At 67.6% G+C, this 55,537-nt stretch carries 54 protein-coding genes and 1 pseudogene (2 of these 55 only partly in view); 36 read left to right on the top strand and 19 right to left on the bottom strand.

All coding sequences use genetic code 11. From position 1 onward, the window contains the following. From IB278_RS16775 to IB278_RS16755, 5 genes are all read left to right on the top strand, one after another. A protein-coding gene (locus IB278_RS16775; RefSeq protein ID WP_192324320.1) for an amino acid ABC transporter permease crosses the window boundary here: on the top strand, positions 1-167 show its 3' end. Its footprint begins 535 nt before the window's first position; only the last 167 of its 702 coding nucleotides appear in the window; its start codon lies beyond the left edge, outside the window; the stop codon is at positions 165-167. A gap of 6 nt (positions 168-173) precedes the next feature. After that, positions 174-932 carry an amino acid ABC transporter permease gene (locus IB278_RS16770; RefSeq protein WP_192324318.1) on the top strand — a complete coding sequence of 253 codons (759 nt, stop codon included), beginning with the start codon at positions 174-176 and terminating at the stop codon, positions 930-932. Positions 933-1,013: 81 nt separating this feature from the next. Next, positions 1,014-1,748: an amino acid ABC transporter ATP-binding protein gene (locus IB278_RS16765; protein WP_192324316.1), complete on the top strand. Its 735-nt coding sequence runs from the start codon at positions 1,014-1,016 to the stop codon at positions 1,746-1,748. A 44-nt stretch (positions 1,749-1,792) separates the two neighbouring features. Beyond that, positions 1,793-2,635: an ABC transporter substrate-binding protein gene (locus IB278_RS16760; protein ID WP_192324314.1), complete on the top strand. Its 843-nt coding sequence runs from the start codon at positions 1,793-1,795 to the stop codon at positions 2,633-2,635. Between the two features lie 177 nt (positions 2,636-2,812). Continuing rightward, entirely contained in the window at positions 2,813-3,088 is a 276-nt protein-coding gene (locus IB278_RS16755) for a hypothetical protein (RefSeq protein WP_192324312.1), read from the top strand. 14 nt (positions 3,089-3,102) lie between these two features. On the opposite strand, the gene IB278_RS16750 is transcribed toward IB278_RS16755, so the two are convergent. Next, positions 3,103-4,860 (bottom strand): chloride channel protein, encoded by a 1,758-nt coding sequence (locus tag IB278_RS16750; protein WP_192324310.1) that lies wholly within the window; start codon positions 4,858-4,860, stop codon positions 3,103-3,105. 107 nt (positions 4,861-4,967) lie between these two features. Beyond that, positions 4,968-5,384, bottom strand: a complete 417-nt coding sequence (locus IB278_RS16745) for a MarR family winged helix-turn-helix transcriptional regulator (protein WP_145746807.1) — start codon at positions 5,382-5,384, stop codon at positions 4,968-4,970. A 246-nt stretch (positions 5,385-5,630) separates the two neighbouring features. Here IB278_RS16745 and IB278_RS16740 point away from each other — a divergent pair, with 246 nt between their 5' ends. The 6 genes and pseudogenes from IB278_RS16740 to IB278_RS16715 all read left to right on the top strand — a co-directional run bounded on the left by IB278_RS16740 (position 5,631) and on the right by IB278_RS16715 (position 10,378). Then, on the top strand, positions 5,631-6,119 hold the full coding sequence (locus tag IB278_RS16740) for a tripartite tricarboxylate transporter TctB family protein (protein WP_192324308.1): 489 nt from the start codon (positions 5,631-5,633) through the stop codon (positions 6,117-6,119). A 19-nt stretch (positions 6,120-6,138) separates the two neighbouring features. Next, positions 6,139-7,656 carry a tripartite tricarboxylate transporter permease gene (locus IB278_RS16735; protein ID WP_026283938.1) on the top strand — a complete coding sequence of 506 codons (1,518 nt, stop codon included), beginning with the start codon at positions 6,139-6,141 and terminating at the stop codon, positions 7,654-7,656. A gap of 35 nt (positions 7,657-7,691) precedes the next feature. After that, the gene (locus IB278_RS16730; RefSeq protein ID WP_192324306.1) at positions 7,692-8,543 is read left to right on the top strand and encodes a nitronate monooxygenase; all 852 of its coding nucleotides are present in this window, start codon (positions 7,692-7,694) and stop codon (positions 8,541-8,543) included. A gap of 117 nt (positions 8,544-8,660) precedes the next feature. Next, positions 8,661-9,387 (top strand): annotated as a pseudogene (locus IB278_RS16725) (RNA polymerase sigma factor). 26 nt (positions 9,388-9,413) lie between these two features. Further along, positions 9,414-9,983: a ferritin-like domain-containing protein gene (locus IB278_RS16720; protein ID WP_192324304.1), complete on the top strand. Its 570-nt coding sequence runs from the start codon at positions 9,414-9,416 to the stop codon at positions 9,981-9,983. Further along, positions 9,980-10,378, top strand: a complete 399-nt coding sequence (locus IB278_RS16715; protein WP_192324302.1) for a c-type cytochrome — start codon at positions 9,980-9,982, stop codon at positions 10,376-10,378. Before IB278_RS16720 ends, IB278_RS16715 begins: the two co-directional genes overlap by 4 nt. A gap of 13 nt (positions 10,379-10,391) precedes the next feature. On the opposite strand, the gene IB278_RS16710 is transcribed toward IB278_RS16715, so the two are convergent. Beyond that, complete coding sequence (locus tag IB278_RS16710; protein ID WP_225612956.1) at positions 10,392-11,333, bottom strand: DMT family transporter; 942 nt, start codon at positions 11,331-11,333, stop codon at positions 10,392-10,394. Positions 11,334-11,418: 85 nt separating this feature from the next. Here IB278_RS16710 and IB278_RS16705 point away from each other — a divergent pair, with 85 nt between their 5' ends. After that, positions 11,419-12,288 (top strand): LysR family transcriptional regulator, encoded by an 870-nt coding sequence (locus IB278_RS16705; RefSeq protein ID WP_192324299.1) that lies wholly within the window; start codon positions 11,419-11,421, stop codon positions 12,286-12,288. 18 nt (positions 12,289-12,306) lie between these two features. Here IB278_RS16705 and IB278_RS16700 read toward each other — a convergent pair whose 3' ends face one another. Beyond that, on the bottom strand, positions 12,307-12,864 hold the full coding sequence (locus IB278_RS16700; protein ID WP_145746815.1) for a flavin reductase family protein: 558 nt from the start codon (positions 12,862-12,864) through the stop codon (positions 12,307-12,309). 14 nt (positions 12,865-12,878) lie between these two features. Continuing rightward, positions 12,879-14,144: an acyl-CoA dehydrogenase family protein gene (locus IB278_RS16695; protein WP_192324297.1), complete on the bottom strand. Its 1,266-nt coding sequence runs from the start codon at positions 14,142-14,144 to the stop codon at positions 12,879-12,881. Positions 14,145-14,278: 134 nt separating this feature from the next. Here IB278_RS16695 and IB278_RS16690 point away from each other — a divergent pair, with 134 nt between their 5' ends. Then, on the top strand, positions 14,279-14,815 hold the full coding sequence (locus tag IB278_RS16690; protein WP_192324295.1) for a MarR family winged helix-turn-helix transcriptional regulator: 537 nt from the start codon (positions 14,279-14,281) through the stop codon (positions 14,813-14,815). 24 nt (positions 14,816-14,839) lie between these two features. Then, complete coding sequence (locus IB278_RS16685) at positions 14,840-15,793, top strand: LysR family transcriptional regulator (RefSeq protein ID WP_192324293.1); 954 nt, start codon at positions 14,840-14,842, stop codon at positions 15,791-15,793. On the opposite strand, the gene IB278_RS16680 is transcribed toward IB278_RS16685, so the two are convergent. Genes IB278_RS16680 through IB278_RS16670 form a run of 3 tightly spaced genes read right to left on the bottom strand, consistent with a single transcriptional unit; the run spans position 15,794 to position 18,741 of the window. Further along, the gene (locus IB278_RS16680) at positions 15,794-16,855 is read right to left on the bottom strand and encodes a maleylacetate reductase (protein WP_192324291.1); all 1,062 of its coding nucleotides are present in this window, start codon (positions 16,853-16,855) and stop codon (positions 15,794-15,796) included. 4 nt (positions 16,856-16,859) lie between these two features. Beyond that, complete coding sequence (locus IB278_RS16675) at positions 16,860-17,729, bottom strand: intradiol ring-cleavage dioxygenase (RefSeq protein ID WP_192324289.1); 870 nt, start codon at positions 17,727-17,729, stop codon at positions 16,860-16,862. 34 nt (positions 17,730-17,763) lie between these two features. After that, positions 17,764-18,741, bottom strand: coding sequence for an amidohydrolase family protein (locus IB278_RS16670; RefSeq protein ID WP_192324287.1), 978 nt, complete (start codon positions 18,739-18,741; stop codon positions 17,764-17,766). 265 nt (positions 18,742-19,006) lie between these two features. Between IB278_RS16670 and IB278_RS16665 the strand changes: the two genes are divergently transcribed. From IB278_RS16665 to IB278_RS16625, 9 genes are all read left to right on the top strand, one after another. After that, positions 19,007-20,383, top strand: a complete 1,377-nt coding sequence (locus IB278_RS16665) for an MFS transporter (RefSeq protein WP_192324285.1) — start codon at positions 19,007-19,009, stop codon at positions 20,381-20,383. 34 nt (positions 20,384-20,417) lie between these two features. Continuing rightward, on the top strand, positions 20,418-21,335 hold the full coding sequence (locus IB278_RS16660) for a LysR family transcriptional regulator (protein ID WP_145746822.1): 918 nt from the start codon (positions 20,418-20,420) through the stop codon (positions 21,333-21,335). A 127-nt stretch (positions 21,336-21,462) separates the two neighbouring features. After that, a complete protein-coding gene (locus IB278_RS16655) occupies positions 21,463-21,855 on the top strand; it encodes a cupin (protein ID WP_192324283.1) in 393 nt (130 codons plus the stop codon). Between the two features lie 47 nt (positions 21,856-21,902). Further along, entirely contained in the window at positions 21,903-22,976 is a 1,074-nt protein-coding gene (locus tag IB278_RS16650) for a TRAP transporter substrate-binding protein (protein WP_192324281.1), read from the top strand. 156 nt (positions 22,977-23,132) lie between these two features. Beyond that, positions 23,133-23,753, top strand: coding sequence for a TRAP transporter small permease subunit (locus IB278_RS16645; protein ID WP_192324279.1), 621 nt, complete (start codon positions 23,133-23,135; stop codon positions 23,751-23,753). Beyond that, positions 23,750-25,150 carry a TRAP transporter large permease gene (locus tag IB278_RS16640; protein WP_192324277.1) on the top strand — a complete coding sequence of 467 codons (1,401 nt, stop codon included), beginning with the start codon at positions 23,750-23,752 and terminating at the stop codon, positions 25,148-25,150. Before IB278_RS16645 ends, IB278_RS16640 begins: the two co-directional genes overlap by 4 nt. Positions 25,151-25,172: 22 nt before the next feature. Next, on the top strand, positions 25,173-25,892 hold the full coding sequence (locus tag IB278_RS16635; protein WP_192324275.1) for a DUF2848 domain-containing protein: 720 nt from the start codon (positions 25,173-25,175) through the stop codon (positions 25,890-25,892). 14 nt (positions 25,893-25,906) lie between these two features. Then, the gene (locus IB278_RS16630; protein ID WP_192324429.1) at positions 25,907-27,238 is read left to right on the top strand and encodes an amidase; all 1,332 of its coding nucleotides are present in this window, start codon (positions 25,907-25,909) and stop codon (positions 27,236-27,238) included. A gap of 238 nt (positions 27,239-27,476) precedes the next feature. After that, a complete protein-coding gene (locus IB278_RS16625) occupies positions 27,477-30,578 on the top strand; it encodes a hypothetical protein (protein ID WP_225612955.1) in 3,102 nt (1,033 codons plus the stop codon). 108 nt (positions 30,579-30,686) lie between these two features. Here IB278_RS16625 and IB278_RS16620 read toward each other — a convergent pair whose 3' ends face one another. Further along, on the bottom strand, positions 30,687-31,061 hold the full coding sequence (locus tag IB278_RS16620; protein WP_225612954.1) for a hypothetical protein: 375 nt from the start codon (positions 31,059-31,061) through the stop codon (positions 30,687-30,689). Between the two features lie 22 nt (positions 31,062-31,083). Then, complete coding sequence (locus IB278_RS16615) at positions 31,084-31,488, bottom strand: LysR substrate-binding domain-containing protein (protein ID WP_225612953.1); 405 nt, start codon at positions 31,486-31,488, stop codon at positions 31,084-31,086. A 345-nt stretch (positions 31,489-31,833) separates the two neighbouring features. Between IB278_RS16615 and IB278_RS16610 the strand changes: the two genes are divergently transcribed. The 4 genes from IB278_RS16610 to IB278_RS16595 all read left to right on the top strand — a co-directional run bounded on the left by IB278_RS16610 (position 31,834) and on the right by IB278_RS16595 (position 37,366). Continuing rightward, positions 31,834-33,231 (top strand): dicarboxylate/amino acid:cation symporter, encoded by a 1,398-nt coding sequence (locus IB278_RS16610; protein WP_225612952.1) that lies wholly within the window; start codon positions 31,834-31,836, stop codon positions 33,229-33,231. A gap of 69 nt (positions 33,232-33,300) precedes the next feature. Beyond that, on the top strand, positions 33,301-34,056 hold the full coding sequence (gene phbB, locus IB278_RS16605) for an acetoacetyl-CoA reductase (RefSeq protein WP_145746839.1): 756 nt from the start codon (positions 33,301-33,303) through the stop codon (positions 34,054-34,056). Positions 34,057-34,166: 110 nt separating this feature from the next. Next, positions 34,167-36,002, top strand: coding sequence for a sensor histidine kinase (locus IB278_RS16600; protein WP_192324270.1), 1,836 nt, complete (start codon positions 34,167-34,169; stop codon positions 36,000-36,002). Then, positions 35,999-37,366, top strand: a complete 1,368-nt coding sequence (locus tag IB278_RS16595) for a sigma-54-dependent transcriptional regulator (protein WP_145746841.1) — start codon at positions 35,999-36,001, stop codon at positions 37,364-37,366. The genes IB278_RS16600 and IB278_RS16595 overlap by 4 nt, the downstream gene beginning before the upstream one ends. Positions 37,367-37,422: 56 nt before the next feature. Here IB278_RS16595 and IB278_RS16590 read toward each other — a convergent pair whose 3' ends face one another. From IB278_RS16590 to IB278_RS16575, 4 genes are read right to left on the bottom strand one after another with little or no spacing between them, the layout of a single operon-like run. Beyond that, a complete protein-coding gene (locus tag IB278_RS16590; protein ID WP_192324268.1) occupies positions 37,423-38,640 on the bottom strand; it encodes an NAD(P)/FAD-dependent oxidoreductase in 1,218 nt (405 codons plus the stop codon). Positions 38,641-38,644: 4 nt separating this feature from the next. Then, positions 38,645-38,962, bottom strand: a complete 318-nt coding sequence (locus tag IB278_RS16585; RefSeq protein WP_145746843.1) for a non-heme iron oxygenase ferredoxin subunit — start codon at positions 38,960-38,962, stop codon at positions 38,645-38,647. Between the two features lie 8 nt (positions 38,963-38,970). Further along, entirely contained in the window at positions 38,971-39,441 is a 471-nt protein-coding gene (locus tag IB278_RS16580) for an aromatic-ring-hydroxylating dioxygenase subunit beta (RefSeq protein ID WP_192324266.1), read from the bottom strand. 1 nt (position 39,442) lies between these two features. Further along, positions 39,443-40,708 carry an aromatic ring-hydroxylating dioxygenase subunit alpha gene (locus tag IB278_RS16575; RefSeq protein WP_192324264.1) on the bottom strand — a complete coding sequence of 422 codons (1,266 nt, stop codon included), beginning with the start codon at positions 40,706-40,708 and terminating at the stop codon, positions 39,443-39,445. Positions 40,709-40,836: 128 nt separating this feature from the next. Between IB278_RS16575 and IB278_RS16570 the strand changes: the two genes are divergently transcribed. Beyond that, the gene (locus IB278_RS16570) at positions 40,837-41,751 is read left to right on the top strand and encodes a LysR family transcriptional regulator (RefSeq protein WP_192324262.1); all 915 of its coding nucleotides are present in this window, start codon (positions 40,837-40,839) and stop codon (positions 41,749-41,751) included. An 87-nt stretch (positions 41,752-41,838) separates the two neighbouring features. Beyond that, on the top strand, positions 41,839-42,549 hold the full coding sequence (locus tag IB278_RS16565) for a gamma-glutamylcyclotransferase (protein ID WP_192324260.1): 711 nt from the start codon (positions 41,839-41,841) through the stop codon (positions 42,547-42,549). A 16-nt stretch (positions 42,550-42,565) separates the two neighbouring features. On the opposite strand, the gene IB278_RS16560 is transcribed toward IB278_RS16565, so the two are convergent. Together IB278_RS16560 and IB278_RS16555 are read right to left on the bottom strand one after the other, a co-directional pair. Then, positions 42,566-44,206, bottom strand: coding sequence for an AMP-binding protein (locus tag IB278_RS16560; RefSeq protein ID WP_192324258.1), 1,641 nt, complete (start codon positions 44,204-44,206; stop codon positions 42,566-42,568). A gap of 23 nt (positions 44,207-44,229) precedes the next feature. Continuing rightward, on the bottom strand, positions 44,230-44,820 hold the full coding sequence (locus IB278_RS16555; RefSeq protein ID WP_192324256.1) for a 2-hydroxychromene-2-carboxylate isomerase: 591 nt from the start codon (positions 44,818-44,820) through the stop codon (positions 44,230-44,232). Positions 44,821-44,980: 160 nt separating this feature from the next. Here IB278_RS16555 and IB278_RS16550 point away from each other — a divergent pair, with 160 nt between their 5' ends. Both IB278_RS16550 and IB278_RS16545 read left to right on the top strand, forming a co-directional pair. Beyond that, entirely contained in the window at positions 44,981-45,721 is a 741-nt protein-coding gene (locus IB278_RS16550; protein ID WP_145746850.1) for an SDR family oxidoreductase, read from the top strand. A gap of 7 nt (positions 45,722-45,728) precedes the next feature. After that, on the top strand, positions 45,729-46,715 hold the full coding sequence (locus tag IB278_RS16545) for an NAD(P)H-dependent flavin oxidoreductase (protein WP_145746851.1): 987 nt from the start codon (positions 45,729-45,731) through the stop codon (positions 46,713-46,715). 49 nt (positions 46,716-46,764) lie between these two features. Here IB278_RS16545 and IB278_RS16540 read toward each other — a convergent pair whose 3' ends face one another. Together IB278_RS16540 and IB278_RS16535 are read right to left on the bottom strand one after the other, a co-directional pair. Next, a complete protein-coding gene (locus tag IB278_RS16540) occupies positions 46,765-48,543 on the bottom strand; it encodes an acyl-CoA dehydrogenase C-terminal domain-containing protein (protein ID WP_192324254.1) in 1,779 nt (592 codons plus the stop codon). A gap of 17 nt (positions 48,544-48,560) precedes the next feature. Beyond that, a complete protein-coding gene (locus tag IB278_RS16535; protein WP_192324252.1) occupies positions 48,561-49,745 on the bottom strand; it encodes an acetyl-CoA C-acyltransferase in 1,185 nt (394 codons plus the stop codon). A 300-nt stretch (positions 49,746-50,045) separates the two neighbouring features. Between IB278_RS16535 and IB278_RS16530 the strand changes: the two genes are divergently transcribed. Both IB278_RS16530 and IB278_RS16525 read left to right on the top strand, forming a co-directional pair. After that, positions 50,046-50,636 (top strand): TetR/AcrR family transcriptional regulator, encoded by a 591-nt coding sequence (locus IB278_RS16530; protein WP_012748773.1) that lies wholly within the window; start codon positions 50,046-50,048, stop codon positions 50,634-50,636. A gap of 12 nt (positions 50,637-50,648) precedes the next feature. Further along, complete coding sequence (locus tag IB278_RS16525) at positions 50,649-51,161, top strand: MarR family winged helix-turn-helix transcriptional regulator (protein ID WP_225612951.1); 513 nt, start codon at positions 50,649-50,651, stop codon at positions 51,159-51,161. A gap of 6 nt (positions 51,162-51,167) precedes the next feature. Here IB278_RS16525 and IB278_RS16520 read toward each other — a convergent pair whose 3' ends face one another. After that, a complete protein-coding gene (locus IB278_RS16520) occupies positions 51,168-52,637 on the bottom strand; it encodes an efflux transporter outer membrane subunit (protein ID WP_192324250.1) in 1,470 nt (489 codons plus the stop codon). A 100-nt stretch (positions 52,638-52,737) separates the two neighbouring features. Here IB278_RS16520 and IB278_RS16515 point away from each other — a divergent pair, with 100 nt between their 5' ends. The 3 genes from IB278_RS16515 to IB278_RS16505 all read left to right on the top strand — a co-directional run. Further along, positions 52,738-53,355, top strand: a complete 618-nt coding sequence (locus IB278_RS16515; RefSeq protein WP_192324248.1) for a TetR/AcrR family transcriptional regulator — start codon at positions 52,738-52,740, stop codon at positions 53,353-53,355. Positions 53,356-53,438: 83 nt separating this feature from the next. Continuing rightward, positions 53,439-54,554, top strand: a complete 1,116-nt coding sequence (locus IB278_RS16510; protein ID WP_192324246.1) for an efflux RND transporter periplasmic adaptor subunit — start codon at positions 53,439-53,441, stop codon at positions 54,552-54,554. Then, positions 54,551-55,537, top strand: partial view of an efflux RND transporter permease subunit gene (locus tag IB278_RS16505; RefSeq protein ID WP_192324244.1) — the 5' portion only. Its footprint extends 2,091 nt past the window's final position; only the first 987 of its 3,078 coding nucleotides appear in the window; the start codon lies at positions 54,551-54,553; the stop codon falls past the right edge of the window. Before IB278_RS16510 ends, IB278_RS16505 begins: the two co-directional genes overlap by 4 nt.

Genomic DNA, 55,537 nt, shown 5'->3' with positions numbered 1-55,537 from the left:
TCGGCGTGGCCGAGCTGACCCATGCGGTGAAGGAAATCGAGAGCCAGAGCTTTCGCACCTTCGAGGCCTACAGCATGGCGACGGTGCTGTACCTGGTGTGCTCGCTGCTCATCATGGCCGTGGGCGGCTGGCTGTCGCGGCGCTACCGCATCGTCGGAGCGAGGTAAGAAGCCATGTTCAGCGTCTATGAAATCCTTCGCGACAACTGGCTGCTGCTGCTCGTCGGCCAGTACCCCAGCGGGCCGCTCGGCGGCATCGTCGCCACGCTGATCCTGTCGGTGCTGGGCATCGTGCTGGCGTTTCCGCTGTCGGTGCTGCTGGCGCTGGCGCGGCTGTCGCCCTGGCGCCTGCTGCGCTGGCCGGCCACGGTGCTGGTCTACGTGGTGCGCGGCGTGCCGCTCTTGATGGTGATCCTGTGGGTCTATTTCCTGGTACCGATCCTGATCGGGCGGGACGTGTCGGGCTTCACCACCATGCTGTGCACGCTGGTGATCTACGAGGGCGCCTACCTGTCGGAGGTGGTGCGCGCCGGCATCCAGGCCCTGCCCAAGGGCCAGACCGAGGCGGCGCGCGCGCTCGGCCACAGCCACCTCGGCACGATGTGGTTCGTGATCCTGCCGCAGGCGCTCTACAACATGCTGCCGAGCATGCTGAGCCAGTTCATCTCCACCATCAAGGAGACCACGCTGGGCTACGTCATCAACGTGCAGGAGCTGACCTTCGCGGCCAACCAGATCAACAACCAGCTGCTGACCAAGCCGTTCCAGGTGTTCTTCATCCTGGCGATGACCTACTACGCCGTCTGCTTCAGCCTGACGCAGCTCGCGCAATGGCTGGAGCGGCGCATCGCCCACAAGCGGCTCGGCGCCGTCTTGGTGAAGACGTCCGAAGACGGTGTCTCGCTGCCGCCGCCCGCGGTGGTGAATCCATGAGCCCGCGCCCAGCGGCCATCGCCCCCAAGACCAGGAGACAGCGCCATGAACCCCGTTCCACGCCCCCCAGGGGATGACACCATGATCCTGTTCTCCAACATCAACAAATGGTATGGCGACTACCAGGCGCTCGCCGACGTCAACGCCGAGGTGAAGAAGGGCGAGGTGGTGGTGGTCTGCGGGCCTTCGGGCTCGGGCAAGTCCACGCTGATCCGCACCGTCAACCGGCTGGAGGAAGTGAAGTCGGGGCAGCTGCTGTTCGACGGCCACGACATCCATGCGCCCATGAGCAGCGCGGCGCTCAACAAGCTGCGCAGCCGCATCGGCTTCGTGTTCCAGAGCTTCAACCTGTTTCCGCATCTCTCGGTGCTGGAGAACATCATGCTGTCGCCGATGCGGGTGCTGGGCGTGAAGCGGTCCGACGCGAAGGCGAGGGCGGCGCAGCTGCTCGATCGCGTAGGCCTGTCGAGCAAGGCAGGCGCCTACCCGGCCCAGCTGTCGGGCGGGCAGCAGCAGCGCGTGGCCATTGCCCGCGCGCTCGCCATGGAGCCGCCCGCGATGCTGTTCGATGAGCCGACCAGCGCGCTCGACCCCGAGATGGTGGGCGAGGTGCTGTCGGTGATGCGTGGCCTGGCCCACGACGGCATGACCATGATGTGCGTCACGCACGAGATGAACTTCGCCCGCGAGGTGGCCGACCGCGTCTGGTTCATGGACGCCGGCCGGATCCTCGAGAAGGCCGACCCCGAAACCTTCTTCAAGAGTCCGCAGCATCCGCGCGCGCAGCGCTTCCTGTCGGACCTGCGCGCGCACTGATGCTTGTTTTTTTCCCCTCCCCCGCATCTCCTCAGGAGCTCACCATGTCGAACAGAAACGTCTTCCGCCTCACCACGATCGGGACCTGTCTTTGCGCCGCCTCTCTCCTGGCGCATGCCGACCAGTGGAGCGACATCAGCGCGCGCAAGGAGCTGCGCTGCGGCACCTTCGCCGATGTGCCGCCGTTCGCCGCACCCGATCCGAAGACACGCGAGATGGTGGGCCACGACGTGGACCTGTGCCACGCGCTGGCCAAGGAACTCGGCTTGACGGCCAAGGTCACGCCGCTGTCGGTCGAGGCACGCGTGCCCGAGGTCAAGCTCGGGCGCGTCGACGTGACCATTGCCAATCTGGCCTACACCAAGAGCCGCGGCGAACAGATCCAGTTCAGCGACCCGTACTACGTGGCCAAGGAAATGCTGGCGGTGAAGGCTTCCGACCCCGGAACGGCAAAGGCCGACTTCAAGGGCAAGCGCCTGAGCTCGACCAAGGGCTCGACTTCCGAGCTGTCGATCAAGATGAACGGCTCGGAACCGGTGACCTTCCAGGACACGGGGTCGGCCTTCATGGCAGTACAGCAGAACAAGTCGGTCGGCATGGTCGCGAACACCATGACCATCACCAAGCTGGTCAACCAGTCGAAGACCGAGGGCGTCGCGCTGAAGATGATCAAAGAGCCGATGGTGCTGCAGCCCATCGGAATCGGCATGAAGAAGGACGAGCCGGTGCTGCTGGCCAAGGTGAACGCCGCGCTCTACGCGCTGGAGAAGTCGGGTGAGCTCGACAAGCTCTGGGCGAAGTGGCTCGGGCCGAACACCGAATACAAGATGGTGCGTGAGGAAAAGGTCACGCCGCTGGCCGACCTCAAGTTCGAACTCCTGCCCTGAACGTTCGCGGTCCTTGCCTCGTGACGCCCCGGTGAGCTTCGCTCCATCCCGCTTTCGGGCGCTCACGGGCTATGCCGTGTGGCCAGATGCGGCAGCTGGTGCTTGAGGCTACATTTTTCAGACCAAGAAAAGCCGGCATTCCCTGGGTTGAACAAGCGCCGGCAATCGGAGGACTGAATGCCGCTCTTGTTCCTGCTGAGGCTGCAGCACACGCTGCTGCCCGTCCGAGTCGCCCTTCCGGAGGAAGTGCGGATCGTCTCGGTGCTTGTGGCCACCGGACTGATCGAGGCCGAGTTCGCACCCGTGAAGCCCACCGGCCGGGATGCCGCATCGCGCATCGCGACGGTGAGGCGCATCACCGAGGAAGGCCTTGCCGAGCTCGCCAAGATGAACGACGCGCCCAAGTTCGTGAAGACCTCGATGCAGTTCGCGCGCGGATTGCGCTTGATGTAGGGACTGCCTGCGGCTCAGGCCTGCCACGGCAGCCCGCGCATCCGCTCGCGCTTCTCTTCCTCGTCGAAGTGCGCGAGCGAGGGCTTGATCAGGTCGCTGCGCGCCACGATGCCCACCAGCTCGAGCGACTGCGCGTCCTTCACGACCGGCAGCCGCTCGAGCCGATGGCGTGCGAGCCGCGTGGCCACCGCGCGGCAGTTCTCGCCCGGCATCGCAAAGAACAGCGGCACGTCGGCGCATGCGTCGCCCACGGTGGCAATGGGATCGCGCGTGCCGCACGCAGCCAGCATCCCGCGGTCCGCCACGCCGATCACCGCGCCGTTGCGCACCACGGGAAATGCACGGTGGGCCTGGCCGTCGCCGAAATGCTCGAACAGCGCCCGCGCCACCGGCAGGGCCGCGTCGATGCTGTGCACCTCGCGCGTCATGACCTCTTCCACGGCGTGCCGCTCGAGCGGATCGACGCCGTATTCGCGGTAGATGTGATAGCCGCGGCGCGCGATCTTCTCGGTGAGGATCGAACGGCGCATGGTCAGCACCGTGAAGCCGTAGGCCACGGCCGACGTGGTCAGCAGCGGCAGCAGCGCATTGCTGTCGTGCGTGAGCCCGAAGGCGAAGATGGTGGCGGTGAGCGGCGCGCGCATCACGCCGCCCAGCGTGGCTGCCATGCAGACCAGCGGCCACAGCATCGGATCGTTGCCGGGCAGCACGTGCGAGAGCACCACGCCCAAGCCCGCGCCCATCATCAGGAGCGGCGCGAGCACGCCGCCCGAAGTGCCCGACCCCAGCGAGATGACCCAGATCAACGCCTTCACCGCCAGCAGCGCGGCCACCACGCCGAGTGCGAGATGGTTGTGCAGCAGGTCGCCGATCACGTCGTAGCCCACGCCCAGCGCACGCGGCTCGAAGTAACCGCCGATGCCCACCGCCAGGCCGCCGATCGCCGGCCACCACATCCAGTGGATCGGCAGCTTGCCGAACAGGTCCTCGACCTTGTAGAGCGAGATCGAGAGCGAGGCCGAGAGCGCGCCGCACAGAAGCCCCGCGGCCACGCACGAGAGCATCGCGAGCGGGCCGGGCACCGCCGTCTGCAGCGGGAACAGCGGGCCGGCATCCATCAGCAGCGGGCGCGTGAAACCCGCCACCGCGCAGGCCACGGCCACCGGCAGCAGGCTGCGCGGCCGGAGTTCGAACAGCAGCAGTTCGACGGCCAGCAGCACGGCCGCCACAGGGGTGCCGAACACGGCCGTCATGCCCGCGGTGGCGCCCGCCACCAGCAGCGCCTTGCGCTCCGCGGCCGTGAGGTGGAAATGCTGCGCGATCAGCGAACCGATGGCGCCCCCGGTCATGATGATCGGCCCTTCGGCGCCGAACGGGCCGCCGCTGCCGATCACGATGCCCGAGGACAGCGGCTTGAGCAGCGCGACCTTCGGCGACATCTTGCTCTTGCCGAACAGGATCGCCTCGATCGCCTCGGGAATGCCATGGCCGCGGATCTTGTCGGAGCCGTAGCGCGCGACCAGGCCGACGATCAGCCCGCCGATCACCGGCACCACGATGCCCCAGGCACCCAGCGTGTGCCCGGCCGGCGAGCGGTCCACCAGGGAAAAGGTCTGGAAGAAGAACAGGTTGGTGAAGAAGCGGATCAGGTCGAGCAGCACGCGCGCGGCCACGGTGCTGACCGCCCCGATGACGACGGCCATGACAGTGATGCGCAGCAGGCGCGCATTGAGGGCGAAGTCGCCGCGGGGCAGGTGGGAGGCTGGGGTCATGGCTGTTCGGGAGGGTCGATCTGCCTCATCCGAGGCCAGCCTTCAAATATATCATTTCATGACATATCAGCCTCACCCCCTCCCATTGCGAACCCCGCAGCGGCCTGCTAAGCGCCGCCCCTGCTGACGAGCGCCACCACCTTGGCCAGTTCGGCCACCTGGTCCGCGTGCAGCGCGGCAAGGCGCTCGAGCTTCCTGCGCCCCGCGGCCAGCAGGTGGACTTCGACCTGGCGCCGGTCCGTGTGGCTGGGCTTGCGCTTGACGAGGCCGGCCTCCTCGCAGCGCGAGACGAGGGCCACCACGCCGTGGTGCTGGGCCTGCAGGCGATCGGCGATCTCGCTGATCGTGGCCCATTCGCGGCCGGGAAAGCCCTGGGTGTGGAGCATCAGCTGGTATTGAAGGACGGTGATGCCTTCCTCCCGCGCGGCGTCCTCGCTGAAGCGAAGGAAGCTGCGCAGCCTGAATCTGAAATCTGACAGTGCCTCGAAATGCTGCTTTTCGATGGATCCCCGTTGGCTGGCCATGAACGTTCCAAGAATGAGTGTGCGAACGGAAGGCAATGTAGCAGCCGGCCCGATCCGATGCAGGGTAATTACTCACAGTGTGATGCAATAAACCTCATAACATGATGCATCTGACTTGAACCTGACCTGTGCGATGCCGTCTGCCTGCTCGGCATGCCGCGCGCACTTCCCCGTTGTCGCTGCCGTTGCCCGTGCACCTGTGCGGGCTTCCGTATCCATTCCATTCGAGAAAGAGAAAGATTGCGTATGCAGATCAAGAGCCAGAAGACCTTCTTCTCGGGCATCATGTTCACCTGCGTGGGGGCGGCGTTCGCGCTGGGCGCCGCCAACTACAACGTCGGGAGTGCGGCCCGCATGGGGCCGGGCTACTTCCCGCTGATCGTCGGCGCGCTGCTGACGCTGCTGGGCCTGGTGGTGATCGCCACCGCCTTCGCGGGCCCCACGTCCGACGGCGAGCCGGTCGGAAAGATCGCATGGAAGCCGCTCGGCTTCATCATCGGCGCCAACCTGCTGTTCGGCATCCTGCTGGCGGGCCTGCGCAGCATCGGCCTGCCCGCCATGGGCCTGATCCTCGCCATCTATGCACTCGTGATCGTGGCCTGCATGGCCGGTGCCAACTTCTCGATGAAGCTGTCGCTGGTGCTTGCGACCGTGCTGGCCATCGGCAGCTACCTGACCTTCATCGTGGGGCTCAAGCTGCAGTTCCAGGTGTGGCCCACCTTCATCACCGGCTGAACGCGAGGCACCACCCATGATGGATCTGATCAACCACCTGTCGCTCGGCTTCTCCACCGCGGTGACGCTGCAGAACCTGGTCTATGCGTTCATCGGCTGCCTGCTGGGCACGCTGATCGGCGTGCTGCCGGGCATCGGCCCGACGGCCACCATCGCGATGCTGCTGCCGGCCACCTATGCGCTGCCGCCCGTGGCCGCACTCATCATGCTCGCGGGCATCTACTACGGCTCGCAATATGGCGGCTCCACCACCGCCATCCTGGTCAACCTGCCGGGCGAATCCTCGTCCGTGGTCACGGTGATCGACGGCCACCAGATGGCCAAGCGGGGGCGCGGCGGACCGGCGCTCGCGGCCGCCGGCCTGGGCTCGTTCTTCGCGGGCTGCGTGGGCACGCTGATCCTTGCCGCGTTCGCGCCGCCGTTGACCGAGATCGCCTTCAAGTTCGGCCCGGCCGAGTATTTCTCGCTGATGGTGCTGGGCCTGATCGGCGCAGTGGTGATGGCCTCGGGCTCCTTGCTCAAGGCCATCTGCATGATCATGGTGGGCCTGCTGCTGGGCCTGGTCGGCACCGACGTGAACTCCGGCGTGGCGCGCTACAGCTTCGACATTCCGGAACTGACCGACGGCCTGGGCTTCATCGCGATCGCGATGGGCGTCTTCGGCTACGGCGAGATCATTGCCAACCTGGCCCGGCCCGAGGACGAGCGCGAGGTGTTCACGGCCAGCGTCACGGGCCTGATGCCCACCAAGGAGGACTTCAAGCGCATGTTCCCGGCCGTGCTGCGCGGCACGGCGCTGGGCTCGTCGCTGGGCATCCTGCCGGGCGGTGGTGCCACGCTGTCGGCCTTTGCGGCCTACACGCTCGAAAAGAAAATCAAGCTCAAGGCGGGCGAGGTGCCCTTCGGCAAGGGCAACATCCGCGGCGTGGCCGGCCCGGAAGCCGCGAACAACGCGGGCGCGCAGACCTCCTTCATCCCGATGCTGACGCTGGGCATTCCGCCCAACCCGGTGATGGCCCTCATGGTGGGCGCCATGACGATCCACAACATCCAGCCGGGCCCGCAGGTGATGACCAGCAACCCGGAACTGTTCTGGGGGCTGATCGCCTCGATGTGGATCGGCAACCTGATGCTGGTGATCCTGAACCTGCCGCTCATCGGCCTGTGGATCAAGCTGCTGACCATTCCCTACCGGTGGCTGTTCCCCGCGATCGTGCTGTTCTGCGCGATCGGCGTGTACTCGACCAACAACAACGTGTTCGACATCTGGCTGGTGGCGATCTTCGGTGTCGTGGGCTACACCTTCATCAAGCTCGGATGCGAGCCGGCGCCGCTGCTGCTCGGCCTCATCCTGGGGCCGATGATGGAAGAGAACCTGCGGCGCGCGCTGCTGCTCTCGCGCGGCGACTGGAGCGTGTTCGTCTCGCGGCCGATTTCCGCGGGGCTGCTGGCAGGGGCGGTGGCGCTGCTGCTGATCGTGCTCCTGCCCTCGATCAGATCGAAGCGCGAAGAGGCGTTTGTCGAGGAAGCGGGTTAGCCCGCAGCGATCCAACGGAAAGCCAGGAGCCGCCCATGTCCAGTTCCCGCCAGGCTTCGGCACCCGAATCCGCGGCGGTGCTGCACCGGCCGGTGTGCGAGCTGCTCAAGTGCAGCCTCCCCCTGGTGCTGGCCGGCACAGGCGGCGCGGCCGGGCCGGAACTGGTCGCGGCCGTGACGCAGGCCGGCGGCTTCGGCTTCCTCGACATGTCGGAAGCGCCGCCTGCGCGTATCCGCGAGGAGGTGCTGGCGGTGCGGGCGCACACAGACCGGCACTTCGGCGTCGAAATGAATCCGGCGGGCACGGAGCCGGCGCTGCTCGGCGCACAGATTGCTGCCTGCATCGAACTGCGCGTACCGATGGCCGGGCTGCTCGGCGCACCGTCCAGGACCGCCGTGCGGCAGCTTCGCGAAGCCGGGGTGGTGGTGGCCTGCCACGTCTCATCGGTGAGCGCCACGTGCGAAGCAGAAGGTGCCGGGGCACAGATCCTGATCGTGCAGGGCCGGGAGGCCGGTGACCCTGCGCGCGGCGCGCAACCCCTTGCAGCCATCCTCGCGGATGTGCTGGCGCTCGCATCGGTTCCGGTGCTCGCGGCGGGCGGCATCGCCGATGGAACGGACATCGCCGCCGCGCTGGCCGCGGGCGCGCAGGGCGCCGTTCTGGGTGCCGCGGCGCTGCAGGCGGGCGCGGGCGAAGGCCAGGCCGAAGGCGCGGCGCCGCTGGAGACGATCGCCAGCGCCAGGAGCCGCCTGCAACAGCTCGCATCGGATGCCGCGGCCTCGCTGCGGGGCCGGGCACTGCGCTTTCCTGAACGCGTGATGCTGTCGTCGCCGGTCTGCTATGCCGACGAACTCGATGCGGCCTACAGGTCCGTGCGCGATCGATGACCCGGGAACGCGCCGGCCGGGCGAGAAAAGGCAGGTGGCGGTCCAGCCGCGCCATCGGGAAAAAATAACTGAAACGCGGCGCAGGGCTGCTTCATCCAATGGGAAAGAGAAGCACACATGTCCCACGCCGCCCCCTCTCCACTGGCCGCACTGGCGAGCCCCGCACAGGGCTCCGACCGCGAGCTTGCGGCGCGCGCCGCGCAAGGCGATGCGCCGGCCTTCGAGTGCATCATGCGGCGCCACAACCAGCTGCTGTTCCGCACGGCGCGCAGCATCCTGAAGAGCGACGAGGAAACCGAAGACGCGCTGCAGGACAGCTACCTGCGTGCCTGGCGCGCCATCGGCAGTTTCCGCGACGATGCGCAGCTCTCGACCTGGCTGGTGCGCATCGTGATCAATGAGGCCCTCGGGGCGCCTGCGGCGCCGCGGTGCACAGGTGATTCCGCTCGACGGTACCGCCGCGCCCGGCCTCGATGAAAACGAGCCCGAATCGGCGGCCGCCGACGATCCCGACAAACAACCGGAACGCCACGCCATGCGGGAAGAACTTCGGCGGCTGATGGAGCGCCGCATCGATCGCCTGCCCGATGCCTACCGCACCGTCTTCATGCTGCGGGCGGTCGAGGAGATGAGCGTCGAGGAAACGGCGGCGGCCCTCGCGCTGCCCGAAGCCACCGTGCGCACCCGCTTCTTCCGCGCGCGCAGCCTCTTGCGCGAAGGCCTGTCCCGCGACATCGACGTGGCCGTGGGCGACGCATTCTCATTCGACGGCGCACGCTGCAATCGCATCGTGGCGCGTGTGCTGGCGAGCCTGGCCGACGAGCGGGAATCACCCCGCCCCTGAGGCTTCCACCCACGAGGAAAACCACCATGTCCTTCTTTCAAATGACTTCTCCCGTCGCTGCGCGGCGCATGTTCCTCGGCCAGTCGGGGCTCGTGCTGTCCGGTGCCGCGGTCGCGCTGCTGGCCGGCCGCGATGCCCTGGCTGCCAAGGCCGGCGGCGCTACCGGCAACGACGTGCAGATCCTCAACACCGCACTCGCCGCCGAACTCGAGGCCATCGCGGCCTACCAGGCCGGCGCCGAAAGCAAGCTGCTCGAGAAGCCCGTGCTCGACCTGGCCCTGAGCTTCCAGGGCCACCACAAGGAGCATGCGGACCTGCTCTCCAAGACGGTGGCCAAGCTCGGCGGCCATGCCATGGCCCCCAAGGCCAGCTACGGCTTTCCGCTGGAGCAGCTGAAATCGCAGGCCGACGTGCTGCGCTTCGCAGCCAGGCTCGAGCAGGGCGCCGTGAGCGCCTACCTGGGCGCCGTTCCCCTGTTCGGCAATCGCGATCTTTCGAAGGCCGCCGCGAGCATCCTGGGCGACGAGGCCATGCACTGGGCCGTGCTGCGGCAGGCGCTCGGCGAAACACCCGTGCCTTCGGCCTTCATGTCATGAGCTCAGGCCGGTGGCTCCTTGCGGCGGCCGCCGCGCTGGCCGCGGCCGCGCACGCGTGGGCCTCGCCTGACGCCGTGCGCGGCGAGCAGGTCTACGCGCGCTGCCTGGCCTGCCATGCGCTCGCGGTCGACCGCGTCGGGCCCAGGCACTGCGGCCTGTTCGGCCGGCTGGCCGGCAGCGTGCCCGGTTTCGCCTATTCGGAGGCCCTGAAGAAATCGAAGATCGTCTGGAACGACAAGACGCTCGACCGCTTCCTGGCCAAGCCATTGGCCATGGTGCCCGGCACCGCCATGACCTACGACGGCGTGCCCGACCCCGCGGAGCGCGCGGACCTGATCGCCTACCTCCGGCGTGCCAATGAAGCGCCGCCATGCAGCGGGCGCGCACGCGAATGAACGCCAGGGCCCATCAGCCAGCGCCCGCCGCCTCCCGCTTCGGCTGCTTGATCGTCCACAGCGCTGCGGCCATCAGGGCGACGCCCGCAAGCTGGACGGCATCCAAGCTGCGCCCGTACACACCCCAGTCCACCAGCACCGCGGTCAGCGGGTACACGAACTGCAGCACCGCGATCCTGCCGAGTGGAAGCCGGACCATGCCCGCGAAGAGAAGGGCATAGGCCAGACCGGTGTGCAGCACGCCCAGCCCCGCGAGCCACGCCCAGGCCGGCGCCGAATCCGGCCAGCCGAATACAAAAGGCACCCACGCCAGAACGACGAGCCCGGTCACGCACTGCCACCAGGCCAGGGCATAGGACGTGATGGTTTTTTCCGTATTGGCGAGGACGGACACCGCGGCATAGCACAGCGAACCGCCCAGGCACATGAGCAGACCCAGCGCATAGCCGCTGCTCCATGAGGCCATCGATGCCATGTCCCCGAAAAGCCCTGTCGTCAACGCCAGCCCGCACAGCGCGGCCAGGGTGGCAGCCCACTGGCGCGGCGACACGGCTTCACGCAGGACCAGTGCGCCGAAGAGAATGATCCACACCGGCTGGATGTGAAAAACAATGGTGGCCACCGCAATCGAGATGCGCGGGATGGCCGCGAAGAAGAGCGCCCAGTTCAGGACCATCAGGCAGCCCGTCGCGCAGGCGATCCACCCGTTCTTGCCGCGCAGCCGCAGTTCGCTCGTTCGGCCGGTGGCCAAGCCCCATGCGAGCAGTGCCAATGCACCGAAGGCGCAGCGAAACAGGACCGTGACCAGCGGATGCTGGTTCGCCTCTTCCACGAAGACGCCGATCGTGCCGAGCAGCGTGCCGCCGGCAATCAGCAGCCATTGCCCCGTGCTCTCCCGGTCCGATGGCCGCGCCGCCGCAATCACGGGGTGCACCTGAACTGCCTTCTTTTGCATGAGGGCGATCGTCTGCCCATGCGGCAACGGCGTAAAGCGCATAGTTCGAACGCCTATCATTCGAACATCGAATGAGAGAGCGACGATGAAATATCCCGATTTCCAGATCGACTGGCTGCGCGCCTTGGTGGCGGTGGTGGACGCCGGCTCGCTGTCTGCCGCGGCGCCCCTGGTCCACCGCTCCCAGTCCGCGGTGAGCATGCAGATCAAGAAGCTGGAAAACGCGCTCGGCCAGGCCGTGCTGCTGCGCGGCCCGCGGCACCTGGAAGTGACGCCGGCGGGCGCGCAGCTGCTGGTCTATGCGCGCCGCATGCTCGAACTGCAGTCGGAAACGCAGAACGCCATGTTCGGACCGGAGCTCGCCGGCCGCGTGCGGCTCGGCGTGCCGGACGACTATGCCTCCACCTACCTGACGCCGGTGCTGCGCAGCTTTGCCGGCCGCTACAAGGGCGTGGAGATCGAGCTGACCTGCGAGCAGTCGACCTCCCTCATCCCCAAGATCGCGCGGGGCGAGCTGGACCTGGCGCTGGTTTCCCGGGACAAGCCGCAACGCGGACAGCTCCTGTTCCAGGAACCCCTGGTGTGGGTGGGCACGGCGCAGCATGAAGCCTGGCGCCGCAATCCGCTGCCGATTGCGGTCTACGAAGCGGGCAGCATGGCCCGAATCGCGGCGCTCTCGAGCCTGGCGGCCAGGCGGCGCGCCTACCGCATCGTCTATCACAGCTCCAGCCTTGCCGGCCAGCTCGCGGCCGTGGAGAGCGGCCTGGCCGTGGCCGTGTTCACGCGCTGCAGCGTTCCAGCTCACCTGCAGATCTTGCAGAACCTGCCTGCCGGCTTCGATCTGCCGAAACTGAAATCGATGGACGTGGCGGCGCTGCGCAGCAAGGTGTCGCTGCGCTCGCCCGCGGTGGACGCGATGTACGAGCAGATGCTCAGGACCTTGAGCCCGGCCTAGTCGAGCGCACCGGCACAATCAATCGCCGCCGCCCTGCGGCCGCGCCAGGGTTTCGGCAAGCTCCCACAGCGAGCCCATCTGCCCCGAATGAAAGAGCAGGGGCGGCGCATCGGTCCGCGAGAAGCGTTCCACGCGGCCGAGGATGATGGTGTGATCGCCTTCCTGGTGGCGCGAGTAGGTCGAGCATTCGAAGGTCGCGACGCTGTCGACCAGCCTCGCGCAGCCGTTGGGTGCCAGCTCGAAGGCTCCGGCGAAGCGCTCGAACTTGTCGGCCGCGGGCTTGGCGAAATGCCAGGCCAGGTCGCGCTGATCGGCGGTCAGCACGCTGAGATTGAACGGCCGCGTTGCCAAAAATGCATCGGCGCTGCGCGTGTCGTCGCGGATGCTCCACAGGATCAGCGGTGGGTCGAGCGACACCGAAGCGAAGGAGTTGATCGTCATGCCTTCGCGCTTGCCGTCCGGCGTGGTGGTGGTCACGAGGCACACCCCCGTCGGAAAGGCGCCGAGCGCCTGCCGCAGCTGGCGTGCATCGACCGTCTCGGCCGCGTCGCCCGTGATGAGAGCCCAGGAGTACATGGCCGGTGCCTCGATCAGTACTGGCCCTTCGGCTCCAGGCCGAGCAGGTACTGGCCCACCATCGAAGAGACCGCATCCCAGTTGAGGCTGATGTGGCGCGAGATCGCATTCGTGTCGCGCCACATGCGCTGGATCGGCTGGTTCAGCGACAGGCCCGCGCCTCCGACGCTCGCGAACACCGCCTCGACGGCATCGCGCGAGAGCCGCGCGGCAAAGGCATGGTCGCGCCGGTTGCGGATGCGCTGTTCGACGCTGATGGCATGGCCATCCACGGCCATCTGCTCCACCTGCGCGGTGTCGCGGTAGAGCAGGAGGCGCGCCGCATCGACGCTCGCCGACGCTTCGGCCAGGCGCGACTGCACGGGAAAGAATTCGCTGAGCCGGCTGCCGCCGCCGGCCACCGCCCCCCGGGTGACGCGCGTGCCGGCCAGTGCGATCAGCTCGTCGACCGCGCCTTGCGCCGTGCCGACGATCGGCGACACGAGGCAGACCGGTACCGCCGACAGGAAGGGAATGCGATAGATCGGATTGGCATTGACCTTGGCGCCGGGGGGATTGTTGGACGAAGCCTCCGCGAACGTCAGCTTGCGGTGCCCCGGAATGAACACCGGCTTGTCGATGACGATCGCCTTCGATCCCGTGCCTGCCTGGCCGGCCACGTGCCAGTTGTCCTCGATCGCCCAATCCGACCGCGGCGCGAGCAGGAAGCCGGCCGTCGGCGGGGCGCCCTTTTCCTCGGGCGGAAACTGCACGCCCAGCAAGGCCCACTGGGAGTTGTCCACGTTCGATGCGAAGAGCCATTTGCCTTGCACCAGATAGCCGCCGTCGACCTTCTCGGCCACGGTCGCCGGCGCATACGAGCCGCAGACGATCGCGCGCGAGTCCTTGCGCCAGACGTCGTCCTGCGCCTGTTCCGGAAAGATCGCGACCAGCCACTGGTGGATGGCGCCGAGCGAGCAGCCCCAGGACGACGAGGTGCAGCCCCGTGCCAGTTCGCTGACCACGTCGATGAATGCCGTGAACCCGTACTCGTAGCCGCCGTAGCGTGCGGGCTGCATCAGCCTGAAGAAACCCGCGTCGTGGAACGCCTGGGTGGTGGCGTCGGAAACGCGGCGGTCCTGTTCGGTTTGCTGCGCCCGCTCGCGCAGCATCGGCACCATATTGCTTGCAGATGCAGCTATTTTTTCGATCGGAGGCGCGTCCTTCACGGGCGACTTTCGGCCCGGAGCGGGAAGGTCCACGCGGTCTAGTTGAGCAAAAGGGTTCGCGGCTTCAGTCATGGCGGCCTCCGGATGATGGTGGGGAATTCGACGGGACAAGGCCTCGATTGAATCGCATGAAACTTGCAAATGCAAATAATAAATGCTTGGGGTTTACGCTATATCGATGCCGGCATTCGCCTGTAGCATTCGGCATGGCCACCAGAAAACAAACCGCAGCAAAGGCCCCGCAGCCGCGCAAGGCTCGCACCGAGGTACCATCCAAATTGAATGCAACTGCAGACAAATCGACAGATCACGATCTGGAGCGGGCCATTCCGTATCTGCTTGCCCGCGCAGGCATGCGCATGGGGCAGTCGTTCAGCAAGGAGCTCAAGCAGTTCAAGCTCTCTTTGACCGAGTGGCGGGTCTGCGTGGCGCTGCACCACAAGGCGCACCAGCGGCTTTCCGACCTGGCGCTGCACACGTCGACGGACGCTTCCACGCTCTCGCGGGTGGTCGACGGCCTGCTGCAGCGCGGCGTGCTGGTGCGCGACCGGTCGGACGAGGATGCGCGCGCGCTCGCGCTGAGCCTGACCGCGGCGGGCCGCGATCTCACCTTGCGGATCATTCCGCTGGCGCAGGTGTACGAGCGGGTGTCGTTGTCCGGGCTGACCGCTGCGCAAGCCGAGTCGCTGCGGGACATGCTTCGGATGGTCTATGACAACCTGGCGGTGCTGGACAACGAATGACCGTTCGGTGAAGGAGGCGGCGCCATGAACATCAACTCCATCGACCTGAATCTCTTCCTGGTGTTCCAGGCCATCTACGCCACGCGCAGCGTCACGCTCGCAGGCGACCGCCTCGGCATGACGCAGTCCGCGGTGAGCAATGCCCTCAAGCGCATGCGCGAACGCTTCAACGACGCGCTGTTCGTGCGCTCGGCCGACGGGATGGTGCCCACGCCCGTCGCCGAGCGGCTCATCGCGCCCATCGAGGAGGGCATCGCCTGCCTGGTGCAGGCGGTCGACCAGGGCCGTACCTTCGAGCCGGAGACCTCGAGCCGCACGTTCCGGATCGCCGTCAACGACATCGGGCAACTGGTCATGGTGCCGGAACTGCTCTCGGTCGCGCGCGGCATCGCGCCGGGCGTTCGGTTCGAAACCGTGGATGTCTCGGTGGCCGAGGCCCGGCAGCGCATGCTCCATGGGCAGATCGACGTGGCCCTGGGCAGCTGGGAAGCGATGGGGCCATCGTTCTACCAGCAGCGGCTGTTCGACGAAACCTTCGTCGTGCTGATGTCCAAGGCGTCGCCGCTGGGCACGCGCGAGCGCATCGCGCTCGACGACTATCTTGCGGCCGAGCACATCGCCTATCGACCCCAGGGCACCACCGACTCCCAGCTTCAGCAAACCCTGGAGAGAGCTGGCGCGCTCGATCGGCGGCGGGTCGTTCTCACGGCCGCCCACTCGCTGGGCCTGACCTCGATCGTCGCCACGTCGGGGCTGCTGCTGACCGCGCCGGCACGCCTCGCCAAGGCCATGGTGGCGTCACGCGCGGACCTGCACAGCGTCGAAGCGCCGTTCGAAGTCAGGCCCTTCGAGATCCGCCAGCAGTGGCACGAGCGCTTTCACCAGGACAGCGGCAACCGCTGGCTGCGCGAGCTGATCTTCGGGCTCTTCCATGAGCGGTCGGTCCGGGAGCCCGCGGCGCAGGCGCGGGCCACCTGATCACAGCCCGGGCGGCGAACCTTCCCATGCGCGGTCGAGCAGCGCGCGCAGCGCCGCCTTCTCGAGCGGCCGCGGATTCGGGTACTGATTCGAGACGGCCAGGCCGGCCGCCTGCTCGAGCCCGTCAGCCGGCATGCCGATCGCCTTCAGCGACACGGCGGCGCCGTGCGTTCTTGCCAGTTCGAAGAACCCCATGGCCGCATCCGCAACGCCCAGGGCTCTTGCGATGCGCGCCAGGGCCTGCGGCGCCGCGCCCGCGTTGTACGCAAGCGCATGCGGAAGAACCACGGTGTGCACCTGCGCATGCGGCAGGTCGAAGGTGCCGCCCAGCGTGTGGCACAGCTTGTGGTGCAGGCCCATCGACACGGCACCGAGCACGGTGCCGCACAGCCAGGCGCCGTAGAGGGCCTGGCTGCGTGCGGGCAGGTCGCGCGGGTTCTCCCGCAGCGGCTGCAGCGACGCCGCGCAGGCGCGGATTCCCTCTTCGGCCATCAACGAGATCACCGGGTTGCCGTCGTGCGCATACAGGCCCTCGGCCGCATGCGCCATCGCATTGATCGCGCTCGTGACCGTCAGCTCCAAGGGCAGCGACAGCGTGAGCCCGGGGTCGTAGATGACGACACGCGGAAGCACGCGCGCGTCGCGTCCGGTCTTCTTCAGGCCCGCTTCCGTGATGCCGTAGATGGGCGTCGCTTCGCTTCCCGCGTAGGTCGTCGGCACCGCGATGATCGGCAGGCCGGACTCCAGCGCAATCGCCTTGCCGAGCCCGATGGTGGAGCCACCGCCAACCGCGAGCGCGCAATCCGCCTTCAGCTCGGAGGCCAGTGCGCGGGCCTTGCGCGCGGTCTCGATCGGCACGTGCATGGCTGCTTCGTCGAAGATCCCCGCGATGCGGCCCGGCAGCCGGTCGGCAATGGCTTGCGCCTGCCCGCGCTGGTTGGGCGTGCACAGGACGAGGGCGCGCGTGGCGCCCAGGCGTTCGATCTCCGCCGGCAGCTGGTCGATGCTGTCCGCACCGAAGACGATGCGCGAAGGGCTTGCGGTGTAGACGAAGCGATCCATGCCCCTAGTCCTTCGGTGCGGTGTTCAGTACGAAGTCGTAGTCGAGCGTATAGAACGGCACTTTCATATGCGTTCCGTCGGGTGCGACGCCGGGCGCGTGGCGCTTCCAGTCGGCGATGAGGGAGGAGCGCACGCCGAACACGGCGTCCGAGCCCAGGTAGCTGCCTTCCGAGCGGAACACGTGGGTGATGAGCGTCTCGTAGCCCGGCGCCTTGATCATGAAGTGCAGGTGCGCAGGGCGCCACGGGTGGCGGCCAAGCTGCTCCAGCATCCGGCCCACCGGACCATCGTGGGGAATGGCGTAGGGCACGGCCACGATGGATCTGAAGTGGTAGCGCCCGTCCTCGAGGCTCTTCAGATGGCCCCGGCCCTGCGCGTGGTCCAGCTCTGGCCGCTGCACGTCGTACCAGCCTTCGTCGTCGGACTGCCACACGTCGATGCTCGCATGCCCGATCGGCTCGCCGCCGATGCCGCGGATGGTGCCGCTGACGAAGCAGGGTTCGCCGCTTGCCCCGTTGGAAATGTCCTCGCCATTGCGGTACGCCGGCGCATCGGGCACGTAGAAGGGCCCGAACACCGTCGCCTCGGTGCATCCCGTCGGGCGCCGGTTGCACTGCGCGGTGACGAGTGTCGAAAGCCCCAGCACGTCGGACAGCAGGATGAACTCCTGCCGCTTGTCATCCGTGATCTTTCCGACCCGCGTGAGAAAGTCGATGCCGCTGGCCCACTCGGCCTCGGTGAGCTGCACCTCGCGCGCGAAGTCGTGAAGATGCCGCACCAGGCTGTCCATCACGGCCTTCAGGCGCGGGCTGGGCGTTGCGGCTTGCGCCTTCAGGGCTGCGCTGGTGATGGTCCATTCGTCGATGTCGATCATGGGTGCCTGTGCCTTGTCGATGAGCGCCCCGGGATCAGGCGAGCTTGAACAGCGACAGCGCGTTCGTCCGGCCGATCTTCTTGCGGTCGGCCTCGCTGATGCTCGTGTCGTTGAACCAGTTCGAGGCATGGTCGATGTTCTCGAACGGCCAGTCGGTCGAGAACAGGATGCGGTCCGATCCGATCTCCAGCATCGCATCGATCAGCGTCTGGGTGCGGAAGTTGCCGGAGGTCGTCAGATAGAAGTTTTCCTGGAAGTACTCGCTGAGCTTGCGCTGGGCCGGATAGCCCTTGGGCGCCTTGACCCAGGCGTTGCGGTGATCGACACGCCACATGTTGTAGGGGAGGCCTTCGCCCAGGTGGCCGAGGATGATCTTGAGGCCTGGATGGCGGTCGAAGAGCCCGCTCGCCATGAGCCGCAGGGCATGCACGGCTGTTTCCTGCGCAAAGGCCCAGGTGGGGCCGAGCAGCCAGGGGTGGCCTTCATAGATCTGCGCCCAGCTCGCGATGGGGTTGCGCGGATGCAGGTAGAACGGCGCATCGAGCCGCTCCGCCGCGGCCCAGAAGGGCGCGTACTGCGGCGCGTCGTAGTAGGCGACGTTGTCGGGCGTGCCGACTTGCGAGAAGCCATTGACCAGTGCGCCGCGGAAGCCGAGCACGTTCATGCAGCGCTCGAGTTCCTGCGTGGCCTTCTCGGGGTCCTGCATCGGCAGGGCGGCAAACGCCTGGAAGCGGTCGGGCCGCTTCGCCACCTGCTCTGCGAGGAAGTCGTTCGCGCGCACCGCGAGTTCGTACGCTTTTGCCGGATCGGCCACCGCCTGGACCGCGGGCGCGTTCAGCGAGAGGATCATCATCTCCATGCCGTGCTCGTCCATCTGGCGCAGCCGGCCGTCGTGGATGTCGAGCAGGCGGCTGCTGAGCTCCTTCCAATAGACGCCGGGCACGAAGCCGGCCGAATCCTGCAGCGTCTCTGGAATTGCGAAATGTTCTTCGAGACCGATCTTTCCTTGCATGCCTATCTCCTGTGTGCGGGCGGATGGGCCAATCTATGGGTGGCGGCAGGCGCGGTCCAACAAAAAACGGTGATAGCGCGCATTCGCAGACCGCATGCGGCGGCAAGGCGGCCGCAACCCATGGGTAGACCCGCCCCAACATTCACAGGCTGCATACGGGACATCCGGAAAATGCGTTGGACCCTCGAAACCGGCACGCCCATGATCGCAGCCACCGCCAGCCATGCCTGGCCGCGATCTTTGCCATTCGAAGGAGACAAGAGCCATGCGCCACATCGATCTTCACAAGCTGGCCGACGACGCCCGCTTCAACCGCTTCCACGGCCTGGTGCTGTTCTGGTGTGCGCTGATCATCGTGTTCGACGGCTACGACCTGTCGGTGGTGGGCATCGCACTGCCGTCGATCATGAAGAAGATGGGCGTCGACGCCACCAATGCCGGCTTCATGGTCAGCTCGGCACTCTTCGGCATGATGTTCGGCGCCATCTTCATGGGGACCATCGCCGACCGGATCGGCCGCCGCTGGGCGATCGCCGTCTGCGTCGGCCTCTTCAGCATCTTCACTGCTCTGGCCGGACTGGCGGAGGATCCCGTTGCATTCAGCGCCATGCGCTTTCTCGCCGGGCTCGGCATCGGCGGCGTGATGCCGAACGTCGTGGCGCAGATGACCGAGTATTCGCCGAAGAAGATCCGCGCCACCCTCGTCACGCTGATGTTCAGCGGCTATGCCGTCGGCGGGATGATCGCGGCGCTCCTTGGCAAGGGATTCATCGAAAGCTACGGCTGGCAGTCGGTGTTCTTTGCCGCCGGCCTGCCGGTCCTCCTGATTCCCCTCATCCTCAAGTCCGTTCCCGAATCGATGCCGTTCCTGCTGGCCCGGGGCCGCACCGAAGAGCTGAAGAAGATCGCCTCCCGGCTCGACCCGAGCTACACGCCGCAGGCGACCGACCGCTTCGTCGTACCGGCCAAGGACCGGGCCGACAGCGCACCGATCAAGCACCTCTTCCACGACGGCCGCGGCTTCAGCACCGTGATGTTCTGGATCGCGTTCTTCATGTGCCTGTTCATGGTCTTCGCGCTGAGCTCATGGCTGACCAAGCTCATGGCCAGCGCGGGCTACAGCCTGGGTTCGGCCTTGACCTTCGTCCTGGTGCTGAACGCAGGTGCGATGGTCGGCGCCATCGCGGGCGGCTGGCTCGCCGACCGCTTCCACATCAAATACGTGCTCGCGGGGATGTATGCGCTGGCAGCGGTTTCCCTCACGCTGCTGGGCTACAGGATGCCGACACCGGTGCTGTTCATCCTGATCGGGCTGGCCGGCGCGTCGACGATCGGCACGCAGATCGTGGCCAACGCCTACACCGGCCAGTTCTACCCGATGGCCGTGCGCGCCACCGGCCTCGGCTGGGCATTGGGGGTCGGCCGCAGCGGCGCGATCCTGGCACCTATCCTGATCGGCGTGCTGGTCGGCATGAACCTGCCGCTGCACCAGAACTTCATTGCCATTGCCATTCCGGCCGTCATCGGCATGGTGGCGGTGCTGCTGATCCAGCACGACCGGTCGGCGTCGGCGCTGCGCGCGGATGCCGGTCCTGCGCTGGACAAGGTGGCGGCGGGCGTGCCCGGAACGCCTGGAGGCTGAGCACGGCGCGCCCGGCTCCCCGTAAACTCGGGCGATGAACGTGCGTTTTCTCGAAGCCTTCGTCTGGGTCGCCAAGCTGGGCAGCTTCAAGGCGGCCGCCGAGAAGATGCACACCACGCAGGCCGGCATCTCCAGCCGGATCGCCACGCTGGAAGAGCAGTTCGGCGTGCGCCTGTTCGACCGCGAGCACCGCGGCGTGATGCTCACCTACCAGGGCACCGAGCTCATGCCCTATGCCGAACGCATGATCGAGATGCAGGCGCGCATGGTTGCCGCCATGGGCCAGGCCGACGCCTTCTCGGGCATGCTGCGCATCGGCGTGATCGAGACGGTGGCCCACACCTGGCTGCCCGACCTGTTTTCGCGCTTTGCCGAGAAATACCCCAACGCCACGCTGGAGCTGATCTCCGACATCACGCCCAGGCTGCGCGACGACCTGCTGCGCGGCACCCTCGACTGCGCCATCCTGTCGGAAGAGATCACGCCGGGCTTCATCGACAACCGGCGCATCGCCAACCTCGCGATGCGCTGGGTCACGAGCCCCTCGCTGGCGCTCAAGTTCCCGTCGCGCAAACTGCTGTCCTTTGCCGACATCGCCACGCAGCCCATCATCTCCTTCCACCGCGAGTCCGGCGTCTACCGCAACATCGCCCAGAACGCGAGCGGCTGCGCCAACCTGCGCGTGAGCTACTTCTCGTCGCTGGGCGCGATGATCGACCTGGCGCGCACGGGCTTCGGCACGGCGCTGTTGCCGCTGGCCGTGATCCAGCAGGACCTGCTGCACGGCAAGCTGGTGGTGCTGGACGTGGACCCGCTGCCCATTGCGCTGCCGCTGGTGGCCAGCATGCGGCTGGAGCCGGCGTCGCCACTGGCCGAGGCGCTGGTCGGCATGGCGCAGGTATCGTGCGACCAGTTCATCGCCGGCTGCCGCGACGACGTGCTCGCGCCCTGATCCGGCCCACGCCGCGCCCGAGGCTGGGGCGGCCCGATGCGCCAGGGCTGTGCATCACGAAATCCTATCGCCCGCCCAAAGAATTTCCCGTTTGACCCTGCAGGGGCGCGCGACAACACTGCGCGCCATGCACAAACTCATGACCGGAAAAAGACATCGCGAGTTCTTCGCGATCCGCCCCGATGCGGAATCGACCGAATGGTCGACGGTGCCTTGCACCACGGGACGCATCGAGGAACTGCTGCTGGCCGACAACCTCGACACCGCCGCGCGCAGCGGCTCGCGCACCCGCCTGGCCCGCTGGTCGGCCGGTGCGCTGATCGACCGGCCCGTGGTGCACGACTTCCACGAAGAGGTCTTCATCGTCGAAGGCGAGCTGGTGGTCGGCTGCGACGCGGAAGGCGAGGGCGGCGAAGCCTTCGGTCCCTACACCTTCGCCTGCCGTCCGCCAGGCGCGGTGCACGGCCCCTTCGTGTCGCGCACCGGCTGCGTGCTGTTCGAGATCCAGTACTACGAATGACCCCCCGTTCCCCGTCCCGCCCGTTTTCTTGTTCCAGGAGTTTTCCGATGAAGCCTTCGCTGTGTTCCCTCGCATCCGTCGCCGTGGCCGCCGCGCTGCTGGCCGGACCCGCCGCCGCCCAGGTGCCGGCCGGCCCGAAGCTCGCCGTGCAGGCCATCACCCAGGTGGCGCCCAACCTGCCGCAGTACACCAAGGTCGACCAGCCGCTGCTGCGCGACGGCATCGCGAAGGCGACCGGCGGGCGTGTGGAGCTCACGCTCTCGTCCTGGCCCGAACGCAACGTGAACGGCCCCGAAGTCCTGCGCCTGGTGCGCTCGGGCCAGGTCGACATCGCTGCCGCGCCGCTGACCACCGTGTCGGGCGACGTGCCGATGCTCGACGGCGTCGACCTCGCGGGCATGAACGCCGACATCGCCCAGGCCCGCAAGGTGGCCGATGCGATGGTGCCGGTGGCCAACAAGGAGCTGGAGCGCCTGGGCATCAAGCTGGTCGCGACCTATCCGTTCTCGGGCCAGATGCTGTTCTGCCGCAAGCCCGTGGCGAGCCTGGCCGATCTCAAGGGCCTGAAGGTGCGCACCAACGGTCCGTCGGCCTCGGACCTGATCAAGTCGCTCGGCGGCCAGCCGGTGTCGCTGGCTTTCGGCGAGGTCTACACCGCGCTGGAACGCGGCACGGTCGACTGCGGCATCACCGGCGCCGGTTCGGGCAACGGCGTGAAGTGGCCCGAGGTCACGACGCACCTCTACACGCTGCCGCTGTCGTGGTCGACCTCGGGCTACTTCGTGAACCTGGCGTGGTGGAACAAGCTCGACCCGGCGATCCGCACCCAGTTCGAGAAGACGCTGGGCGAGGTGCAGGAAGCGCAGTGGAAGCTGGGTGTCGAAGCCACCAACGATGGCATCGCCTGCAACGTCGGCCGCACCGCCGACTGCAAGCTGCACACGCTGATGAAGAAGCCGATGGTTGAAGCCAGGCCCGAAGCCAGCGTTGGCGCGTCGCTGCGCAAGCACCTGGCCGATGAGGTGCTGCCCGGCTGGATCAAGCGCTGCGGCGAGCGCTGCGCGGCGGTCTACACCGACGTGATCGCGCCGATCACCGGCATCAAGTACGCCGCGAAATAAGGCTAACCCCCAGTCTTTGCGCACTTTGTGTCGCTGCGCCAACCCCCTTGCAGGAGGCAACACCAGCGGCCCGGCAAAGCCGGTTCCGCGGTGTTCCTGGCAATGCGATGCAAGCGCTCATGAGGCTGGAGGCGTGTGTCCACTGGAGAAATTCGTATGTTCAAGATGCTTGAATGGGTGAGCGCCAAGGCGATGACCATCGCCGGCTGGTGCTACCTCGTGATCACTCTGCTGATCTGCTTCGACATCGCGGCCCGGCGCCTGCTGGGCTTCTCGACCGAGGCAACGACCGAAGTCACCGGCTACCTGATGGCCATCGGCATGAGCTGGGGCCTGGCGGGCACGCTGTTCGAGCGCGGCCATGTGCGCATCGACGTGCTGGTGCAGAAGATGCCGCTGAAGCTGCGCGTCTGGCTGCACCTGGCGTCGCTCATCGCGCTCATGGCCGCTTCGGGCTTCTTCGCCTGGGGTGCTTTCTCGCTGGCCAGGGATTCGTGGGACTTCGGCGCCACCGACCTGTCGGCACTGCACACGCCGCTGGCCCTGCCGCAGGGCCTGTGGGCCGCGGGCCTGGGCCTGCTGCTGCTGGCCGTGGTCGCGCTGGCCGCGCGCGCCCTGCGCCAGCTTGCCACCGGCGACGCCGACGGCATGGACCGCATGTTGATGGCACGCACCTACGTCGACGAGGCCGCCGAGACGCTGGAGGCCGTGGCCGAAGCGCAGCAAGGCATGCAGCAACCCGCCGTGCGCGCAGCGGCCGCAGGAGTCTCCCGATGATCGCCATTGTCTTCATCGTCGCCATCGGCATCCTGATTGCCGGTGCATCGCTCTTCGGGGTGCAGGGGCATGCGGCCGCGGCCGCATCGGCCAGCGTGCCCTGGTGGGCGCTGGCCGCAGTGCTGGTGGCCTTCGTCGGCTTCTTCGCCGGCGGCATCTACGTGGGCGCAGCGCTGGCCGTGCTTTCGCTGCTGGCGGGCTTCGGCCTGTCGGACCGGCCGTTCTGGAACTTCATCGGCGAGATGATCTGGAGCCCCTCGACCAACTTCGTGCTGGTTTCGGTGCCGCTCTTCCTGCTGATGGGGGAGGTGATGCTGCGCGCCGGCCTCTCCGAGCGGCTGTACCGTGCGCTCAACATCTGGATGGGCCGGCTGCCTGGCGGGCTGCTGCACACCAACATCATCTCGTGCGGCGTGTTCTCGGCCGTGGCCGGCTCCAGCGTGGCCACCGCCGCGACCATGGGCTCGGTGGCACTGCCGTACTTCGAGAAGAGCCACTACCCGCCGAAGCTGGTGCTGGGTTCGCTCGCCGCCGGCGGCGCGCTGGGCAACCTGATCCCGCCGGGCATCACCTTCATCATCTACGGGCTGATCACCGAGACCTCGGTGGGCGCGCTGTACCTGGCGGCGGTGGGGCCGAGCGTCCTGGTGGTGCTGCTGTTCACCGCGGTCATCCTGTACTACAGCTACCGGCTGAAGCTGCACGGCGACGAGGCCTCGAAGGCCATCGGCTGGAAGCACCGCATCGCGAGCCTGTCGGACCTGGTGCCCACGGCGCTGCTCATCGCGCTGGTGCTGGGCACCATCTACGCCGGCTGGGCCACGCCCACCGAGTCGGCCGCGCTGGGCGTGGCGGGCAGCCTGCTGCTGGCGCTGGTGGACCGCAAGCTCAAGTGGAAGATGCTGGCCGAGTCGATGCGGGCCACCGCGCGCACCACCTCGATGATCGCGCTGATCCTGTTCGGCGCGTACTTCCTGAACTACATCCTGTCGTCGCTGGGCATCCCGCAGATGCTGGCGAAGTTCCTGACCGGGCTGCCTTTCCCGGGCTGGGTGATCATGCTGGTGATCATCGGCTTCTACCTGGCGCTGGGCACCTTCATGGAAGGCATGTCGATGGTGATCACCACCATTCCGCTGCTGTTCCCGGTGGTCACGGCGCTTGGCTACGACCCGATCTGGTTCGGCGTGGTGATCACCATGCTGGTCGAGATCGCCATGATCAGCCCGCCCGACGGCACCGTGCTCTATGTGCTGCAGGGCATGCGGCGGCAGCCCGGGCCCATCACCGACGTCTTTGCCGGCGTGCTGCCCTTCATGTTCGTCTACATGCTCGCGATCATCGTGCTGATGGTGTTCCCCGCCATTGCACTGTGGCTGCCGGCCCATCTCATGTGATTCCCGTTTGCGGAGCCCTTTCATGTCATTGACCCTTTCCTTCGCCTGCGAAAGCGTGGCGGCCGACGGCACGCGCTCGGCACAACTGCTGTCGGTGCCGGCACGCCAGCTCGTGATTGCCGGCTGGACCGGCCGCGACGCCGCCGCCATTGCCCACCACATCGAGGAACTCGAGGCCATCGGCGTGCCGCGGCCGTCGAGCGTGCCGCTGTACTACCGCGTGAGCGCCGGGCTGCTCACGCAGTCGGCCGCCATCGAGGCGCTCGGCGCGCAGAGCTCCGGCGAGGCCGAGCCGATGCTCTTCTGCGCCGCCGGCGAGTGGTGGCTCACCGTGGCTTCCGACCATACCGACCGCCGCGTCGAGACCTACTCGGTCGCGGTGTCCAAGCAGATGTGCGCCAAGCCGGTCGCAACCACCGCATGGCGCTGGCGCGACGTGGCGCCCTACCAGGACGAGCTGCAGCTGCGCTCGCGCATCCTGGAGGAGGGGCGTTGGATCGACTACCAGCAAGGCACCTTCGCGTCGATCCGCCCGCTGGCGGCGCTGCGCGACGGCATCTACCAGGCCGAGGGCGGCGACGAAGGCCGCTTCATGACCTGCGGCACGCTCGGCGCCATTCCCAACGGCAAGGGCGAGGGCATCCGCCCGGCCACCGAGATGGAGCTCGAGATCCACGACCCGCGCCTGAAGCGCAGCATCGTGCACCGCTACGCCGTGCAGGCGCTCGAGGTGGTCGCGTGACGGCCGCCGCCGAAATGGACATCGCCACGCTGCGCGGGCGCATCGCGCGCGGCGAGGTGTCACACGAGGCCGTGGTGGCGCAGGCGCTCGAAGGCGCCGAGCTGCCCGCCGCGCAACACGTCTTCACCAAGCGCTACGCGCAAGCGGCGCTGGCCGCCGCGCGCCATGCCGATGCGGCGCAGCGCGCCGGCGTCGTGCTGCCCGCGCTGGCCGGACTGCCCGTCACGGTGAAGGACCTCTACGACGTGGCGGGCGAAACCACCATGGCCGGCTCGGTCGTGTGCGAAGGCGAACCCGCAGCGTTGGCCGACGCCGTGGCCGTGGCCCGCCTGCGCAGCACCGGCGCGGCGATCATCGGCAAGACCAACATGACCGAGTTCGCCTTTTCCGGCGTCGGCATCAACCCGCACCATGGCACGCCGCGCAATCCCGCGGATGCCGCCGTGGCGCGCATCCCCGGTGGCTCGTCGTCGGGTGCCGCGGTGTCGGTCGCACTGGGCCTTGCCGTGGCGGGTCTGGGCTCCGACACCGGCGGCTCCATCCGCATTCCTGCGGCGCTGTGCGGCCTCGTCGGCTTCAAGAGCACCCAGGCTCGCGTGCCGCGCACCGGGGCCTTCGAGCTTGCGCGCTCACTCGATACCGTGTGCGCCATGACGCGCAGCGTGGCCGATTGCCTCGTCGTCGATGCCGCCATCGCCGGCACCCCGCTCGCGGTGCGCCGGCGCCCGCTGCAGGGCCTGCGCCTGGCGGTGCCGCGCACGCTCATGTTCGACGGCATCGAGCCGGCCGTGGCGCGGGCCTTCGACCGTGCGGTGAGCGCGCTGTCGGCGGCGGGCGCCATCGTGGTCGACATCACGCTCGCAGAACTGGCCGAGATCGCGGGGATCAACGCGCCGGGCGGCTTCTCGCCCGTCGAGGCATCGGCCGTGCATCGCGCGCGCATCAGCGCGCAGCGCGAGCGCTTCGACCCGCGGGTCGCGGCCCGCGTGGACCTTGGCATGTCGGTCGGCGCCGCCGACTACCTCCTGATGCAGGACCGCCGCCGCGACTGGATCGGCCGCGTCGAAGCGGTGCTCGAAGGCTTCGACGCCTTGCTCTGCCCCACCGTGCCGATCGTCGCGCCGGCCATCGACGCGCTCGCGGCCGACGCCGAATTCTTCAAGGCCAACGGCCTGCTGCTGCGCAACACCTTCGCCATCAACTTCCTCGATGGCTGCGCCTTCAGCCTGCCGTGCCACCGCGACGGTGAACTGCCGGTGGGGCTGATGCTCTCTTCCGTGTGCGGGGACGACGCGCGGCTGGCGGCGGTTGCGCTGGCGGCGGAGGAGGCGTTGGCCGACTGCTGATGTCGCGGCCGGATTCTGTGCCGTGTTACGTGGTACGCGACCCCCCACGTAACGTAGCAACAGCCAAAAGCTTGGGTGTCCGTGACGAACGGCGGTAGTTTCGCGGCACGAACGAACAGCCAAAAATCCTTACGATTCAACGACTTGCGATTAATCGCAGGAGGTCTCTCCGGAATGGACGGGCAGTGGCACGCATGTTGCCCCCTATGACCATCCAATCAACGAGGAGGCCTCTCACATGACCGCGTCGCAGACATCGATTCCATCCACTTCCGGAGCCGTCAACAACGACGTTGCACCGGTGGTCATCGCCCAAGCCACGGTGACCCCCATCGCTCCGATGGGATCGTCCACAGTGCCGCCGGTCGCCGCCTCCGCGCCGTCCAGCATCGGATCGCTTTCCAATGCCACTCCCGGCACAGCGCTGATCCGCGACGGCGTCCGGATCCCCGTGGACGGCAGCCACGCCCTTCTCACCGGCGACCGCGTGCTGGTCCCCGAAGGCGGCCAGGCCGAAGTGCTGTTTCCGGGTTCGCCTTCCAACAAGGCACCGCTGGCCGGCGTCTTTACCGGCGGCACCGACGCGACGCTCGGATCGACCAAGCTGCCGGGCGGCCTCGAGCAGGTGAACGTCGACGTCGCCGCGGGCGACCTCAAGATCACGCCGCCCGACAACGATGCGGACGCAGCAGCTGTCGCAGTCACGAAGGCGCACACCGGTGCAGCCGGCATCGGCCTGGGCGAGTTCGCCCTCGGCGCGCTCGGCGCAGTCGCGCTCGGCGCGGCATTGGGCGGCGGCGGCGGCAGCGACGGTGGAACGGTTCCGTTCTTCCTTGGCAGCGGGGGCGGTACGGGGGGCGGTCTTGATGATGGTGACAGCGACAGCGACAGCGATGCGGACGCTGATGCTGATGCTGATGCTGATGCTGATGCCGACGCCGACGCCGACGCCGACGCCGACGCGGATGCCGACGCCGATGCCGATGCCGATGCCGATGCGGACGCTGATGCTGATGCTGATGCTGATGCTGATGCTGATGCTGATGCTGATGCTGATGCTGATGCTGATGCTGATGCTGATGCTGATGCCGATGCCGATGCCGATGCCGATGCCGATGCCGATGCCGATGCCGATGCCGATGCCGATGCCGATGCCGATGCTGATGCCGATGCTGATGCCGATGCGGACGCAGACGCAGACGCAGACGCCGACGCCGACGCTGACGCTGACGCTGACGCTGACGCTGACGCTGACGCCGATGCCGATGCCGATGCCGATGCCGATGCCGATGCCGATGCCGATGCAGACGCAGACGCAGACGCAGACGGCGATCACCTGCTCGATCCGGGCGATGACCTCACCGGCGGCTTGATCGGCGCGACGGACGACAACCTGGGCCTGGGTGGTTCACTCACGCCGGTGCCGGGCGTCATCGACGGCACGACCGACCTGATCGATGACATCGTGTCGCCGATTCTGGGCGAGGAGTTCACGCGGGACGATCCGAACCAGTTCGATCCGGTGGACGATTTCACCGAGACCGTGGTCGACAGCGTGGACGGCGTGGCGGCGCCCATCGTCGACGCCCTGCTGGGCGAAGGCGCCACCGATGCACTGGTCGGCCAGGTCGACCACGTCACCGACGCGCTTCAGAATGGCCTGGACAACCTGGTGGGCGAGAACGGCATCCTGAGCGGAGCGACGACGGCGCTCGGCCTCGATGGCGTCATTGACAACCTGGTGGGCGACGGCGGTGTGGTCGGCGACCTCGTCGAAGGCGTGCTTGGCCAGGACAGCCTCGTCAGCGGCCTGATGGAGGAAAGTGGACTGGTGGGTGGACTCCTTGCCGAAGACGGCCTGGTCGGCAACCTCCTGGGTGAAGACAGCGCCGTCGGCGGGCTGCTCGGCAACGCGCTGAGCGACGAAGGCATCGTTGGCGGACTCCTGGGCGAAGACGGCGCGCTGGGCGGGCTGCTCGGCGGTCCGTTGGGCGAGGAAGGCCTGCTCGGTGGACTGCTCGGCGGCGACGGTGCCCTCGGCGGCCTCCTTGGCGACGGCCTGGTCGGTGGCTTGCTGGGCGGAGAAGGCACGCTGGCCGGCGTGCTCGGCAGCGAAGGTCTGACCGGTAGCTTGCTCGGCCAGGACGGCGTGGTGGACAACCTGCTCGGCACGGACGGCGTCGTGGGCGGCCTGATCGAAGACAGCCCGCTCGGTGGCCTGCTGGGCGGCGAGGACGGCCTGCTCGGCGGCCTGACCGAAGGCGTGCTGGGTGACGACGGTCTGCTGGGCAATGTGCTTGGCGACGACGGCGTGCTTGGCGGTCTGTTGAGTGGAGACGGCCTCCTGGGCAACCTGCTGGGTGGCGACCTCTTGGGCGGTGACTTGCTCGGCGGCGATCTGCTGGATGGCGTGCTGGGTGAGGATGGCCTTGTCGACAACCTGCTCGGTGGTGACCTCTTGGGCGGTGACTTGCTCGGCGGTGACCTGCTCGACGGCGTCCTCGGTGAGGACGGCTTGGTCGGCAACCTGCTCGGTGGCGATCTCCTGGGCGGTGACCTGCTCGGCGGTGATCTGCTCGATGGGGTCCTCGGCGAGGACGGCTTGGTCGGCAACCTGCTCGGCGGCGATCTCCTGGGTGGCGACTTGCTTGGCGGCGATCTGCTCGACGGCGTGCTGGGCGAGGACGGCCTCGTCGACAACCTGCTCGGTGGCGACCTCCTGGGTGGCGACTTGCTCGGCGGCGACCTGCTCGACGGCGTGCTGGGCGAAGACGGCCTGGTCGGCAACCTGCTCGGTGGCGACCTCCTGGGTGGCGACTTGCTCGGAGGCGACCTGCTCGACGGCGTGCTGGGCGAAGACGGCCTGGTCGGCAACCTGCTCGGTGGCGACCTCCTGGGTGGTGATCTGCTTGGCGGTGACCTGCTCGGCGGCGTACTGGGTGAAGACGGCCTGGTCGACAACCTGCTCGGTGGCGATCTCCTGGGTGGTGATCTGCTTGGCGGTGACTTGCTGGGTGGCGTGCTGGGTGAAGACGGCCTGGTCGGCAACCTGGTCGGTGGCGATCTCCTGGGCGGTGATCTGCTCGGCGGTGACCTGCTGGGTGGCGTGCTGGGTGAAGACGGCCTCGTCGGCAACCTGGTCGGTGGCGATCTCCTGGGCGGTGATCTGCTCGGCGGTGACCTGCTGGGTGGCGTGCTGGGTGAAGACGGCCTGGTCGGCAACCTGCTTGGCGGCGACCTCCTGGGAGGGACCATCGCTCCGATCACCAGCCAGGTCGATCAAGGGCTCGGCGGCAGCGGAACGCCGGTTGCCAGCATCCTGGACAGCCTGCTGGGCTGATCGATGATCCGGCCACCGTCCTTCGTCGAGAGGGGCGGTGGTGGACGCTTCTGAAAAGAAGGGACGGGCCTTCGCGGCCTGTCCCGGACAAGCCCGCGCAGATCCGGCTCAGCGCAACGCTGCTGCCGGATCTGCGCGGCGCACTTCCATCACGCCATGGCCGGTGGCCTGCTCGTAGACCGACGGCACGCGCGTGACCAGGTGCAGCAGGATGCGCGGCGCGCCGGTCTTGATGGACCATCGCAACAGGATGCCGGCCGCCACCAGCGGCCCGCCGACCCACGGATGCCCGGCCAGCGCCACGGCGATGCCCGGGCCGATGAGGGCAATCGCCAGCGGCATGGCGTACGTTCGTTGTGACACGAAGGCCGCTGCCAGCGCCGGATTGACGATGACGCGAAAACGCCCCTGCGGAAGGCCTTGGCGAAATTCCTCGAAGGGAACGTATTCGGCACTGTCCTGCATGTCGCTCTGATGGTTCATGCGCTGCATTCTGACGCGGTGTTCAGCCGCCCCCGGCCTGCTTCAGCGATGCGGCGACCCGTTCGACCATCCGCTTGCCGAGCACCGACGGCGCGAAGCCCTCGTGCGTGAGCGCGAAGATGCCCAGCGATGGGTTGACGATGGGCCGGAAGTCCAGCTCGCCGCTGCGATGGGCGCGCGCCGTCAGGTCGTCCACGATCGCGACACCGGCGCCGCAGGCCGCCAGCGCGCAGGCCATCTGCCCGGAGCGTACGTCGATCGATGACGCCGCCTCCGCCTGGCTGCCCGCGCACCAGTCAGCAATGATGCGGCCCTGCGGCGTGCCCCGGCTGAACGAGATCAGGCGCTCATTCAGCACATCGCGGGGGCGCAGCACTTGCTCCCACCGGCGGCCTTGCGGGTGCCTTCGTCGCACCGGACATCCCATGCGGACGAATGCCAGGGTTTACCCCAATCACCGGTCCGGCAATTCGGACAGCCTCGTCGCCGCGCAGCCGGATCGTCGTCAGGCCCTCCATTTCATTCCCGCCTCGTTCCCCATGAAATCAACGACTTAGCGGGCCCTGCGCGCCACGCGCCGCGTGGCACATCGATTGCTCTGTACCAGGGCCGGCCGCATCGCCCGATGCAGGTCCCGGCCATGACACAGGAGACAAACCGATGAGCACCATGGGTGACCTTGACCCCCCGGACACCGGCGAACGGGTTGACGCGCTCACGCCCAACGTCGATGCCAACTCGCACCGCAATGCGGCCTGACGAGGATGCGGCCATGAACGACACCGTGACGCCGCCAGCGTCTGAAATTTTCCAGGAGACTCCCGTGGACCAACCATCCGCCGCCCCCAAGCCCTTCTACAAATCGCTCTACTTCCAGGTCATCACCGCCATCGTGCTCGGGGTGCTGCTGGGGCACTTCTATCCCGACACCGGGGCATCGATGAAGCCGCTGGGCGACGGCTTCATCAAGCTCATCAAGATGATCATCGCGCCGATCATCTTCTGCACCGTGGTGGTCGGCATCGCCGGCATGGAAGACATGAAGAAGGTCGGCAAGACCGGCGGGCTGGCGCTCCTGTACTTCGAGATCGTGAGCAGCATCGCGCTGGTGGTGGGGCTGGTCATCATCAACATCGTGCGTCCTGGCGCCGGCATGAACGTCGACGTGAGCCAGCTCGACGCCAAGAGCATCGCGGCCTACACCGGTCCCGGAAAGATGCAGAGCACCACCGACTTCCTGCTCAACGTCATCCCCAGCACGGTGGTCGACGCCTTCGCCAAGGGCGAGATCCTGCAGGTGCTGCTGATCGCGGTGATGTTCGGTTTCGCGCTGCACAAGTTCGGCGGACGCGGCACGCTGGTGTTCGACGTGATCGAGAAGGGCTCGCATGTGCTCTTCGTGATCGTGGGCTACATCATGAAGGTCGCGCCCATCGGCGCCTTCGGTGCCATGGCCTTCACCATCGGCAAGTACGGGGTGAGTTCGCTGCTGCAGCTGGGCCAGCTGATGGCCACCTTCTATGCCACCTGCCTGTTCTTCATCTTCGTGGTGCTGGGGCTCATTGCGCGGGCGCACGGCTTCAGCATCTGGAAGTTCATCAAGTACATCAAGGAAGAACTGCTGATCGTGCTGGGCACCTCGTCCTCGGAGTCGGTGCTGCCGCGCATGATGGCCAAGCTGGAGAACCTGGGCGCGAAGAAGTCGGTGGTCGGCCTGGTGGTGCCCACGGGCTACTCGTTCAACCTGGACGGCACCTCGATCTACCTGACGATGGCGGCGGTGTTCATCGCGCAGGCGACCAACACCGACATGACGCTCACGCAGCAGCTCACGCTGCTGGCCGTGCTGCTGCTCACCTCGAAGGGTGCGGCGGGCGTCACGGGCAGCGGCTTCATCGTGCTGGCGGCCACGCTTTCGGCCGTCGGCCACGTGCCGGTGGCGGGCCTGGCGTTGATCCTGGGCATCGACCGCTTCATGTCGGAAGCCCGCGCGCTGACCAACCTGATCGGCAACGGCGTGGCCACGGTGGTGGTCGCCAAGTGGACCAATGACCTGGACACCGTCCGCATGAAGCGCATGCTGGACAACGAGACCCCGGCCGAGGCCGACGCGCCCGAGGCGGTGCTGGACAAGGTCGAGACCCACATGCCGGTGGCCCAGCCGCACTGAGGCGTGGCACTCGCGGTGGAACGCGCCTGAACGGGTTTCTTGTCACACAACGCACCAAGGAGAAAGCAGATGAGCGAGAGCAAGCAGCAACACGTGGTCCTGGTCACCGGCGGCATGGGCGGCCTGGGCGAGACGATCTCCACCAAGATGGTCGATGCGGGCTACAAGCTCGCGGTGACTTACTCGCCGGGCAACAAGTCGCACGCCGAATGGGTGGCCCAGATGGCGTCGCGCGGCTACCAGATCCTGGCCGTTCCCTGCGACGTGGCCGACTACGACTCGTGTGCACGGGCGGTGGGCCAGGTGCAGGAGGCCCTGGGCCCGGTCGACGTGCTGGTCAACAACGCCGGCATCACGCGCGACATGACCTTCAAGAAGATGGACCAGATCAACTGGAACGCCGTGCTGCGCACCAACCTCGACAGCCTGTTCAACATGAGCAAGCAGGTGGCCGACGGCATGGTGGAGCGGGGCTGGGGCCGCATCATCAACGTGTCGTCGGTGAACGGCTCGAAGGGCGCGTTCGGCCAGACCAACTACTCGGCCGCCAAGGCCGGCGTGCACGGGTTCACCAAGGCGCTGGCACTCGAAGTGGCGAAGAAGGGCGTGACGGTGAACACCATCTCGCCCGGCTACATCGGCACCAAGATGGTCACTGCCATTCCGAAGGAAGTGCTCGACAGCAAGATCCTGCCGCACATCCCGGTGGGGCGCCTCGGCAAGCCCGAGGAAGTGGCGGGGCTGATCATCTATCTCGCATCGGAGGAGGCGGCTTTCGTGACCGGTGCCAACATTGCCATCAACGGCGGCCAGCACATGCAGTGACCGATGACGCCGTGCCCGAACCCGCCCTGGGCCTGGATGAAACCGTCCGTGACACCCGCCACCGGGCAGCCACTGATGCGGCGTTCACGGCCTTGTGCAATAACGGGTTCATGATTCCACGGCAGCCGGCACTGCACTTCGACTTGCCTTCCCACAGCCCGAGACGGTGGCGCGGCCTGCCGCGCTGGTGCGGCGCACTGGCGCTGGTGGCCGCGGCCGCCTTTGCGGGGCATCACTTCGCCATGCAGAACGGCCTCGCGCGGCTGAGCGAGGCGGCCGACCACCGGCTCGACATGCTTGCCACAGGGCTCGATGCCGACCTGGCCCGTTTCGAGTACCTGCCCGCGCTGCTGGAGATGACGCCCATCGTCCCCGCACTGCTCGGCACGCCCTCGGATGCACCGCTGCGCGATGCGGTCAACCGCTACCTCGACGGCGTCAACGCCGCCGCCGGCGCAGAAATGCTCTACGTGCTGGACTCGGCCGGCACCTCGCTGGCCGCTTCCGACTGGAACCGGCCCGGCACCACCGTTGGCCAGGACCTGTCGTTCCGGCCCTACGTGATCGATGCGCTGGGGCAGGGCAAGGGCCGCTTCTACGGCGTCGGCATCACCAGCCGCAAGCCCGGCTACTACCTCTCGTATGCCTTGCGCCGCGGCCAGCCCTCGCGCGGCGTGGTCGCCGTGAAGGTGAACCTGGAGGAATCCGAACGCGCCTGGCGCAAGCTGCCGGGCGACGTGGCGCTGATCGACCAGCGCGGCGTGGTGATCCTCGCCACCCGCGAAGACCTCAAGTTCCGGCCGATGCTGCCGCTCGACGCCCAGCAGCGGGCCGAGGTGCAGCGCTCGCGCCCCTACGGCGAGGCCGGCCTGCAGCCGCTGCAATGGACGCTGAAGGAGACGCTGGCGCGCGATGTGAGGGTCATCGCGCTCGACGGCATCGACCAGCTGGCCTCCACGCGCTCGCTGCGCGGTGCGCCGTGGCAGCTGATGGCGCTCGACGACCTGGCGCCGGTGCGCGTGGGCGCGCGCAACGCCGCCATCACCGCGAGCCTCGCAATGGCGGTGCTGTTGCTGGTGGCCGTGACGCTGTGGCAGCGCCGCCGCGCCGTGCGGCAGAAACTGGCCAACCAGGCGGCGCTGCAGGCGGCGCACGACACGCTCGAGTCGACCGTGGTGGCGCGCACCGCACAGCTGCGCGCCGCCCAGGGCGAGCTGGTGCATGCCGGCAAGATGGCGGCGCTGGGCCAGATGTCGGCCGGCGTGGTGCACGAACTGAACCAGCCGCTCACCGCGATGCGCACGCTCTCGGAGAGCGCCGCCATCCTGCTCGACAAGAACCGCCTGGACGACGTGCGTGGCAACCTGCAGCGCATCCGGGACATGGTCGACCGCCTGGCGCGCCTGACCTCGCAGCTCAAGACCTTCGCGCACAAGAGCGAACTTCCGCTCGCGGCGGTGCCGGTGGCGCGAGCCGTGGCCGACGCGCAGGCCATCGTGGCCGAGGCCATCAAGAAGAACGGCGTCGCCTTCGAAGTCGACGTGCAGCCCGCGGCGCTGAGCGTGATGGCCGAAGAGGCCGCGCTGGGCAGCGTGCTCGTCAACCTGATGCGCAACGCCATCGACGCCATGCAGGCCTCGCCCCGGCGCAGGCTGCGGCTCGAGGCGCGGCCGCAAGAGGGCCGGGTGCTGCTGCGGGTGAACGACACCGGACCGGGCATTCCATCCCACATCCTGCCGCGCCTGTTCGAGCCCTTCGTCAGCAGCAAGCCGGCCGGCACGGGCCTCGGGCTCGGGCTCGCGATCTCGGCACAATTGGTGCGCGCCATGGACGGCACGCTGCGTGCGGCCAACCTGCCGGAAGGCGGCGCCTCCTTCATCGCCGACCTTCCGGCCGCCGTGCAGGCCGTTCTTATTCCCACCCCCACAGGAGTGATCAACAAGTGAGCGAAGCCCCTGCCATCCGGGTGATGCTGGTCGAGGACGACGAAGACGTCCGCATCAGCACGACCCAGGTGCTGACCCTGGCCGGTTTCGAGGTCGAATCCTTTGCGAGCGTCGAACGCGCGCGCAGCCACATCAGCTTCGGCGTGCCGGCCATCGTGGTCTGCGACGTGCGCCTGCCAGGCCTGAGCGGCGCCGAATGGCTGCCCGAGCTGCACGGCATCGATGCCGAGCTGCCCGTGATCCTGGTCACCGGCCACGGCCATATCGCGATGGCGGTGCAGGCCATGCGCGAGGGCGCCTACGACTTCATCGAGAAGCCCTTCAGCTCCGAGCGGCTGGTGGCCATCGTGCGCCACGCCATCGAGCGCCGGCAGCTTTCGCTGCAGGTGCGCGCGCTGCGCGATGCGCTGGAGAACTGGAACGGCATCCAGTCGGTGCTGATCGGCCGGTCGGCCCAGATGCAGCTGGTGCGCCGCACCGTGATGACGCTCGCCGAAACCTCGGCCGACGTGCTGGTCTACGGCGAAACCGGCACCGGCAAGGAACTCGTCGCGCGCTGCCTGCACGAGCACAGCGAACGCCGCCGCCAGCATTTCGTTCCGCTCAACTGCGGCGGCCTGCCCGAGGCGCTGGCCGAGAGCGAGCTGTTCGGCCACGAGGCCGGCGCCTTCACCAGCGCCAACCGCGTGCGCGTGGGCAAGTTCGAATATGCCAATGGCGGCACGCTCTTCCTCGACGAGATCGAGAGCATGCCGATGGCCGTGCAGATCAAGCTGCTGCGCGCGCTGCAGGAGCGCAGCATCGAGCGCATCGGCTCCAACAAGGCCATTGCCTTCGACTGCCGCGTGGTGGCCGCAAGCAAGGAGGACCTGAAGGACATGAGCGACCGCCAGAAGTTCAGGGCCGACCTGTACTACCGGCTCGGCGTCGCCTTCATCGAGCTGCCGCCGCTGCGCGAGCGACGCGAAGACATTCCCCTGCTGTTCGAGCACTTCACGCTGCTGGCCGCGAGCCGCTACGGGCGTGCGGCGCCACTGCCCACCAACGCCCAGCTGGCCGACCTGATGGCCTACGCGTGGCCGGGCAACGTGCGCGAGCTGCGCAACGTGGCCGACCGTTTCGTCCTGGGCCTGCTCGGCGAGCGCCTGACGCAGACCCGCGGCACCGGCGAGGGCTTGCCGGCGCTGCCGCGCGCGCTGCCGCAGCAGGTGGAATCCTTCGAGCGCGCGGTGATCGTCGAGGCGCTGCGCAAGCACCAGGGCGACCAGCCGGCCACGGCGGCCTCGCTCGCCATCGCACGGCAGACGCTGCACGACAAGCTGCGCAAGCTCGGCATCGCGGCGGAAGAGTTCAAGTCCCCGTAACCGGCGGGGCGGCTCGGGCTTGGCGATCGCCCGGCACAGAGACCAGGACCGCGGTCTCAAAGCTTGGCGAGCGGCACCTGCAGGTCGGCGAGCTGCGCAGCATCGACGCTGGTGCGGCGCTCGATCAGCCGCCGCGCAAATCGCAGGTCGCGCGCGGCATCGGGGCCCAGCGCCGCAACGACCTTGCCGGAGTCCAGGAAGAACATCACGAAGCTGCCGGAATTGCGGTCGCCGCGCACGACCACATCGTGTGCCGGCGTGGGCATGCCGAAGATCTGCAGGTTGACCTCGTACTGGTCCGACCAGAACCAGGGCAGCGGCTGGTGGTTCACCGCGATGCCGAGCGCCGCGCGCGCAGCGGCAATGCCCTGCTCCTGGGCGTTCTGCCACGATTCGAGCCGCATCCGGCGCCCCGCCCATTCGCACTGCCATGCAGCCACGTCGCCCGCGGCCAGGATGTCGGGATCGGAGGAGCGGCACTGCGAATCGACCAGCACGCCGCCATCGCATGCCAGGCCAGCCTCGCGCGCGAGCTCGTCGTTGGGGACCAGGCCGACACCGATGAGGACCGCGTCGCATTCGATCTCGCGCCCATCGGTGAATGACGCCGTGAGACCGCCCCGCGCGTTCTGCGCCAGGCGTTCGATGCCGGTGCCGAGCCGGACATCGACGCCGTGCGCGATGTGGAGCTGCAGCAGGTAGCCGGAGATTTCCGGCGGAACGGTGCGCTCGCACAGCCGGCCCATCGCTTCCACGACGGTCACCTCCATGCCTTTCTTGCGGGCCGTCGCAGCCACTTCGAGTCCGATCCAGCCGCCCCCGACGACGAGCAGCCGCTTGCCGGCCAACAGCGCGGCACCGAGCGCCGCCGCATCCTCGATGCTGCGCAAGCTGAAGACGCCGGGCAGGTCCGCGCCCGGGATATCCAGGCGGCGCGCCCGGCCGCCGCTGCAGAGAATCAGCTTGTCGTAGGAAACATGCGCTCCCTGCGTCAGGTGGAGCTGCTTCGCGGCCCGGTCGATGAAGGTCGCGCCGACGTTCGGCCGCCAGTCGATGCGAAGCGCATCGAAGGCTTCCGGTTTCAGCAGGTGGGTCGTGTCCGCCTGCGCGTCCCCGGCGAGCACCGCCTTGGACAGCGGCGGGCGCTCGTAGGGACGATGCGGCTCGTCGCCGACCAGCACCACGCGCCCCGCGAAACCCTCGCTGCGCAGCGTCTGCGCGGCCCAGCCGCCGGCCTGGCCGGCGCCCACGATGGCGATGGTTTCGGTATTCATGAGTTCAACCGAGCGAGAGAAACACCCGGCCCGCATCGATCTTCACCGGGTATGCGCGGATCGCCTCGGTCACGGGCGCGCAGGTCGGCTTTCCATTGCGCACGTCGAACTTGCCCTGGTGCAGCGGGCACTCGATCTCGTGGCCTTCGAGGAAGCCCTCGCACAGGCGCGCATGGCCGTGGGTGCACACGTTGTCGGTCGCGTAGATCTGGCCGTCCACGTTGTACAGCGCGATGTCGCGCCCGCCGACCTGCATGCCGACGACATCGTCGGCGGGTACTTCGTCGACCGCTGCGGCCTCGGTCCATTGGGAATCGCTCATGGCTGGCCTCAGAGGGGATAGATGACGGAGTTGGGGATCATTTCGCTGTCGTAGATGACCTGGCGCGAGGCAAACTTCAGCCCCTCGGCGGTACGCACGACCACATCGATGTAGCGGCCCACATTGAAGACGCTCGAGAGTTCGGACAGCTTGGTGCGGAACACCGCGTAGTTGGCCTCGCACTCGAAGCGGTCCGCCTCGGCCTTCAGCACGAGCGGCGTCCCGACCACGTGGCGCTGGTAGTAGGGGTCGTGGAACAGGGTCTCGCGGATGCCGTAGACGCGGTCCTTCAGCATGCCCTTGCTTTCGAACGACAGCGTGGCCAGCGGAAAGCCGCGCTCGTGGTTCTCGCGCGGCTGCAGGCGGTAGCTGCAGTCGTCCGTGAAGAATTCCGGCCAGAGTTCCCATTGGCCGGAACTCACCGCCTGGGCGTAGCGGGCATAGAGCTGGGTCAGCTCGAAGTAGTCCTGGAAGTTCATCTCAAGCCTCCATGACCTTGCGCCAGTATTCGTACATGCCCCGGATCAGCGTCTCGGTGACCATGTGGTCCGTGTCGCCGACTTCGCGTCCGCCGAGTTCGGCGAGCGTGCGGTGGAAAGGTTTCTGTTCGAAGCCTTTCTGCGAAAGCTCGATCACCTCGCCATCGTCGGCCGAAACGAAGCCCGCCGGTCCGAAGAGATTGGCCTGGCGCAGCCGCCGCAAGGTCATGGCGTCGTCGTCGTCCTCGAAGCCGAAGTGCGTCCAGACGAAATCGAAGGCGCCCGGGCCGCTCGGCTGGATATGCCGGGTCGAGACGCTGTTGACCTGCTGCTGGAAGATCACGCTCGGGAACAGCGTCATCATCACCGCCGTCGGGCCGCGCCACCACGGCTCGGGCACGATGTCCAGGAAGCGGTCGTCGTTGAGCTTCATGCTTTCCTTGAAGCTCGACACCTGTGTGACCTGGTCGGCCTTGCCGCTCGCGCCGCGGGTCGAGATCATCGCGGCGTGGCGGTGATGGCGGTCCATCTTCAGCTCCGACTTGTTGTCGGCGCGCCAGAGCCCGAAGGTGACGAACCAGGTGTGCAGCAGGCCCGGGTGGTACGGGTCCTTGATGTTCTCCTGCATCAGCTTCCAGTTGCCGGGAATGCGCTGGCGGTTGTAGCCGAGGATCGTGAGCTTGCGGCCGTTGAACAGCCGGTCGAAGTAGCCCAGGATTTCCGGGCCCATGAAGTCCTCGAGTGATTCCACCTGTGCATCGAAGGACGCGAACACGACGCCGCCGCGCGTGGCGACCTTGAGCTTGTTGAGGCCGTGCTCGGCCGGCTTGAAGTCGGCCGGCATTCCGCCATTGACCTTGCCGTCCTGCTTCACGCCGCGGCGAAAGGGCACGCCCTGCAGGTCGCCGCCCAGCGAGTAGTTCCACTGGTGATAGGGACAGGTGAACCCGCCGGCCTTGCGGTTGCCATGGCGCTCGCGGCAGAACTGCATGCCCCGGTGCGCGCATACGTTTTCCACCACGCTGATGGAGCCTTCCGCATCCCGGACCATGATCACCGAGCGCTCGCCGATCACCGTGCGCTTGAAGTCGCCGACCTCGGGAATCTCGGCCTCCAGGCCCACGTAGCACCAGTGGCCCCGGTAGAAAAGGCGTTCGAGCTCCTGCCGGTGCTGGTCGGCGTCGGTGTAGGCCATGAAGGGAATGCGGCTCGTGCCCTTGTCTTCCCAGCGGATCTGCTGCGGGAAAACGGCCGATGTGTCGTCCATGTCTTGTCTCCTGTGCGGCCGCGTCGCCTGGGCCGCTCGTCTTGTGGTTCCCAATGATCGGCAGTTCGAGCCTATCGTTCAATAGAATGTGCCGAATAATTCATATAGATTTCGCGAATGGAGACGCGGTGGAACTCAAGGACATCGACCTCAACCTGCTGGTGGTGTTCAACCAGCTGCTGATCGACCGACGGGTGTCGAAGGCGGCGGCGAATCTGGGCCTCTCGCAGCCCGGCGTGAGCAACGCGCTGGCGCGCCTGCGCAAGCTCACCGACGACCCGCTGTTTCTTCGAACGCCCAAGGGCATGGAACCCACGCCCTTCGCCGAGCAGCTGGCCGCGCCGACCGCGAGCGCCCTGCAGACGATCCATGCCGCCATCAACCAGCGGAGCTCGTTCGAGCCGGCCACGTCGACGCGCGCCTTCACCATCGGCATGACCGACATCGGGGAGATCTATTTCCTGCCCAAGCTGATGAAGGAGCTGGCGCGCGTGGCGCCGGGCCTCTCGATCAGCACCGTTCGCAACACGGCGGTCAATCTCCAGGACGAGATGGAATCCGGCCACGTCACCCTGGCCATCGGCTTGCTGCCGCAGCTCAAGAGCGGCTATTTCCAGCGGCGGCTGTTCAAGCAGCACTACGTCTGCATGTTCCGCCGGGGCCATGCGCTCGACAAGCGCCAGATCTCGCTGGCCGAGTTCTCGAAGGCCGATCACGTGGTCGTGGTCTCGGAGGGAACCGGCCACGGCAAGGCGGATGAGCTTCTCAGCCGCAAGAAGATCGTGCGCAAGGTTGTCCTGACGGTGCCGCACTACGTGGCGGTCGGCCATATCCTGCACGGCTCCGACCTCGTGGCGACGGTGCCCGAGCGGCTCGCCCAGGCCCTGGCCGGTCCGTTCGGCCTGTCCTATGTGCGCCATCCGGCCAGGCTGCCCGAGATTGCGATCAGCCTGTTCTGGCACGGCCGCTATCACCGGGACCCCGCCGTGGCGTGGCTGCGCGCCCTGATCGTGCGGCTTCACGGGGAGGGTGTGCCCGGCTGAAGCGCTCCATTGAATGTACGTACGTTCACTAAACGACTCCGATGCTATCATCGGACCCTTCCCACAGGACTCCCTGGAGGCTCGCCCATGCGTTATCCCGGCCCGCGCGAGAACGACCGAGATGGATCGAAGGCGGCGATCGAGCCCGTGCGGGTCACCCGCGAAGGGCTCCTCGATGACGCCTTCATGGCGCAGGTCTATGCGCAGCTCCCGGTGGGCGTGCGGCTGCGCACCGCGGAGGAACTGGAAGCGTCCATCGAAGGCGTGCTTTCGCGGCACGATGGCAATGCAGCCGTTCATGTGTTCGGATATGGATCGCTGATGTGGAACCCCGCGGTGGAGCACACCGGCGTGCATCCGGCGAAAGTCCACGGTTGGCACCGCTCCTTCTGCCTGCGCTCGATCGTCGGGCGAGGCTCGCAGGAGCACCCCGGACTGATGCTCGCGCTCGACCGGGGCGGCGCGTGCCAGGGATTGCTGTTGCAGATCGAGCCGCGCAAGGCGCGCGATGAGCTGCGGGTGCTCTGGCGAAGGGAGATGCTGACCGAGGTGTACCAGGCCCGGTGGGTGACCGCCCATGCGGAGGGCCGGCCGGTGCGCGCAATCACCTTTGCGGTCGACCGATCCCATCCACGCTACACGAAGGCGCTCTCCCTGCACGAGATGGCCCGGATGATCAACACGGGAGCGGGCAGCCTCGGCAGCTGCCGCGAGTACTTCGACGCCACGCTTCGAAAGCTCGAGGCGCTCGGCATACGCGACGTGGGGATGGAGCGGCTGCGCAGCGCCGTGGGCTGAAGCCGCATCCGCGCCATCAGGCCGCTGCCGGTGCGCGCAGCTCCTTGCGCAGGATCTTGCCCACGGTCGATTTGGGCAAGGCCTCGAGAAAGGTGATGTGTCGAGGCACCTTGTAGGGCGCCAGGAGCTCGCGGCAATGCGATTCGACCTGGTCCGCCTGCAGGCCCGGCGAGCGGCGTACGACGAACAGGTGGGGGACTTCGCCGGAGCGCTCGTCGGGCACGCCGACGCAGGCGCACTCCAGCACCTCCGGATGCAGCGCGACCACGCCCTCGATCTCGTTCGGATACACGTTGAATCCGGACACCAGGATCATGTCCTTCTTGCGGTCGACGATGGTCATCAGCCCCTGCGCATCCATGGTGACGACATCGCCCGTGCGGAACCAGCCATCGCCGGTGAATGCCATGCGCGTTTCTTCCTCGCGCTTCCAGTAGCCGGCGAACACCTGCGGGCCCTTGATGAGCAACTCGCCGGGCGCGCCCGGCGCCGCCGGCTCGCCCGCGTCGTCGACGATCATCACGTCGGTGGAGGGCACCGGAACTCCGATGGTGCCGTTGCAGCCCGGCGCATTGAAGGTGGCGCTGGGCGATGTCTCCGTGAGCCCATAGGCCTCGGTGATCGGCGGCCCGCCCGCCGCCTCCCACTTGCGCGCGACCGCCGCCTGGATCGAGGCGCCGGCGCCGATGACCATGCCGCAGCGCGAAAAGTCGACCGACGACAGTTCGGGCAGGTTCACCATGCCGTTGAACATGGTGTTGACGCCGATCAGCACGTCGAAAGGCGCCCGGCGCAACTCGGCGCACAGGGCCTTGGTGTCGCGCGGATTCATGACGAGCCGGTTGTGTCCGCCGCTCGCCAGCGCCATCAGCGCCATGCCGAGCGGGAAGATGTGGTACAGGGGCAGCGGCGTGACCAGCTCGAAGTTCTGGAACTCGAGGTTCAGCCGCAGCCAGGACTGCATCTGCAGCACACTCGCCAGGACGTTGCGATGCGTAAGGCAGGCGCCCTTCGATACGCCGGTCGTGCCGCCCGTGTATTGCAGGAACGCGAGATCTGAGGGGCGCACCTGTGCGGCGCTGAAGCCTGCATCCTGCACCGATGCGATGGCAGTGTGCAGCGGGACGAGATGCACGTCGGAGCCGCGTGCCGACATCGGCCGATCGCCGGCGGGCGCGAGCAGCGATCGCCTCAAGTCCTGCATCGGCGCGGTGACGACGTGCCGCACCTCCGTCCGCTCGATGGCCTCGGCCGCGAGTCCCGCGAACGGATCGGCAACCACCAGCGCCGCTGCGCCGGAATCCGCCAACTGGTACGCCACTTCGCGGGCCGTGTAGAGCGGATTCATGGTCACTCCCACGAAGCCTGCGCGTGCGATCGCAGCCAAGGCAACGGGATAGAGGAGGTGGTTCGGCAGCAGCAGCGCCACGCGGTCGCCGGGCTGCAGCCCTGCCGCCTGCAGGAAGGCCGCAAAGCGAGCCGATGCCTGTTCGAGCTCGGCGAAGGTCAGTGATTCGCCGTTGCACGTCACGGCCGGCCGGCCGGCGTTTCGAGCGAAGGCGCCTTCGAGCAGGGTGGCAAGGGTTTCGTGCTCGCCGTAGACGAGGTCGCGGGGCAGTCCTTCCGGGTAGGACGCATGCCAGATTCTTTGATCCACGTTGTCTCCTTTTTTTGCTTTGGTCAGGACAGCGCTTCGCGAACGAAGTCCATCCGGTCCTGGCCGAAGAACATCTGGCCGCCGACGAAGAGCGTGGGTGCGCCGAACACGCCGCGCTCGACCGCCTCCTGCGTCGTTGCCTTCAGTGCGGCCTTGGTCTCGGCGTCCTGCGCCAGGCGCTCGATCTCGGCGGGGTCGAATCCGCCTTCGACCAGCGTGCGCGCCGTGAGCTGCGCATCGTTGAGGTTGAGCGCATCGATCCACAGCGCCTTGAACACGCAGCCCAGCAGCTGCTGCAGCTGCTCGGGGCGGCGCAGTTGAATGCCGGTGACCGCACGCATGAGGAACAGCGTGATGACGGGGAAGTGCGGGTTGCCCTGGAACGGCACGCCATAGCGGCGCGCATGGCGCTCGTAATCCATCTGCGTATAGCGCCCCTTGGCGGGGATGGTGGCCGGCGAGGCATTGCCGGTGGCCTGGTAGACACCGCCCAGCAACATCGGCCGGTAGACGAGGTCGGCACCGTGGCTCGCGCACAGGGCGGGCAGCTGCGTCCACGCCAGGTAGGACGACGGGCTTCCCACATCGAAGAAGAAATCGACTGACTTGCGCATTGAGGGACTCCTTTAAGTTAACGAACGTTTGGTAAACGAAAGCTATGTGATTGAACGAGCTTCGTCAACGGGGTTTCCTTGGGCTTTGCCCTTGATTGACAAACGAACGTTCATTGATTAACGTGCAATGACCTAACGAACGTTTTTTAAAGGAGACCGTATGGACCCATCAGCCAACCACCGCGGCGTGGCTCTCGTCATCGGCGCGGGCGACGCCACCGGCAGCGCGATCGGCGCGCGCTTCGCCCGAGAGGGCTACGTCGCGTGCCTGACGCGGCGCTCGGCCGACAAGCTGGAGCCGGCCGTCGAGCGCATCCGCGCGGCCGGCGGCCAGGCGTTCGGCTACGGCAGCGATGCGCGCAAGGAGGAAGAGGTCGTGGCCCTCATCGACCAGATCGAGAAGGAGCGCGGCCCGATCGAAGTGATGGTGTTCAACATCGGCGCCAACGTGCCCAGCAGCATCCTGGAGGAGACCGGGCGCAAGTACATGAAGATCTGGGAGATGGCCGCCTTCAGCGCCTTCCTGAACGCGCGCGAGGTCGCCCGCAGGATGGTCGAGCGCGGGCGCGGCACGATTCTCTTCACCGGCGCGACGGCCGGCATCCGCGGCTCGGCGAAGTTCGCGGCCTTTGCCGGCGCCAAGCATGCGCTGCGCGCCCTGGCCCAGAGCATGGCGCGCGAGCTCGGCCCGCGCGGCATCCACGTGGCGCACATCGTGGTCGACGGCGCGATCGACACGGAGTTCATCCGCAGCAACTTCCCCGAACGCTACGCGCTGAAAGAGCAGGGCGGCATCCTGAATCCCGAGCACATCGCGGAGAACTACTGGTACCTGCACACCCAGCCCCGGGACGCATGGACCTTCGAGATGGACCTTCGTCCCTACATGGAAACCTGGTGAAAGACACATGAAAACACGCATCACTGAACTCTTCGGCATCCGCCACCCGATCATCCAGGGCGGCATGCACTACGTCGGCTTTGCCGAGCTTGCTGCGGCCGTGTCCAACGCCGGCGGGCTCGGGCTCATCACGGGCCTCACGCAACGGACGCCCGAGCTCCTGGCCAAGGAAATCAGCCGCTGCCGCGAGATGACGGACCAGCCCTTCGGCGTGAACCTCACGTTCCTGCCGACCCTGTCCTCGCCGCCATACCCCGAGTACATCGCGGCCATTGCCGAAGGCGGCGTGCGCATCGTCGAGACGGCGGGGCGCAGTCCCGAGGCCTACATGCCCGCGCTCAAGAAGGCCGGCATCAAGGTCATCCACAAGTGCACCTCGGTGCGGCACGCGCTGAAGGCCGAAGCGATCGGCTGCGATGCCGTGAGCGTGGACGGTTTCGAGTGCGGCGGCCACCCGGGCGAGGACGACCTGCCGAACATGATCCTGCTGCCGCGTGCGGCCGAGGAGCTGAAGATCCCGTTCGTCGCCTCCGGCGGCATGGCCGATGCGCGCAGCCTGGTGGCGGCGCTGGCGCTGGGTGCGGAAGGCATGAACATGGGCACGCGCTTCGTGGCCACGCAGGAAGCGCCGATTCACCAGAACGTGAAGGACGCCATCGTGGCGGCCACCGAGCTGGACACACGGCTGGTGATGCGCGGCCTGCGCAACACGGAACGCGTGCTGACCAATTCATCGGTCGAGCAGCTGATCCGGATCGAGAAGGAAAAAGGAGCCGACCTCAAGTTCGAGGACATCATCGACCAGGTCGCGGGGGTCTACCCGCGCGTGATGCTGCAAGGCGAGATGGATGCCGGCGCCTGGAGCTGCGGCATGGTGGTCGGCCTGATCAACGACATTCCGACGGTGCAGGAGCTGATCGATCGCATCATGGAAGAGGCGGAGCAGCTGATCGTTCAGCGGCTCGCCGGTTTGCTGGAGCCTGCGCTGGCCTAGCCTGGCGTTGTGGCGGCGCTGCTCCAGCGCCGCCACTGGCCACCAGCCATTAGAAGAGATCGACGGCCGGCTCCATCAGTGCGGACGACCCGGCCCGGATTTCCCGGCAGAGCCCCGCCGCCTGCGGCAGCAGCCGCTGGAAGTAGAAGCGGGCCGTGGCAATCTTCGATGCATAGATCGGGTCGCTCGATCCGGCATTCCTGAACGCCACCTCGGCCATGCGCGCCCAGGTCCACGCCAGCGCCAGGTGTCCGACCAGGCGCAGGTAGGGCACGGCGGCCGCACCTGCGGCATGCGGGTCCCGGGCCGACGCGGCCACCAGCTCGCCCGTGAGCTGCCTGATCTCGGTGGCCAGTTCGGCCAGCGGCTGCGCGAACTCGCGCATCGCCTCGCGCGGGCTGCAGGTTTCGGCGAATGCGCCGGCCATGTCGAGGAAGACACCCATCTGCCGGCCCTGGTCCGCCAGCACCTTGCGGCCGAGCAGGTCCATGGCCTGCACGCCGTTCGTGCCCTCGTAGAGGCCCACGATGCGCACGTCGCGCAGGTGCTGCTCGACGCCGTTCTCGCGGATGTAGCCGTGCCCGCCGAACACCTGCATTGCGAGCAGCGTGCATTCCACCGCAAGGTCGCTCGACAGCGCCTTCACGAGCGGGGTCAAAAGCCCCAGCAGTTCGGCCGTCTCGCTGCGTCTGGCCGCATCCGGATGAAGGCGCTGCAGGTCGCTCAGCTGCGCGGTCCACAGCGCCAGGGCGCGCGCGCCCTCGATGTTCGCCTTCTGCGTGAGCAGCATGCGGCGCACGTCGGCGTGCCCGATGATCGGATCGGCCGCTTCGCCAGACGATCTTGCACCGCTCGCGCGGCCCTGCAGGCGCTCCTTGGCATAGGCCAGGGCCTTCTGGTAGGCCGCTTCCATGAGGCCGATGGCGATCATGCCGACCAGCACGCGCATGTGGTTCATCTGCACGAACATGCCCGCCAACCCCTTGTTCGGCGCGCCCAGCAGCCAGCCGGTGGCACCGTCGAAGTTGATGGTGCAGGTCGAGTTGCCGTGGATGCCCAGCTTGTGCTCGATCGAGCCGCAGACCACCGCATTGCGCGCGCCGGCTGCGCCGCTTGCATCGGGGATGAATTTCGGGACGATGAAGAGAGAAATGCCCTTCACGCCCGGCGGCGCATCCGGCATGCGCGCGAGCACCAGGTGCATGATGTTGCCGGTCAGGTCCTGCTCGCCGCCCGAGATGAAGATCTTGCTGCCGGTGATGCGGTAGCTGCCATCGGCCTGCGCCACGGCCCGGGTGCGCATCAGGCCCAGGTCGGTGCCTGCGTTGGGCTCGGTCAGGCACATGGTGCCGGCCCATTCGCCCGAGGCGATCTTGGGCAGGTAGAGCGCCTTCTGCGCCTGCGACCCGTTGGCCGACACGTTCACGTAGGTGGCATGCGACATGCCGGGGTAGGACGCCCACGCCATGTTCGCGCCACCGAAGACTTCATAGACCGCATTGGCCACGACCGAAGGAAAGCCCTGGCCGCCGAAGTCGGGGCTGCACGCCAGGCCGGGCCAGCCGTTCTTGGTGAACTCGTCGTACGCCTTCTTGAAGCCGGGCGGCGTCTGCACCACCCCGGGCGAGGACATGCTGCAGCCGTGTTCGTCTCCCGCTGCGTTGAGCGGCGCAATCACCTCGGAGGCGAACTGGCCGGCCGCAGCGAGCACCTGGTCGATGGTTTCCGCGTCCAGTTCAGGCTGGCCGCAGTCCTGCAGCATGGCCGGCACCTGGAGCAGCTCGTGCAAGACGAACTGGATGTCGCGCATCGGGCTTTGGTAAGTCATGGTGATAGCTCCTTGCCTCAGGCCACTTCGAACAGGCCGGCGGCACCCATGCCGCCGCCGATGCACATCGTCACGACGACGAAGCGCGCGCCGCGCCGCTTGCCCTCGATGAGCGCATGCCCCACCAGCCGCGAGCCGGTCATGCCATAGGGGTGCCCAATGGTGATGCCTCCACCGTTGACGTTCAGCCTCTCGGGATCGATGCCCAGCCGGTCGCGCGAATACAGCACCTGGCAAGCGAAGGCCTCGTTCAATTCCCACAGGCCGATGTCACCGACCTGGAGCCCATGGATCTTCAGCAGCTTGGGCACTGCCAGGACCGGGCCGATGCCCATTTCTTCCGGCGCGAGCCCGGCCACCGCGATGCCGCGGTAGATGCCCAGCGGTTTGAGCCCGCGGCGCTCCGCAACCGCGCGTTCCACCAGCACGCAGGCCGATGCGCCATCCGACAGCTGGCTCGAGTTGCCTGCGGTGATGACGCCGCCTTCGATCACCGGCTTGAGACTGGCAAGGCCTTCGAGCGTCGTGTCGGGGCGGTTGCCCTCGTCGCGGTCGAGCGTGACCTCGCGGTAGCTGACCGCACCCGTCTGCTTGTCGGCCACGGCCATGCGCGCCTTGATCGGCACGATCTCGTCGTCGAACAGATGGCGCTCCTGCGCCAGGGCGGTGCGGCGCTGCGCCTCCGCGGAATACGCGTCCTGCGCCTCGCGCGAGATGTCGTACTTCTTCGCGACGATTTCGGCCGTGTTCAGCATCGGGATGTAGGCGTGCTGCACGCGCGCAACGAGCAGCGGGTCGGCTTCTTCGCCCACCCACTTGACGAAGGGGTTCTGCACGGCGGAGATGTTCTCCTGGCCCCCGCCCACGGTCACGTCCATGCCGTCGACGATGATCTGCTTGGCCGCCGTCGCGATGGCCATCAGCCCGGACGCGCATTGCCGGTCCATCGTCTGTCCCGGCACCGACTGCGGCAGTCCCGCCGCGAGTGCCGCGAGGCGTCCGATGTTCATGCCCGCGGTGCCGGCAGCCATGGCGCTGCCGATCACCACGTCCTCCACTTCCCCGGGATCGATGCCGGCCCGCTGCACGGCGTGCTGGATCGCGTGGCCCGTCAGCGTGGGCGACTTGGTGTTGTTCAATGCGCCGCGGAACGCGCGGCCGATGCCCGTGCGTGCGGTGGAAACGATGACGGCTTCTCTCATGGTCAGACTCCAGGGGGTTGGCTAGACAGGTTGGCGCAGCGGCTCGCCGCGTTTCAGGCGCAGGGCGGGCGGGAGTTCCTCATCGCCATCGCTTCGTCCGCCTTGCTTTAAATAACGATCGTTTAACAAACGATGGTGCACTATAGGTTTGCGGCGAGGGCAGCGTCAACACGCTGGAGCGGGTTTGCGGCAGGGGGAAACCCTTGATGTGGAGCCCAGGGGCCGCGATGGAATCACGATCGTTTATCAAACGAGTGGCATGCTATGATGGGCACCTCCACGATCTGCAGAGGCCCACTCATGCGCTATCCGTCCACCCACAAAGAGGAAACCCGCAAGAAGCTGCTCGCGAATGCCCGTGCCATCGCCAAGAAGGGCGGCTTCGGCACCACCGGCGTCGATGAATTGATGGCTAGCATCGGCCTGACCGGGGGCGCCTTCTATGGACACTTCCCGTCCAAGGAGGCGCTGTTCGCCGAACTGCTCGAACACGAAATCTCCAACAGCACCGACATGCTGGCCGGAGACCGCGACTCGCCGCCCGACCACGTCGCCAAGCGGCTGCGCAGCTACCTGAGTTCGTACCACGCGCTGCATCCGGAAACCGGCTGCGTGCTGCCGGCGCTCGGGCCCGAGATCGCCAGGGCCGGGCCCGAGGTGCGTGCCTCGGTCGAGGAGGGCCTGAAGCGCCTGCAGAAGAGCTGGAGCTCGCGCATCGGCGACCCCGATGCGGCATGGGCGCTGATTGCCCAGTGCGTGGGCGCGCTGGTGTTGTCCCGCGCGGTGGAATCCGAGCGCACGCGCAAGGAAATCCTGGCCTCGAGCCGGCGCTTCATCGACCAGACGCACGCGCTGGACGCGGCGCCCGCGAAGCCCTCCAAGGCCTCCTGACGGCCGCGGCCGATGCTGCCCCGGCGCGCCACTGCTGCACGTGCGCTGATGCCAGCGCGCCCTGCACCGCGGACGCTGGCGGTTGATGCCGCCGGCCCCGAGCGGTCGGCCTGCACCTACACCACGGCGCATCAGCTCGCCCGCCTCGTCAGGCAGCACTACGACGCGGAACTGGGCGCGATCGGCCTCAGGGCCACGCAGTACCGGCTGCTGGTGGAAATCCTTGCACACGGGCCGGTGCGCCCCTGCGACCTGGCGGAGAGCATGTCGCTTTCTCCGTCGACGCTGACGCGCAATCTCAAGCCCCTGATCGCGGCGGGATGGGTCGATCTTGGACCCGGGATGGACGGACGCACCCGCAGTGTGTGCGTCACCGCTGCGGGCCGCAGCAAGTGTGCCGAAGGCCTGCCTCGCTGGAGCATGGCGCAGGCCAGGGTGCATCGGTTGATGGGGAGCCGGCAGGTCGGCGCGTTGCACGCGCTCGTTGGCCAATGCTTGACGAGCATGTCGGCAGCGGCCGAATGAACGCGGTCAATCTCGGTGCGGCCCGATGGCTGCCGCCCGGACGGGCTCGGCCTGCCAGCCGCCGCCGAGCGCCTTGAATGCATTGACTGCCGCGCGCGCCGACTCCGTTTGCGCCTGCGCTCTGGCATCGGCCACGCGCAGCATGCCCTCGTCGGCCTGCAGCACTTCGATCAGGCTGACCACACCGCGCTGATAGGCCGCGAACGATGCCCCTCGCGCGCGGCCGAGCGATGCTTCTCCCTGCGCGAGCAGCGCGGCCTGCTCTTCGCGCTTGACCAGGGCCGAGAAGGCGTTCTCCACGTCTTCGGTGGCATGCAGCGCGGCGAGCCGGTAGGCCGCGAGCAGCTCCGCGTCCTGCCCCTTGGCGAGCTCGATCTGCGCATCGATGCGGCCGAAGTCGAACAGCCGCCAGCGCAGCCCGAGCAGGGCCGCGGCCTGGCTCGCGCCGGCGCTGAACAGGTTGCCGCTGGCCACCGACGTGGCGCTGCCGATCGTTCCCGCGAGCGACAGTTTGGGGTAGTACTCGGCCACGGCCACGCCGATGCGGGCGTTCGATGCCGCAAGGCGCCGCTCGGCGGCGATCAGGTCGGGGCGGCGCCGCAGCAGCTCGGCGGGCGATCCGGCGGCACCGATGCCAGGCGCAACGGGAATGGCCGCTGGCGCAGCCAGTTCGGCGCGGTGCGCGCCTGGCGCCGTCCCCAGCATCACGTCGAGCGCGTTCATGGCCGCGGCCTCGCCCGCCTCGAGCGCCGGCACCGACGCGCGAACCTGCGCCAGCGCGCCTTCGCCCTGGTGCAACTGGAGCTCGGTGGCGAGCCCCTTGCCGTGGAGCAGGCCGATCTTCGCGAGCAGGTCCTGCTGCGTTGCGGCTTGCCGGCGTGCAATGTCTAGGCGGGCCTGCAGGCCGCGCAGGGTGATGTAGATGTCGGCGGTCTGCGCGGCCACGGCCAGGCGCGTGGCGGCCGCGCCGGCCTCCGATGCCTGGTAGTCGGCCAGCGCGGCCTCGCGTCCCCGGCGCAGGCCGCCGAAGATGTCCAGCTCCCAGCTGGCGCCGAGGTTCGCTTCGTAGGCGCTGCCGTGGCGATCGAAACCCGGCTGCGCGTTCAGCACCTGGCCCAGCGGCGTCTCCACCGACTGGTAGGCCCTGGCCGCCTGCGCGCCCAGATTGCCCGAAGGCAGCAGCGCCGCATTCGCCGCACCGAGCCCCGCCCGGGCCTGTGACACGCGGGCGGCGGCCTGCGCAAGATCGAGGTTCTGCTTCAGCGCCTGTTCAACATAGCCGGCCAGCTGCGCATCGCCGAAGCCGGTCCACCACGCCACCAGCTCGGCGTTGGCGGCGCCGGATCGCTGGGCGAGCGCCGCCTCGCCGATGAAATGGTCGGGCAGGGCCGGGACAGGCCGGACATAGTCAGGCCCCACGGCGCAGCCTGCGAGGAGGCTGAACAGCAGGGGCAGGGCAAGCGTGCGTGGGGACATGGGATTGCTCCGGGCGATGGACGGAAAAGGCCAAAGAATTGAGTGACTATAATTCAATTTGGTCACTTGTTGTTGTTTGCCGAGGCGCTAAGCTCCCGGCATGAACAACGCAACTTCTTCTGCGCCAACCACGCGGGGGCCGGCCGACCACGACGTGCGCGCGCAGATCGTCGCGGCGGCCACCGAGCACTTCAGCCAGTACGGCTACGAGAAGACCACGGTTTCCGACCTTGCCAAGGCCATCGGCTTCTCCAAGGCCTACATCTACAAGTTCTTCGAGTCCAAGCAGGCAATCGGCGAAATGATCTGCTCGAACTGCCTGCGCGAGATGCAGGCAGACATCCGCGCAGCGGTCGACGCGGCCGGCAGCCCGCCGGAAAAGCTGCGCCGCATGTTCAAGGCCATTGTCGATTCGGGCCTTCGGCTGTTCCTGCACGACCGCAAGCTCTATGAGATCGCGATCTCGGCAGCCAGCGAGCACTGGCCGTCGGCCATCGCCCACGAGGCGTGCATCCGGCAGATGCTGCTCGAATTGCTGAAGCAGGGGCGCGAGTCCGGCGACTTCGAGCGCAAGACGCCCATCGACGAGACGGCAGCAGCCATCTACCTGGTCATGCACCCGTACATCAACCCCGTGATCCTGCAGCTCAGCTCCAATTACACGGACCAGGCGCCGGCCCAGCTGTCGGGTCTGGTGCTGCGCAGCTTGTCGCCGTAGCCGAATAAATTCTCAGTGACTATTGACTAAATTGGTCACTGTTATCAGAATCGGGGCTCTATCGATTCGTCAATGGGCCCCTCATGCACTCGCGCCGCTTCCTCACATCCGCCTTGGTCTGCGCCTTGCCGTTCGCGCTGGCCGCCTGCGACGACAAGGCCCCGCCCGATCCGCGCACCCAGGCGCCGCTGGTGCGCGCCGCCACGGTCCAGGCCGCCGCGTCGGCATCGCGCTCGTTCACCGGCACCGTCGCCGCGCGGGTTCAAAGCGACCTGGGCTTCCGCGTCTCCGGAAAGGTGCTGGAGCGCCTGGTCGACGCGGGCCAGACGGTCAAGCGCGGCCAGGCGCTCATGCGCATCGACCCGGTCGACCTGAGGTTGGCCGCGCGTGCGCAGCAGGAGGCTGTCAGCGCCGCGCGGGCGCGTGCGAAACAGGCCGGCGACGAGGAAGCGCGTTACCGCGATCTGCGTGGGACCGGCGCCATTTCCGCCTCGGCGTACGACCAGGCCAAGGCGGCGGCGGATACCGCGCAGGCCCAGCTCGCGGCAGCAGAAGCGCAATCGGAAGTCGCACGCAATTCGAATCGCTATTCGGAACTCGTTGCCGATGCGGACGGCACGGTGCTCGAGACGCTGGCCGAGCCCGGCCAGGTCGTCAGCGCCGGGCAGCCGGTGGTTCGCGTGGCGCAGGCCGGCCGCAGGGAGGCGGTGGTGCAACTGCCCGAGACGCTCCGCCCTGTCATCGGCTCCGCGGGGCAGGCCACGCTGTTCGGCAGGGAAGGCGTTGCCGTGCCCGTCAAACTCAGGCAGCTCTCCGATGCGGCCGACAAGCTCACGCGCACCTTCGAGGCGCGCTACGTGCTTGAGGGCGAACTCGCCAACGCGCCGCTGGGCGCCACCGTGACGATCGACATCTCGGACGGCAAGCCGGCCCGGGCAGGAGGCGTCCAGGTGCCCATCGGCGCCTTGTTCGATACGGGCAAGGCCACGGGCGTCTGGGTCATCGGCGGCGATCCGTCGACGGTGCGCTGGCAGCCGGTGGCCGTCGAGCGCCTCGACGGCGAGCGTGCGCTGGTGGACGGGCAGCTCAAGCAGGGAGACCAGGTGGTCGCGCTTGGCGCACACCTGCTGCGCGAAGGCGAGAAGGTGCGTGTGGCGGCCTCGGCCGCGACCGCCGCAGTGGGCGGAGCCCGCCCATGAGCGAAGGCCGCTTCAACCTGTCGGCGCTGGCGGTACGCGAGCGATCCATCACGCTGTTCCTCATCGGCCTGATCTCGCTGGCGGGGCTGGTCGCGTTCTTCAAGCTCGGGCGCGCGGAAGATCCGGCCTTCACCGTGAAGGTGATGACGGTCATCACCGCCTGGCCCGGCGCCACGGCGCAGGAGATGCAGGACCAGGTCGCCGAAAAGCTCGAGAAGCGCCTGCAGGAGCTGCGCTACTACGACCGCACCGAGACCTACACGCGGCCCGGGCTGGCGTTCACGACGCTGACGCTGCTCGACAGCACGCCGCCGGCACAGGTGCAGGAACAGTTCTACCAGGCGCGCAAGAAGCTCGGCGACGAAGCGGGCAGCCTGCCGGCCGGCGTGATCGGACCGATGATCAACGACGAATACGCGGACGTCACCTTTGCCCTGTTCGCGCTCAAGGCCAGGGGAGAAGCGCAGCGCGTGCTGGTGCGCGATGCCGAGACGCTGCGCCAGCGCCTCTTGCATGTGCCCGGCGTGAAGAAGGTCAACATCGCGGGTGAGCAGTCGGAGCGCATCTACGTCGAGTTCGCGCACGACCGGCTGGCCACTCTGGGCATCGGGCCGCAGGACGTGTTCGCGGCGCTCAACAGCCAGAACGCGCTGAGCCCGGCCGGCTCCGTGGAAACCCGCGGCCCGCAGGTCTTCATTCGGCTGGACGGCGCATTCGACACCCTGCAGAAGATCCGCGACACGCCCGTGGTCGCGCAGGGCCGCACCCTGAAGCTGTCGGATGTGGCCACGGTCAGGCGCGGCTACGAAGACCCCGCCACCTTCATGATCCGCAACGGCGGCGAGCCGGCGCTGCTGGTGGGCGTCGTGATGCGGGAGGGCTGGAACGGGCTCGACCTGGGCAAGGCGCTGGACGTGGAAGCCCGCGCCATCAACGCCGAGCTGCCGCTGGGCCTGAGCTTCGCCAAGGTCACCGACCAGTCG

It is taken from the genome of Variovorax sp. VRV01 (genome assembly GCF_014852545.1).
Taxonomy (GTDB): domain Bacteria; phylum Pseudomonadota; class Gammaproteobacteria; order Burkholderiales; family Burkholderiaceae_C; genus Variovorax; species Variovorax beijingensis_A.
The sequence above is the reverse complement of the archived record's forward strand: the minus strand, read 5'-3'. Positions and strand labels throughout refer to the sequence as shown.

Coding starts and splice junctions, on each gene's coding strand:
- IB278_RS16685 (WP_192324293.1), top strand. CDS start 14,840: ATGAACATCAACTCCATCGACCTGAATCTCTTCCTGGTGTTCCAGGCC.
- IB278_RS16540 (WP_192324254.1), bottom strand. CDS start 48,543: ATGACTTACCAAAGCCCGATGCGCGACATCCAGTTCGTCTTGCACGAG.
- IB278_RS16575 (WP_192324264.1), bottom strand. CDS start 40,708: ATGGACGACACATCGGCCGTTTTCCCGCAGCAGATCCGCTGGGAAGAC.
- IB278_RS16625 (WP_225612955.1), top strand. CDS start 27,477: ATGACCGCGTCGCAGACATCGATTCCATCCACTTCCGGAGCCGTCAAC.
- IB278_RS16610 (WP_225612952.1), top strand. CDS start 31,834: ATGAACGACACCGTGACGCCGCCAGCGTCTGAAATTTTCCAGGAGACT.
- IB278_RS16695 (WP_192324297.1), bottom strand. CDS start 14,144: ATGACTGAAGCCGCGAACCCTTTTGCTCAACTAGACCGCGTGGACCTT.
- IB278_RS16765 (WP_192324316.1), top strand. CDS start 1,014: ATGATCCTGTTCTCCAACATCAACAAATGGTATGGCGACTACCAGGCG.
- IB278_RS16515 (WP_192324248.1), top strand. CDS start 52,738: ATGAACAACGCAACTTCTTCTGCGCCAACCACGCGGGGGCCGGCCGAC.
- IB278_RS16745 (WP_145746807.1), bottom strand. CDS start 5,384: ATGGCCAGCCAACGGGGATCCATCGAAAAGCAGCATTTCGAGGCACTG.
- IB278_RS16650 (WP_192324281.1), top strand. CDS start 21,903: ATGAAGCCTTCGCTGTGTTCCCTCGCATCCGTCGCCGTGGCCGCCGCG.
- IB278_RS16585 (WP_145746843.1), bottom strand. CDS start 38,962: ATGAGCGATTCCCAATGGACCGAGGCCGCAGCGGTCGACGAAGTACCC.
- IB278_RS16670 (WP_192324287.1), bottom strand. CDS start 18,741: ATGCAAGGAAAGATCGGTCTCGAAGAACATTTCGCAATTCCAGAGACG.
- IB278_RS16640 (WP_192324277.1), top strand. CDS start 23,750: ATGATCGCCATTGTCTTCATCGTCGCCATCGGCATCCTGATTGCCGGT.
- IB278_RS16720 (WP_192324304.1), top strand. CDS start 9,414: ATGTCCTTCTTTCAAATGACTTCTCCCGTCGCTGCGCGGCGCATGTTC.
- IB278_RS16590 (WP_192324268.1), bottom strand. CDS start 38,640: ATGAATACCGAAACCATCGCCATCGTGGGCGCCGGCCAGGCCGGCGGC.
- IB278_RS16705 (WP_192324299.1), top strand. CDS start 11,419: ATGAAATATCCCGATTTCCAGATCGACTGGCTGCGCGCCTTGGTGGCG.
- IB278_RS16555 (WP_192324256.1), bottom strand. CDS start 44,820: ATGCGCAAGTCAGTCGATTTCTTCTTCGATGTGGGAAGCCCGTCGTCC.
- IB278_RS16630 (WP_192324429.1), top strand. CDS start 25,907: ATGGACATCGCCACGCTGCGCGGGCGCATCGCGCGCGGCGAGGTGTCA.
- IB278_RS16545 (WP_145746851.1), top strand. CDS start 45,729: ATGAAAACACGCATCACTGAACTCTTCGGCATCCGCCACCCGATCATC.
- IB278_RS16525 (WP_225612951.1), top strand. CDS start 50,649: ATGCTGCCCCGGCGCGCCACTGCTGCACGTGCGCTGATGCCAGCGCGC.
- IB278_RS16665 (WP_192324285.1), top strand. CDS start 19,007: ATGCGCCACATCGATCTTCACAAGCTGGCCGACGACGCCCGCTTCAAC.
- IB278_RS16730 (WP_192324306.1), top strand. CDS start 7,692: ATGTCCAGTTCCCGCCAGGCTTCGGCACCCGAATCCGCGGCGGTGCTG.
- IB278_RS16700 (WP_145746815.1), bottom strand. CDS start 12,864: ATGTACTCCTGGGCTCTCATCACGGGCGACGCGGCCGAGACGGTCGAT.
- IB278_RS16755 (WP_192324312.1), top strand. CDS start 2,813: ATGCCGCTCTTGTTCCTGCTGAGGCTGCAGCACACGCTGCTGCCCGTC.
- IB278_RS16690 (WP_192324295.1), top strand. CDS start 14,279: ATGGCCACCAGAAAACAAACCGCAGCAAAGGCCCCGCAGCCGCGCAAG.
- IB278_RS16760 (WP_192324314.1), top strand. CDS start 1,793: ATGTCGAACAGAAACGTCTTCCGCCTCACCACGATCGGGACCTGTCTT.
- IB278_RS16735 (WP_026283938.1), top strand. CDS start 6,139: ATGGATCTGATCAACCACCTGTCGCTCGGCTTCTCCACCGCGGTGACG.
- IB278_RS16520 (WP_192324250.1), bottom strand. CDS start 52,637: ATGTCCCCACGCACGCTTGCCCTGCCCCTGCTGTTCAGCCTCCTCGCA.
- IB278_RS16655 (WP_192324283.1), top strand. CDS start 21,463: ATGCACAAACTCATGACCGGAAAAAGACATCGCGAGTTCTTCGCGATC.
- IB278_RS16510 (WP_192324246.1), top strand. CDS start 53,439: ATGCACTCGCGCCGCTTCCTCACATCCGCCTTGGTCTGCGCCTTGCCG.
- IB278_RS16615 (WP_225612953.1), bottom strand. CDS start 31,488: ATGGGATGTCCGGTGCGACGAAGGCACCCGCAAGGCCGCCGGTGGGAG.
- IB278_RS16660 (WP_145746822.1), top strand. CDS start 20,418: ATGAACGTGCGTTTTCTCGAAGCCTTCGTCTGGGTCGCCAAGCTGGGC.
- IB278_RS16645 (WP_192324279.1), top strand. CDS start 23,133: ATGTTCAAGATGCTTGAATGGGTGAGCGCCAAGGCGATGACCATCGCC.
- IB278_RS16565 (WP_192324260.1), top strand. CDS start 41,839: ATGCGTTATCCCGGCCCGCGCGAGAACGACCGAGATGGATCGAAGGCG.
- IB278_RS16635 (WP_192324275.1), top strand. CDS start 25,173: ATGTCATTGACCCTTTCCTTCGCCTGCGAAAGCGTGGCGGCCGACGGC.
- IB278_RS16620 (WP_225612954.1), bottom strand. CDS start 31,061: ATGAACCATCAGAGCGACATGCAGGACAGTGCCGAATACGTTCCCTTC.
- IB278_RS16750 (WP_192324310.1), bottom strand. CDS start 4,860: ATGACCCCAGCCTCCCACCTGCCCCGCGGCGACTTCGCCCTCAATGCG.
- IB278_RS16680 (WP_192324291.1), bottom strand. CDS start 16,855: ATGGATCGCTTCGTCTACACCGCAAGCCCTTCGCGCATCGTCTTCGGT.
- IB278_RS16740 (WP_192324308.1), top strand. CDS start 5,631: ATGCAGATCAAGAGCCAGAAGACCTTCTTCTCGGGCATCATGTTCACC.
- phbB (WP_145746839.1), top strand. CDS start 33,301: ATGAGCGAGAGCAAGCAGCAACACGTGGTCCTGGTCACCGGCGGCATG.
- IB278_RS16550 (WP_145746850.1), top strand. CDS start 44,981: ATGGACCCATCAGCCAACCACCGCGGCGTGGCTCTCGTCATCGGCGCG.
- IB278_RS16715 (WP_192324302.1), top strand. CDS start 9,980: ATGAGCTCAGGCCGGTGGCTCCTTGCGGCGGCCGCCGCGCTGGCCGCG.
- IB278_RS16675 (WP_192324289.1), bottom strand. CDS start 17,729: ATGATCGACATCGACGAATGGACCATCACCAGCGCAGCCCTGAAGGCG.
- IB278_RS16710 (WP_225612956.1), bottom strand. CDS start 11,333: ATGCAAAAGAAGGCAGTTCAGGTGCACCCCGTGATTGCGGCGGCGCGG.
- IB278_RS16770 (WP_192324318.1), top strand. CDS start 174: ATGTTCAGCGTCTATGAAATCCTTCGCGACAACTGGCTGCTGCTGCTC.
- IB278_RS16530 (WP_012748773.1), top strand. CDS start 50,046: ATGCGCTATCCGTCCACCCACAAAGAGGAAACCCGCAAGAAGCTGCTC.
- IB278_RS16600 (WP_192324270.1), top strand. CDS start 34,167: ATGATTCCACGGCAGCCGGCACTGCACTTCGACTTGCCTTCCCACAGC.
- IB278_RS16535 (WP_192324252.1), bottom strand. CDS start 49,745: ATGAGAGAAGCCGTCATCGTTTCCACCGCACGCACGGGCATCGGCCGC.
- IB278_RS16580 (WP_192324266.1), bottom strand. CDS start 39,441: ATGAACTTCCAGGACTACTTCGAGCTGACCCAGCTCTATGCCCGCTAC.